Genomic DNA, 54,840 nt, shown 5'->3' with positions numbered 1-54,840 from the left:
CACCGCGGTGACGATGCCCGGGAACGCGTTGCGGGCCGAGGTGTAGACGGCCTCGTCCTCGCCGCCCGCGCCCTGGCCGACCTCGATCGAGAAGGCGGCCAGCGCGCGGCCGTCGATCAGTCGGCGGCCGGCCTCGTCGCGATGGGTCGCGACCCGGCCGGCATCGGCCCAGCGGCGTGCGGTGTCGGGGCTGACCCCGAGAAGTCGTGCTGCCTGACCGATTGTGTAGGACTGCATGTGCGACACGCTAGGCCATATGGGCTGGCATTTACCATTCTCTGGACGATGACCCATGGCAGGTGCGAGAGGTCTCGGAGGAACGTACGGGGTGCGCGCACGGGCCGCGCCGGGCGCGCGCCGCATCCCGCCGGGCGCGCGTACGGGCCGCGCCGGTTCGCCGGTCGCGGCCCGTGCGGTGTGACGGCCCCGGGTCAGGTCACCGGGCTCGTCGCCGGCATCTCACCCTTGGTGGTGGTCACGTCGACCACGGTGAACCAGGCGCCCTGCGGATCGCTGAGCGTCGCGAACCGGCCGAACGGGCTGTCCATCGGCCCGTACCGCAGCACCCCGTTGCGCTCGGTCGCCTTCGCCACGGCGGCGTCGCAGTCGGGCACGGCGAAGTAGACGTTCAGGTACGCGGGTACCTCCGGCGGGAAGTCGTCGTCCATCGCCATCCGGCCGAGGACCGTCTCCCCCCGGACGTCGAACAGGGAGAAGTCCATCGACTCGTCGTCGAACGTGCGCACGGTGTAGGGGAAGACCGACGGGTAGAACGTGTCCACCTTCTTCGGGTCCCGGGTGAAGACCTCGCCCCAGCAGTACCCGCCGGGCGCGCCCATCTCCGTCTCGAACCCCTCGTGGCTGCCGGCCTGCCAGATGCCGAAGACGGCTCCACCGGGGTCGCGGGCGAGGGCCATCGTGCCGAACTCGCCGACCCGCATCGGCTCCATCAGCACCTCGCCGCCGCTCGCGCGGACCTTCTCCGCGGTGGCCGCCGCGTCCGGCGACGCGAGGTACAGGCACCACGCCGAGTGGCCCTCCGCGCCCGGCATCGGCGGGACGACGGCCGCCGCGGCCTTCCCGTCCGCGTACGCCTGCGTGTAGTCGCCGAACTCCGACGTGCTCTCGCCGAACGTCCAGCCGAGTACGTCACCGTAGAAGCTCTTGGCACCCTCGATGTCGGCGAACATGGCGTCCGCCCAGCATGGAGTGCCCTCGGGTTGTACAGCCATGGTGCCGGTCCTTCCCTGGAGTCCCTGTCTTCGGCCCCACCCGTACGGGCCCCCGCCCGCACCGGCAACGCTAGTCAGCCGGGGGCCGGTCCGCGCGGCGGGCGGCGGGGACGAGGAGGTGTGGCGCTGGCAGGGCGGCCCGGCGCCGCGGACCCGCGAGGAACTGCGCGAGCGCATGGAGGGGGTGCTGGGCAACGCGAAGTACGTGCCGTTCGCCGTCGTCCACCGCCCGAGCGGGCGGGCCGTCGGCTGGACCACGTACCTGGACGTCGCGGTGGACGACGAGCGCCTGGAGATCGGCTGGACCTGGTACGGCCGGGCCCACTGGCGCTCGGCGGTGAACACCGAGACGAAGCTCCTGCTGCTGTCGCACGCCTTCGAGGAGCTGGGCATGGGGCGCGTCCAGCTGAAGACCGACCACCGCAACGAGCGTTCGCAGGAGGCCATCGCCCGCCTCGGGGCGCGGCGCGAAGGGGTGCTCCGGAGGCACCGGCGGCGGCCGGACGGGAGCTGGCGGGACAGTGTCTACTTCTCGCTGCTGGCCGACGAGTGGCCCGCGGCGAAGGCGCGTCTCACCGCGCGTCTGGCCGCGGGCTGAGGAGGCCGGGGGAGGAGAGCCGAACGGGCTCTCCCGGCCCGCTCGGGCTCTCCCGTGTCACCCCCGGGTCCGGTGCCGGGCGGGCCGCTCCCGCGCGGCGTACTCCGCGCAGTCGGGGTTCTCGCAGGGGCCCGCGCGCCAGACGGGGACGAAGATCCCGAGGGACTTGTGGCGGTGGATCTCGGAGTGGACGGGCTGCTTGCAGGTCGGGCACATGAAAGCGGCCCGCTGTCGGGTGTCACGCTCTTTGCTTGCCATTTATTCACGATAGGCGGGGCGGGGGATTTTGGAAAGTCTTTCCCTTTCCGTTGCCGGGGGATGGCGTTGCTTTCCGTGACCCTACTTGTCCGTATCGGCGTCGGAGGCGTCCGTGGAGCCCGGGCTTTTCGCCGGACGGCGCATGCTCAGGGTCACCGAAACCGCCAGAATGACGATGATCACCGCGAGGCTCACCGGCGACGGAATCTCCGGGATCGAGGTGCTGATCATCTTGTGGGAGGCCTGGAGGATGAGCTTGACCGCGATGAAGGCGAGGATGATCGCCAGCCCGTGGCTCAGGTAGTGGAACCGGTCCAGCAGCCCCGCCAGCAGGAAGTACAGGGCCCGCAGCCCCAGGATCGCGAAGGCGTTGCTGGTGTAGACGATGAAGAGGTCGTCGCTGACCGCGAGCACCGCGGGCACGCTGTCGACCGCGAAGATCAGGTCGGCCGCCTCGATCGCGGCGACCACGGCGAGCAGCGGAGTGGCGACCCGCCGCCCCTCCTCGCGGACGACGAAGTGCGTCCCGGAATAGTGGTCCTGGACCGGCATGATTTTCCGCAGCAGCCGCACCGCGAAGCTTTTGCCGGGGTCGAAATTCTCCTCCTGGCCGCTGAGGATTTTATAGCTGCTGTAGAAAAGGATCGCGGCGAAGAGGAACAGGACGAAGGTGAAGCGGTTGACCACCGCGACGCCGAGGGTCAGGAACACCGCACGGAAGACCAGTGCACCGATGACACCGAAGAAGAGCACCCGGTGCTGATATTGCCGGGGCACTTTGAAATACGCGAAGATCAGCGCGAAGACGAAGAGGTTGTCGACCGAGAGGCTCTTCTCCAGCAGCCAGGCGGTCGTGTACTCCGTTCCGGCGGTCGTTCCGAGCGTCAGGAAGACGACCGCGCCGAAGATCAGCGCGAGACTCACCCACAGGGCGCTCCACAGCCCGGCCTCCTTGAAGCCGATGACATGCGCCTTGCGGTGTGCCAGGAGGTCGACCGCCAGCGAGACGACCACGGTCACGGCGAACACGATCCACAGCCACACCGGTACGTCCACGCCGGAGACCTCCCACTCGGGTTTTTACGAGTGTGACCCGCCCGCTCCGTCGCCGCCTGCCGGAGGGCGCCGAGTGGCGGCCGCGACCGAGGCCATCAGCTCCGCGTCGAGGAACGAGGGGTCGGCCAGCCTGGTGGCGGCGGCGTAGGAGTTCAGCAGCGCCTTGGTGACCCGCAGCGCGGCCTCCGGGCGGCGGACCACCGGCTTCGCCCAGGCGGTGACCGCGGCGTCCAGCTCCGCCTCGGGCACCACCCGCTGGAGCACCGACAGCTCGTACGCCTCGGCGGCGTCGAAGGCCCGGCCGGTGAGGATCAGCTCGCGGACCCGGGCCGCGCCCACCTCGTGGATCAGCCGGGGCAGCAGCCCGCCCCAGGCGGTCGGCAGCCCGAGCGCCAGCTCCGGCAGCCGGAAGGCGGCGGTGTCCGCGCCGACCCGCAGATCGCAGGCGAGGGCCAGCGCGAACCCCGCGCCGACCGCCTTGCCCTGGACCCGGGCGATGGTCACCGCCCGGCCGCCGGAGATCGCCTCGCAGACCCGGCGGGCCTTCTCCCCGGCGACCCGGATGCCCCGGCCGGCGGGGTCCTCCTCCAGCCACTCGGCGAACTCGGTGCGGTCCCCGCCCAGGCAGAAGTCGTCCCCCGCGCCGCTGAGCACCAGCACCCGCACCTCGGGGTCCGGGGCGGCGACGATGTCCAGCAGTTCGTCGAGCATCGCCTCGGTCACCGCGTTGCCGGTGTCCGGCGCGTGCAGCTCCACGTACAGGACGGGCCCGTCGCGCCGGGTGCGTACCGTCGGCGAGCGGTCCTCGGAGCGGCCGGCCGGGGTGAGGAATTCGGGGAGCGAGAGCTTCACAGGGCCACGCCCAAAGAGGTGATCCGTCTGAAGACCATCCGGGGGGCGTACACCGGCCGCGAGACGGTGTGCAGGGTGGGGAAACGATCCAGCATCCGCGCCAGCAGCGTCCGCGCCTCCAGCTTGGCCAGCGCCGCGCCCAGGCAGTAGTGCACCCCGCCGCCGAACGTGAGGTGGCTGCCGCCGCGCAGGATGTCGAAGGCGCCCGGATCCGGGTTCCGCCGCGGATCGTGGTTGGCCGCGCCGTACAGGACGTGGATCATGCTGTCCTTCTTGATCGGGACCCCGGCCAGGACGGTGTCCTCGGCGGCGATCCGGGTGTTGATGTGGATGGGCGGGTCGTGGCGCAGGACCTCGTCGACGGCCGCGTCGATGTGCTCCGGGTACTTCCGCAGCCACGCCCACCGGCCGGGCTCGGTCAGCAGGGAGGTCATCGAGGTGAGCAGCGTCGCGGTGGTCTCCAGCGAGGCGATGGTGACGAACATGGTGAGCCGGTAGAGGATCTCGTCCGCCCGCTCCCGGTCCGGCTCCATCGCGTCCCAGGTGTGGATCCAGCCGGTCAGCACGTCGTGGCGGGGCTCCGCCCGGCGGCGGGCGACCAGACCGGTGAAGTAGGCCCGCAGCCGCAGGGTCGCCTCCGCGGAGACGGCGAGCTGTGACCTGGTGGGGAGCAGTTCCTGGGCGAACACCTGGTTGTGGGTGATCTCCAGGATGTCCTGGTGGTCCTCGGGCGGTATCCCCAGCCAGCCGCCGACGGTGCTGATCGGCAGCTGCTCGCTGACGGTGGAGACGAAGTCGGCCTGGCCCCAGCGGAGCTTCTCCGCCAGCTCGTCCAGGAGCCGGTCGGCGTCGCGCTCGACGTCGGGGGCGAGGCGTTCGATGGTGGAACGGTCGAAGAGGTTGCCCAGGGAGCGGCGCTGGCAGGTGTGCTCGGGGGCGTTGAGCCGGGCGAGCGTGGTGGTCATCTCCCGGGTCGCTATCGCGTCCCACTGTTTGGAGTCGTCCTGCCGCTGCTGCCAGGCGAGATCCGGGGCGAGCCAGTTGCGGCCCCGGAGCACCTGGCTGCAGGCGTCGAAGCCGGTGACGAAATACCCGTTCCACGGAGCGCGGACGACGTCACCCATCGTCCGGAGCTCCGCGAGTATTCCGTACGGCTCGGCCTGTCCTTCCGGGGAATGGAGTCTGCGGAGCAGACCGATGACCGCGCGCCGTCCGTCGGGCGTCCTGGTTGTACCGCCAGTGATGCTCACGCAGAGTTCCTCGACCTAGGCCCGTGGTTACCGCACTGAACCTACCCCTCCGGATATCGACGCCAAGCATCGTTCTTTGTTGCCCCCGTCACATGCAATCGTCACTAAATGCCCGTTGTCATATGCGAATTGTCGGCGTGTGGGTCATACGCGGAACACGTCGAGGAACGAACTCCACCAGCCCTTCTGCTTCTTGGCCGGCTCCGAGGCGTGACGGGGCGTCACCGAGGGCGCGGAGGGCGTGTTCCGGAACGGGTCGGGCAGCTGGGCGGAGGTCGCGGCCGGGGGCTGCGCCCCGGTGCCCGCGCGCCGCGCGGCCGTCGGGGTGAACCGTACGGGCAGTGCGACCAGGGCCCGGTGGAACGGGCCCGGCCGCCAGGCCACACCCGAGGCGGGTACGGCCAGCGCGAGGTCCGGGACGGTGTTGAGGATCTTCTCGATCGCGGTCAGCGCGATCAGCGTCGCGGGCGACTTGGCCGGGCACACGTGCGGGCCCGCCCCCCAGGCCAGGTGGGCGCCCTTGCTCAGGGTCTGGCGGGCGTCGGTGAGCCCCGGGTCGCTGTTCGCGGCGGCGAAGCTGATCAGTACGGGGGTCTCCGCCTTGAGCACGACCCCGTCCAGCTCGATGTCCCGCACCGGGTAGTGCGTCGCGTAGTTGGCGATCGGCGGGTTGTTCCACAGGACGTCGTCCAGCGCGTCCTCGACGAGCATCCCCGAACCGCGCCGCTCGGGCGTGCCCGGCTGGTCGCCCGCGAGCATCAGCAGCAGCGCGTTGCCGATCAGATTGCGCTCCGGCTCCACGCCCGCGCCCATCAGCATCACCAGCTGGTCCTTCAACTCCTCGTCCCGCAGCCCCGCCGGGTGCTGGATCAGCCAGGAGGTGATGTCCTCGCCGGGCTGGCGGCGCTTGATCGCGACCAGCTCCATCAGGCACTCGGTCAGCTCGGCGTTGGCGCGGAGCACGTCCTCGCCGTCGAAGATGGCGGACATCGAGCGGGTCAGCCGGTCGCCGATGTCGCCGGGGCAGCCGAAGAGCTGGTTGAACAGCAGCAGCGGCAGGAGCTTGGCGTACTCGTTGAGCAGATCGGCGGATCCGCGCTCGATGAACTGGTCGATCAGGTAGTCGGCGATCCGCTCGACGTCCCGGCTCAGCCTGGAGCTGTTCAGCCGGGACAGCGACTCGGTGACCGCCTTGCGCAGCCGCAGGTGCTCCGCCCCGTCGGTGAACAGGCAGTTGGGCCGGTACACCATCATCGGCAGGACGGGGCTGTCCATGGGGATGGCGCCCTCGCGCAGCGCGGCCCAGCGCCGCGAGTCCCGGGCGAACAGCGCCGGGTTCTGGAGCACCCGCAGCGCCGCCTCGTGCTGCACGATCAGCGTGGCCTCCACCCCGGGGGCCAGCTCGATGGGCGCGGCGGGGCCGTGCGTCCGGGACGCGTCGTAGAAGCGGTGCGGATCGGCGGCGAACTCCGGTCCGTACAGCGACGTCTGCTGCTGGTGCATGGGGCACCCGGCGGGCGCGCTGTACGGGGTGGCTCCCGGCTGCGGGTCCATGTCGGCTTCCTCGGTGTGATCGCGGGGCCCGGTCGGCCCCGGCTCGGGATACGTCTGGGGGTGGGTCAGGCCGCGTGCGCGAGAAGGTGGCGGACCAGGGTGATCAGGGCCTGCGCGGAGGAGTTCTGGTCCCGGGCGTCGCAGAAGACGACCGGGGTGTCCGGCAGCAGGTCGAGCGCCTCGCGCAGTTCGTTCTCGGCGTGCTGTGAGTACGGGTCGAAGCTGTTGACGGCGACCGCGTACTCCAGCCCGTACGTCTCGACCAGGTCGATGACGGGGAACGTGTCGGCGAGACGCGCCGGGTCGACGAGGAGCAGCGCGCCCAGTGAGCCGCGCGCCATGTCCTCCCACAGCTCCACGAACCGCTGCTGGCCCGGCGTGCCGAACAGGTACAGCACCAGCTCGTCGCTGAGCGTGAGGCGCCCGAAGTCCAGGGCGACCGTCGTCGTCTTCTTGTCGGGGGCGCCGCGCAGATCGTCGACCTGGGCCGCGGCCTGGGTCATCCGCTCCTCGGTGCGCAGCGGGGTGATCTCGGACAGTGTGCCGATCAGCGTCGTCTTGCCCACGGCGAAGTGCCCGACGACGAGGATCTTCGCCGCGCGCTGCACCGCGTCCGGCACATAGATGCTCTCAGCCGAACCGGACTTGGAGTCCATGCAACACCTCTTCGAGGATCTTCCTGTCAACGAGCTGGGCAGGCGGCGGCGCCTTCCGGCGCAGCAGGTGTCCCTGCTGGTTTAAATCCTGGAGCAGGAGACGGGCCACCCCGACCGGCAGACCGAGGTGGCCGGCGACCTCGGCCACCGACAGATAGCCGCCGGAGCACAGCTCCCAGATCGCCTTGACCTCGGGGCTCGGGCTCGGCGGCGGCTGGCGGTCGGGTGCGAGGGTGACCAGGGTGACCAGGGAGAGGTCCTCCGCGTCGGGCAGCCCGCGCCCGCCGGTGATGACATAGGACCGGACGAACCCGCTGCTGACCTGCTGCTCCTCGCCCGGCGCCGTCATATTTCGCTGCCCGCGTTCTGGCGGGGCGGCGTGGTCATCGCCTTCCCCAGTGCGGTGACCTGCTGCTGCATCCGGAAGGACATCGCCTCCATGTCCACGTCGGCGGCGGCGGTGGCGGCCAGGTAGGCGCCGGTGCCGGCGGCGATCAGGAAGATCCAGCCGTCCTCGTACTCCAGGAGCGTCTGCCGCCAGCGGCCCGGCTCACGGGTTCCGATGAAGGGGGCGACGGCCCGGCTGAGGGACTGCATGGAGCTCATCGCCGCGGCGACGGTCTCCGCGTCGTCCCGGCCGATCTCGCTGGAGTTGGCGAGCAGCAGGCCGTCGGCGGACACCAGGATCGCGTGCCGGGCGCCGGGCACCTGGAGCAGGTCGTTGAGCACCCAGGACAGATCGGGGTTCACTGGAACTCGGGTCCTTCCGTCGTCGTCGTGTCGCGTCCCGACCGGGTGCCGCGCTGGAACGCGCCCAGTCGGGAGGCGGTCTCCTCGTTGCTGCGCACGGGCTCCGGTTCCGCCGATGGCACCGCGGAGACCGGGCTCTTACGACGACGCTTCGGCAGCCCCCCGGGGGTGGTGGTGATCTGGGCCAGCGGCTGGGTGGCGGTGTCGGGCTGCTGCGGGGCGGGCGGGAAGAGCGGGGTGGGCGCCGGAGCCGGGGCCTGCCACTGGTCGGCCTGCCGCGTCTGCGGTGCGTGGGGCAGGGCCGCTTCGGGCGCTTCGACGGGCGCGGCGGCGGGCGGCGCCTCGGTGGTGAGCAGTTCGTCGGGGATGAGGACCACCGCGCGTACGCCTCCATAGGGGGAAACGGAGTCCACCGAGACCCGGAAGCCGTAGCGGGCGGCGAGCATCCCGGAGACGGCGAACCCGAACTGCGGCGGGATGCCCAGGCTGGAGACGCTGATCGCGGCCTGGGGGGAGAGGAGTGCCGCCGCGCGGTCCTTCTCCTCCTGGCCCATGCCGAGGCCGGCGTCGTCGACGATGAGGCAGACACCCGTCGGGACGGCCTGGATGTTGATCTCGACCGGGGTGCCGGGGGCGGAGTAGTTCGTGGCGTTGGCGAGCAGCTCGGCGAGGACCACGGCGACGGGTTCGACGGCGCGGCTGACGACGGAGAAGTTCACCTGGCCGTTGACCCGGACCCGGTCGAAGTGCCGGATACGGCCCTGGGCGCTGCGGGCCACGTCGAAGACGGAGGCCACGGTCTCGCGCCGGCCGAGCCAGCCGCCGCAGAGCACGGCGATGCCCTGGGCGCGTCGGCCGAACTGGCTGTTGGCGTGGTCCATGGCCATCAGGTCGGCGAGGATCCCGGGGTCGTCGCCGTACTTGCGCTGGGCCTTCTCGATCACGACCTGCTGTTCGTCCGCGAGGCCCTGGAGGGTGCGGACGGCGGCCTTGAGGACGGCCTTGGTCTCCTCCTCGGCGTCCTTGCGGACCTCAGCCAGCTCGGTGGACTGACGCTGGAGCAGACCGTTGTGGACGACGTGGAGTTCGTCCCGTTGGTGCAGGAGCGCGTCGCGCTCCTGGCGCAGCTCGGCATGGTGTCTGCGGAGCTTGACGTTGGTCGCGCGAGCCCGCAGAACGGCACCCACGGCGACCAGTGCTACGACAACCAGCGCCCAGATGACGGGGCCCTGTGGAAATGTCATGAGACTCACTTCAAGTGCCATGGCGGAAACGGCTTGACACCCCGTCAGGCGGCACGCAGCCAGGGCTCGTTCGCCACGACCGTGCGCCGCTTCGGGAGGTGCCCCTCCGAAGGTGGGGCCGAGGATTTCATCCCTCCCGGAATGCCCCCATACGCCATCAGCCCACTGGAAGTAAGATGATCTTATCACCGGCCGCACGGTGAAATGTCAAGGCCGCCACGCCAGTTGCCAGTCGACTCACAACGTTCACATTGCGGAGACATGGAGGACGGCAACCGGTCGCCGTTCGCCGGAGGTTGGGCGACGGGCCGGGGCCTCGGCCCGTCTACGGGATCCGGTGCGCCGTCGATGGTCCGGTGGAGTCCCGGATCTCCAGTGACCAGGCGTGGCGGCGGACGGTGTCGGGGGCCGCGCGGCCCGCGAGGATGTCGCAGAGCAGCTCGGCGCAGGCGCGCCCGTACGCGGCGGGGCGCAGGTCGACCGCGGTGACGGGCGGTGCGGCGCCCCGGGTCGCGGTGCCGTCGACGCAGGACGCGACGAGCAGACGGGCGCCCGGGGGCCCGGCGGTCGCCCCGGCCCCGCCGGGCCTGCCGCCCCCTTCGCTTCCGCCGCTCTCCTCGCTCCCTTCGCTTCCACCGCTCGCCCCGACCTTCCGGCCGAGGGCCGCCGCCGCGCGCAGGACGCCGGGGGCGGAGCCGTCGGGGGCGCAGATCACGGCGTCCACGGCGGGGTCGGCGGCGAGCAGCGCGCGGGTGGCCGCCTCCGCCTCGGCCGGGGTCGCGGCGAAGGGCACGGTGCGCAGGGTCACCGCCACCCCGTGGGCCCGCCCCCAGGAACCGGCCGTCGTGCGCAGGGCGGTCGCCCAGGCCGAGGAGCCGGACGGGGCGAGGAGCGCCGGGCGGTGGGCGCCGCGCTCGGTGACATGGTCGAGGAGGACGGTCAGCGAGGCGGCGTTGTCGCAGACCACGGCGCCGCTGGGGCCGGTGGCCGGGCCGAGGTAGCGCTCGCCGGTCACCACCGGGACGCCCGCGTCGAGCAGCCCCGGGACCGCGCTGTCGCCGGCCTCGGGGTCGATCACCAACAGGCCGTCGACGCGTGAGGCGATCCGCCCGCCCGCCGCCCCCGAGGGGGCGAGCAGCACCATGTCGAGCCCGTCCTCCTGGGCCCGCTCGACCGCCCCGAAGGCGAGGTTCATGTAGTAGTCCAGCCGGGTCGCGGTCGCCGGCAGATGCAGCCCGACGGCTCCGGTGCTGGCGCGGCGCAGCCGCCGGGCGGCGCTGTTGGGGCGGTAGCCGAGCTCCGCCGCGACCGCGCGGACGCGGTCCCGGGTGGCTTCCGCGACCCGTCCCGAGCCCTGGAGCGCGTCGGAGACGGTGCTCTTGGAGACCCCGGCGGCGCGGGCGACATCGAGCAGGGTCACGGTCCGGGAGGTCACGGGGGTGAAGTCTAAGGGCTCTCCCGGAGAGGCGGGCGAAGGGTTGCCGGAACGTTCCGGCAGAGTTAGATTCCTGTCAGTGCCGGAACGTTCCGGCACGCACTTCCCGCCCCCGCGTCCGCCCCGTCGGTCCCTCCCTCCCCGAGAACCGGCGGCCCCTCCCTCCCCAGGAACCCGCCATGCGTCTGATCACCGCGTACAACCCGCCCGCTTCCCCGACCCGGACCCGCCCCGCCGAGCGCGCGCCCCTGCGCGTGGCGGCGGTTCAGCAGCGCTGGCACCGGGACCCCGCCGAGCACCGGGCCGCCCTGCTGGAAGGCGTCCGGCTCGCCGCGGCCGAGGGCGCCCGCGTGGTCTGCCTCCAGGAGCTGACGCTGTCGCCGTACTTCGCCGTCGTGCGCCGGGCCGACCACCCCGAGCCCGCCGGAGCGGAGGAGCTGCTGACCGGCCCCACCTTCACGTTCGCGGCCGAGGCCGCCCGCGAGCACGGCGTGTACGTGCACGCCTCGCTGTACGAGAAGGCCCCGGCGCCCGGCGGCGAGGACGACGGCCTCGGCTACAACACCGCGATCCTCGTCGCCCCCGACGGCACCCTCGCCCAGCGCACCCGTAAGACCCATATCCCGGTCACCGAGGGGTACTACGAGGACGACTGGTTCCGCCCCGGCCCGGCGGGCGCCGACGCCTTCCCGCTGGTCACGGTCGACGAGGCCCGCTTCGGCCTGCCGACCTGCTGGGACCAGTGGTTCCCGGAGCTGGCGCGCGCCTACTCGCTCGCCGGGGCCGACGTCCTCGTCTACCCGACCGCCATCGGCTCCGAGCCGGGCTTCCCCGGCTTCGACTCCCAGCCGCTCTGGCAGAAGGTGATCACCGGGAACGCCATCGCCAACGCCACCTTCATGATCGTGCCGAACCGCGTCGGCGCGGAGAACGGCCTCACCTTCTACGGCAGTTCCTTCATCGTGGACCCGTACGGCCGTGTCCTGGCCCAGGCCCCGCGCGACGAGCCCGCCGTGCTGGTCGCCGATCTCGATCTCGACGCCCGCCGCGACTGGCTGGAGCTGTTCCCGTTCCTGAGCACCCGCCGCCCGGACGCCTACGGTCCGCTCACCGTGACCGGCTGACTCACGGGGTGACCGGCGCCCCCGACGGCAGCCGTGCGCACCGGCGGCAGGCACGGGCCGAGCCGGCGACGACCGCGTGGGAGGCGGCGGCCAGCGCGCAGGCCGCCGCCGTCAGGGGCCGGTTCTCAGCGAGGAGCGAGGCGGTGGCGAGGGCCAGGGTGGCCACGGCCATGGACACGCTGGCGGTGGTGCCCGTCCAGGCGACCGTGAGGGGCAGCCGGTGCGGGACGGGGAGCCGGCGGGCCAGGGCGCCGGTGGCGGCCAGGGTCGCGGCGGCGAGGAGGACCGCCGCCCCCGCGACGGTGGCCAGATGGGTCGCGAGCAGCTGCGCGGCGTGCGGCACGGCCGCGTCCCGCGGGGCCCCGGTGTTCCGCACCAGGAACCAGCACGCCAGCAGGAACGGCGCGCTGAGGGCGACCGCGCGGGCGGTGTGCCGGGCCTGGGCGATGGTCAGTTCGTGCTGGAAGCTCGCGGCCAGCTCCCGCGCCGAGCCGAACTCCACAATCGCCCGGTGGACCGCTCGCTCGTACGGCTCGCCCGCGCGTGTGTACGCCGCCACGGTCTCGGTGAGCCCGTCCCGGGCCTCCTCGACCAGGCGGGACTTACGGCGGGCGGGGCCGTGCAGGAGGGCGGCCAGCTCGGCGACGTGCTTCGCCACGAGGTCGTCCGCGCCGCCACCGGGCGCGGGGCCGGCGGTCATGCGCCCGGTCCGTGCGGCAGCGGGTGCGGTGCGACGGGGTTGAGGACCGCGCCGATCACGGCGGTGAAGTCCTGCCACGCCGTGCGCTCGTCCGCCAGGAAGCGTGCCCCCGCCTCCGTCAACGCGTAACAGCGGCGCTTGCGCCCGCCCTCCGCCTCCCAGCTGCTGCGCAGCAGGCCCAGCCGCTCCAGCCGGTTCAGCGCCGGGTAGATGGTGCCGGTCCGCAGTTCGAGCGCACCGCCGCTGCGCTGCTGGACCGCCGTGATGATCGCGTATCCGTGCAGCGGGGCCGGTTCGAGAACCGCCAGGAGGAGACCGTCCAGATGTCCGCGTACCGCATCCTGCCTCATGCGTAGGCAGGCTACACATGAGAGGGCCGGAGAGCCAGCGCCCCGGGCGGAGCGGTGATGTCCGCGGCGAATGCGTAGGCAGGCTACCTATCGAGGGCGGGATCGTGCTATTCCTGGTGCGGCGGCCATGCGTTGGTAGCCAACCTATGGGTCGGGCCTGACACGGCCGTGCGATCCATAGCCATCGCCGGCCATGGCCATTGCCGTGGCCATGCACCCTTGGAGGGGCCCGTGACCAAGCTGCTGCTCTCGCTGCACGTTCTGGCGTCGATCCTGGCGGTCGGGCCGGTCACGGTCGCGGCCTCGATGTTTCCCCGCTACGCCAAGCCACCCGCCCCCGGCAGCGAGGGTCCGCACGACCACGACACCCGCACGGCGGCCTTCCTGCACAAGATCTGCCGGGGGTACGCGGTCGTCGGCATCGCCGTACCCGTCCTCGGCCTCGCCACCGGTGCGCAGATGGGGGTGCTGGGCGATGCCTGGCTGCTCGCGTCGATCGTGCTGACGGCGATCGCCGCCGCCCTGCTGATGGCGATGGTCCTGCCCGGGCAGCGCGAACTGCTCATGGACGCGCCGGTGGCCGAGCAGCGGTCGGCGGCGGCGCGGCTCGCCATGACCACCGGGATATTCAATCTGCTCTGGGCGACGGTCGTGGTGCTGATGATCGTCCGCCCGGGATCGACGACGGGGGCCTGACCACCGGTCAGGCCCCCTGCCGTCCGGGTCGCGCGTCAACCCGCCTGCGTGTAGCGGCTGGTGGGGCGGGGCAGGCCCAAGTGGCCGCGCAGGGTGGTGGAGGTGTACTCCGTACGGAACACCCCGCGCCGCTGGAGCTCCGGGACCAGGCCCCGGGTGATCGCCGTGAGGTCGTGCGGCAGGACGGCCGGGCGAAGCCGGAAGCCGTCCAGTCCGGTGGAGTGCCGGTCGATCAGCAGGTCGGCCAGTTCGGCGGGCGTGCCGGTGAAGATCTCGGCGTCGGAGGCGAGTTCGGCACCGGCCACCTTGTCCAGCCGGGCCTTGCGGCGGGCCGCCGCGCCCGGTTCCTCGTCCAGGAGGACGATCAGGTCCGCGAAGGTCCGCAGCGGGCGGTCGTTCAGGTCCCGGCCGGTGCGCTCCACCGCCTCCGCGACCTGGGCGAGGATCGCCGCCGTGCCCGCCCGGTCGTGCGGGGTGACGGCGACGACGTCGGAGCTGAGCGCGGCGAACTCGTACGGCGTGGTCGCGTGCGCGAGGCTGACCACCGGCGGCTGGCCCTGGGGGGTGCGCGGGGTGATCGACGGGCCCTTCACGCTGAAGTGCGTGCCCTGGAAGTCGATGTGGTGGACCTTGTCGCGGTCGATGAAGCGGCCCGTCGCCGCGTCCCGTATCTCCGCGTCGTCCTCCCAGCTGTCCCAGAGCTGTCGTGCCGCCTCGACCACCTCGGCCCCCTCCGCGAAGAGGGCGCGCAGCGGCCGGGAGATCCGCTCCGAGTCGGTCACGTCGTCCTCGGTGAGCTGCGGTGTGGTGCGGCGGCCGAAGTGGGCGGCGTCGGCCGCGCGGGACGCGATCTGCGGCCGCCAGCCGGCCCGGCCCCGGCTCGCGTGGTCGAGGGTGGCGATGCCGATGGCGAGGTGGAACGGTTCGGTGTGGGTGACGTTGGTGGTCGGCACCAGGCCGATGTGCGTGGTGAGCGGGGCGAGATGAGCGGCGAGCAGCACCGCGTCGATGCTGCCCCTGACCTGGTCCGTGCGGTCGTCGGGGAGGTGGAAGGCGGCGGACTGGAGGCCGAGGGCGTCCTCGAAGGTGACGAAGTCCAGCAGACCGCGTTCGGCCTCGGTGACCAGGTCGGCCCAGTAGGCGGCGTCGAGCAGCTCGCCGGGCCGCGCGCCCTCCTCGCGCCAGGCCGCCGGGTGCCAGCCCGCCCCGTCGAGCGCGACGGCCAGATGGAGGGGGGCGTCGGCGTCGGGGGCGTCCTTCGTGCCGGTCATGCGGAGGTCTCCTTGTCGTCGCGCCCGGTGCGCGGGGGCTGCCCGGGGCCGCCCCATCCGGCCGGGCGGGGTGCGTCGGACAGGCCCAGGTGGTCCCGGAGCGTGGTGCCGGTGTAGTCGTCGCGGTGGACGCCCTTCTCCTGGAGGATCGGCACCACCCGGTCCACGAAGTCGTCCAGGCCACCCGGGGTGAGGTGGGGCACGAGGACGAAACCGTCGGCGCCCCCGGTCTGGACGTAGTCGTCGATGGCGTCGGCGACCGTCCGCGGGCTGCCGACGAACGTCTGGCGTCCGCCGACCTCGATGACCAGCTCCCGGATGGAGAGGTTCCGCTCCGCCGCGAGCTTGCGCCACTGCCGGGCCGTCTCCGCCCGGCCCTTGCGGAAGACGGAGTGCCCCTTGAGGAAGTGGGCGTCGTCCTCGGGCTCGATGTCGGGGAGCGGCCCGTCGGGGTCGTACGCGGACAGGTCGCGGCCCCAGACCGCCTCCAGGTGGGCGATCGCCGTCTGGGGGCTGACCAGTTCGCGGCTGATCTCCTCCGCGTAGGCGGCGGCCTCCTCGTCGGTGTCGGCGACGACCGCGTTGGCGGTGGGGAGGATCAGCAGGTCCTCGGGGCTCCGGCCGTACGCGGCGAGGCGTCGTTTCACGTCCCGGTAGAAGTCCCGGGCCACGTCGACGCGGTTGTGCTTGCTGAAGATGACCTCCGCGTCGGAGGCGGCGAACTCCCGGCCCGCGTCGGACTCGCCCGACTGGATGATCACCGGGTGGCCCTGCGGCCCGGACGGGGTGGTGAACCGGCCGGAGATGTCGAAGTGCTGCCCCCGATGGGCGAAGCGGCCGGCCCCGGGGGCGATGAACTCGCCCGCCGCCGCGTCGGCCTTCAGATCGCCGCCCGACCAGCTGTCCCACAACTCCCTTGCCGTGGCCAGGAATTCGGCGGCCCGTTTGTAGCGGTCGGCCTCGGGGAGGAAGCCGCCCCGGCGGAAGTTCTCGCCGGTGAACGCGTCGTAGCTGGTGACGACGTTCCAGGCGGCCCGCCCTCCGCTGAGCCGGTCCAGGGTGGCGAACCGGCGCGCCGCCTCGTACGGCTCGTTGAAGGTGGCGTTGACCGTGGCGGCGAGGCCCAGGTGCGTGGTGACGGCGGCCAGGGCGCTCAGCACGGTGAGGTTCTCCGGGCGTCCCGCGATGTCCAGGTCGTAGACCTGCCCCTTGTGCTCGCGCAGCCGCAGCCCTTCGGCGAGGAAGAAGAAGTCGAACTTGCCGCGTTCGACGGTCTGCGCGAGCCGGATGAAGGAGTCGATGGATATCTGGCTCCCGGAGCGCGGGTCCGACCAGACGGTCACATTGTGGATGCCGGGCAGCTGCGCTGCGAGATGCACCTGTTTCTTGGCGGTGGCGGGCACGGTGCGGTCTCCTCCTGCGAAGTCCTGCGAAGTCCTGTGAGGTCCGGCGAAGTCCGGCCGGCGGGGGCCTGTGGTGAGGTGTGGTGGGTGGGGGGGGTGGCGGTGCGACGTTCAGAGCCTGCCTGTGCTCGATGGCCCCTGCACAGGTCAACCGGCCCCGTTTCACGAGGTGTTCATGCCGTTGCGACAGTCGTGGCGGCTTCGGTGGTCTCGGGGGACGGGGCGGCGGCGGGTGTGGTGGACGGGGGCGGCGAGACGTACCGCACCCGGTTCTCGAAGGCGACCCCGTGGCTCTTCACGTCGATGGCGATGCGGTCGCCGTCGGCGATCCGGAACCCGTCGTGGAAGCTGGCCTCGTCGGCGCCCAGCAGCACGTAGTTGACCAGTCCGGGCCGCCGCACCGCCGGGAAGGTGAACAGGTGGTCCGCCATGTCCTGCACCCGGTAGTACAGGGCGTCGTCGCCGCAGTCGAACGGGCCCTCCCAGGCCGTCGCGCCGTCCCGCACGATCGTGACCCGGCCGGTCACCGTGCGCGGCGGCGGGCCGAGGAACAGCCACGGGGCGAGGGCGGTGTCGCACAGCTTGCAGTACGGGTTGTAGCCCGGGTCCTGGCGGTGCAGGCCGATGTCGCACAGGTCGTTGCCGAAGGTGTAGCCGGCGTAGTGCGGTGTGCCGTCCGCGTCGTTGACGTAGATGAGGGCGACCTCCGGTTCCTCGATGAGGGCGACCGGCGCTGCGGGCACGTTCAGGTCCTCGCCGGGCAGCTTCACCCAGTCGCCGAACCCCTTGAAGAACCACTTGGGCGGGGTGAACTCGCCGTCCTCCGGGGCGGTTTCGCCGCCCCACTTCTTCTTGTGCGTGCCCATGAAGCCGCTCAGCAGGGCGTTGCCCGCGCCCCCCGGCAGCAGCGGCGGCAGCAGCCGCAGCTCCGGGGCCCCGGCCGTGACGACGACACTCGTCGCCCCCTCGGTGAGGGCTGCCCGCAGGGCCTCCGGAGAGCCGTCGGTGGCGATGAAGGCGGCGGCGACCCGGCCGTCCTCCACTCGGTACAGGGTGTGCGGGGCGCCGTCCTCGGGGCGGCCGAAGCCGACGTGGCGCTCGCCGTTGTAGAGGGCCTCGAAGAGGACGGGGAGGTGGGAGTGGGGCATCGGTCTTCTCCTTCAGTACGTGGAGGGGGCGGGCAGTACGTGGATGGGGCGGGTGACATCAGGCGTTCGGGGCGAGGGCGGGGACCGGTGCGCCCGCGAGGTCGGCCAGCACCTCGCCGATCCGGTCGACCGATCCCCGTATCCACGGCAGGGCGAGCGGATCCGCCGCCCCCGCCGCTTCCAGTGCCGCCGTCCGCTGCTCGGCGGTGTCGCCGTAGAAGTGGCTGGTCGCCGCGCGGATCCGCAGGGGGCGGCGGGCCTCCCCGAACGCGGTCGCGGGCAGCACGCCGACTCCGTACCGCTCCGAGAGCAGTGCGGCCAGTCCGTCGCCGCCGTGCACCCCGTGGGCCTCGGCCAGGTGCTCCCGCAGGGGCTCGAAGTCCGGGTAGAGGTAGCAGGTCGCGGCCACGGGGGCGAGCTCCGCGCCCACGGCGGTGAAGCGGGCGGCGACCGCGCGCGCCACCGCCCCGTGCAGCCGCCGGCTCGCCGCGACCCGCTCGACGACCTCCGGCGGTTCCCCGAAGGCGTACGCGGCCGCCGTCTGCACCGGTGCGGGCGGGCTCGACCAGATCTGGCTGGCGACCGCCACGAGCCGGGTGTGCAGGGCGCGCCCCAGCTCGCTGTCGGGCAGCCGGGCGACGCCCGTACGCCAGCCGCCGAGCGCCAGGTTCTTGGTGAGCCCGGTGGTGACGACGGTCCGTTCGGGTGCGTGCAGGGCCGGGGAGACGGCCGGCTCGGAGCCGTCGTACACGAGGTCGCCGTAGATCTCGTCGGAGACGACGACCAGGTCCAGTTCGCGGGCTGCCTCCGCCAACCGCCGTACGGTGGCGGCCGATGCGACCGTGCCGGTCGGGTTGTCCGGCACGGTCACGACGACGGCCCGGGGGTGCTGCCCGGCGGACCGCGCGTCGGCGACCGCCTCGCGCAGCCGGTCCGGGTCGGGCACCCCGCCCTGCCCCGGCAGGATCGGTACGGGGATGGGGCGGGCCCCGACCAGCCGGGCCTGGGCGGCGTAACTCACCCAGCTCGGCACCGGCACGATCACATCCCCGCCGATGGCCAGCAGCAGGGCGAACAGCAACGACTTGCTGCCCGGACCCGCCACGACCAGCCCCGGGTCGATGCCCAGACCGCGCCGCTGCCAGTAACCGGCGACGGCGGTGCGCAGGGCGGGGCTTCCGGCCACGGAGCCGTACGCGTTCTCGTCGGCCGCCGCCGCGAGCCGGTCGCGGAGCGCGGGGAGCACGGGCAGGCCGATCTCCCCGCTCGCCATCGACAGGACCCGCTCCCCGGCCCGGCGGCGTCGGGCCAGGGCCTCGTCGGCGGCGAGGGTCGCCGACATGGTGACCGGTGCGGAGACCGGTGGGACCGGGGTGCGTTCGGGCATGACACAGCTCCAGTGCTCGGTGGGTGGTCGGTGGGTGAAGGGGTGGGCCGGCGGGGTCAGGCGGGGGTGGTGTCCGTGGCGTACCGCTCGCGCAGCTCGGCCTTGCGGACCTTGCCGGTCAGGGTCTTGGGGAGGGCGGGGAGGAGCTCCACCCGGTCCGGCAGGAAGCGGGCGTCGTGGCCCGCCCGGGTGACCCGGGCCCGGATCTCCTCCAGCGTGGGGCCCCGGCCGCCGCGCGGGACCACGACGGCGACGATCACGTTGCCGTGGCCCTGCCCGCCGGCCCCTTCCAGACCGACCAGGGCGGCTTCCTCCGCCCGGGGGTGGCTGCCGATCACCGCCTCCAGCTCCGTCATCGGCGCGACCCGTCCGTCCCGCACGACCGCGTCCCGGGCCCGGCCGATGATGCGGATGCCGCCCCGGCCGTCGTCCCGGGCGAGGTCGCCGGTGTCGAACCAGCCGTCCTCGTCCAGCTCGGCCGCGAACGCCTCGGGACGCCGGTGGTACCCGAGCGCGAGGGACGCGCCGCGCACCTTGAGCCGGCCCACCGCACCCGTGGCATCGGCACTCCCGTACGCCTCCGACGTCTCGATCCGGGTCTCCATGGCGTCGATCGCGCTGCCGTTGCTCCGCGCCGCCCAGCCCTCGGGGTCCTCGGGGCGGGTGGTCGTCACGGGGCCGTTCTCCGACATGCCCCACAGCGAGTGGGCGCGCGCGCCGAGCGTCTCGTGGACCTCGTCGGCCAGCTCCTCCAGGACCGGGGCCGAGCCGATCACCACATGCCGCAGCGTGCTGGTGTCGCGCCGCTCGGCCCGCTGGGACGCGGCCACATCGGCGAGGGTGGCGGGCGGCCCGTACAGCAGGGTCGCCCCGTACCGCTCCACCAGGTCCAGCAGCGCCTCGTTGCGGCGGACGTCCTGGAAAGCGACCGTGCCGCCCAGCATGACCCCGGCCAGCACGCCCTGCGCGAAGCCCGAGTAGTGGACGAGCGGCGTGGAGACCGCCGCCACCCAGCCGCCGCCGTCACCATCGGCGTCGCCGTCACCATCGGCGTGACCACCGGCGTGACCACCGGCGTGACCACCGGCGTGACCACCGGCGTCACCATCGGCGTCACCATCGGCGTGACCACCGGCGTCGCCGTCACCGGCCCCGGTGTCGCCGCTTTTGGTGTCCTCGCCCGCTCCGAACGCGTCGACGTACCCGCGTACGGCCGAGTGGACCGTGTTCTGGCTGTGCACCACGCCCTTGGACAGACCGGTGGTGCCGGAGGTGAACAGCACCACGAACGGGTCGTCCGGGCCGAGCGCCAGACCGTCCAGCCGGGCGGCGGCGCCTTCCCGCTCCTCCCGTTCCTCCGCCACGAAGTGGTCGTGGAAGGGGCGCGCACCCTCGGGCGGCGGGCCGTCCACCACCAACACATGTTCCAGTGTGGGGAGTTCGGCCCGCAGGCGGGTCGCGATCTCCGCCAGCGGGGTGCCCGACCACGCGGGGAGGGTGATGCACACCCTGGCCTCGGTGAGCCCGAGGCGGTGGCGCAGCTCTTCCTCCGTGCAGATGGGCGAGATCGGGATGATGACCGCGCCGACCCGGATGGAGGCGAAGATCAGCGGCACCATCTCCCACCGGTTGGGGAGCTGCACGGCGACGAAGTCGCCCTGCCGGACGCCCAGTTCGAGGAGGGACAGCGCGAAGCGGTCGGTCAGCCGGTTCAGTTCGGCGTAGTCGAGGGTGTCGGTACGGGACTCCGCCACGCGCCGGCCCGCTATGGCCGGGCGGCGCGGGTGCTCGCGCGCCTGGCGGTGCAGGTCGTCCAGGAAGGTCGTGTCGCGCCACCAGCCCCGGCGGCGGTACTCGGCGGCGCGCTCGGCGGAAACGGTCGTGCCTCCGGAAGCCGTTCGCTCCCCGAGAGCGGTGGCCGCCGTGCTCATCAGCGCTCCTTCCGGCGGGCCGCGAGCAGCTCGGGCAGCGGGTCGCCCGCCCGTGCGGCCGCGATCTCCAGCAGGTCCCGGGTGTTCCGCCGGACCCGGTCGCCGACCCAGTCGAAGACCCACGCCTTGCGCGCCTGGGCCGCCAGGTCGAACGGGACGACCCGGGTGACGGCCAGGGCCGCCGAGGCCGCGCCGCCGATGTTGGCGATCACGCCCGGGACCAGCCCGGCCCCCGAGGCGGCCACCTTCTCCTTGGCCGCCGCGCTGGAGGCGAGGTTGGCGCCCTCGACCACCAGGCCGGCCCGCAGCCGGTGGGCGTTCTCGGCGTTGATCGCGTACTTCTGCGCGGCGAGGATCAGGATGTCGGCGTCCACGTCGAGCCAGGCGTCCGGCTCCCCGGAGAGCTTCACGTCCTGCGGCAGGCGGGTGCGGTCGACGGCCCCGAACTGATCGGTGATGGCGACCAGTTCGGCGACCGGCAGCCGGTCCGCGCTGATCGTGCCCCGAACGTCCGCGATGCCCACGACGAGGTGGCCCCGGTCCTCCAGGAACCGTGCCACCGCCCGGCCCACCGCGCCGAACCCCTGCACCACGACTCTGGCGGGCCCGGTGCGGCCGCTCGCCGCCAGGGCGGTGATCGCGGCGACCCCGACCCCGTGGCCGGTGGCGTCGATCAGGGGCTCGTAGTACGTACGCCAGTCGATCGGCATGTCCCGGGCCCCGAGCCGGTAGCGGGGGTCGTACTTCGCCTCCTCGAAGAAGACGGCCCGGTCGGCGGGGGTGACGCCCATGTCGATGCCGAGGTGGATGCCGCCGTGCAGGAGGGGCTTGACCGTGCGGCCGAAGGTGCGGAAGGTCTCCTCGCGGACCGCGCCCCGGGAGTTCGTGGCGTCGGCGACGATCCCCGCCTTGGCGCCGCCGATACGCAGCCCCGCCAGGGTGAACTTCTCGGTCATGTCCCGGGCCAGGCCGGCGACCTCCTCCTCGGTCACCCCGGTGGTCATCCGGGTGCCGCCCATCGCCAGGCCGTCGACGAGGGTGTCGATCACCACCCATCCCTTGATGGCGCCGCCGCTGCCGTTGAGGTGCACGGTGAGGGCGGGGTCCTGCGGTTCTTCCACTGCTGCGCTCATGGCGAAGTCCTTGTTCGGTGCGAAGGGGTGCGGTGCGAAGGGGTGTGGTACGAGAGGGTCGTTGGCGGGCACGGTGGACGGCCCGGTCACTGGTAGAGCTGCGCGAAGCCCCGCAGGATCTCCAGGCCGTCCCTGCGGAACTCCAGATGGGCCTGGGCTCCGTGGATCCGGCCGTCGTCCGAACGCAGGAACTCCACGGGCGCGTGCTCCGAGCGGCCGATCGAGCGGTAGCCCGCCGGGGCCTCCTGGAGGTAGAGGGTGTGCCGGTGGAAGACGGTGACCGTGGGCTTCACATAGCTGAAGAGGGGCTCCTCCGTGTCCACCCGCGCCTCGTGGCCGCCGACCCGCTGCGGCCCTTCCACGAGCCGGCCGCCCGCCGCGACGGCGAGGATCTGCATCCCGCCGCAGATGCCGAGGACCGGCACGTCCGCCGTGGTGACCAGATCGATCAGGGGCTGGTAGAACGCGCTGTCGTACGCGCGCACCTTGGTGCCGCTCAGCACGATCGCCTGGTAGCGGCCGTTGACCCGGGCGGGTACGGACGAGGCGTCGACGGTGTCCGTGTCCGATCCCAACTCCTCGAAACGGGAACGGAGTTGCTTGAGGGACAGGGTTCCGTTGTTGACGACCAGCACGCGTGATCCGCTCATGCGCCCGCTCCTGCCGTGGTGGCACGCTCATGGGTGATCAGCGTGCCGGTGGAGCCGTCCAGCAGCTCGGTGACGGCTGCGCTGCCGATGACGACGCGTTCGACGCCGCGCTCCAGGGCCTCGCCCGCGGCGCGCAGCTTCTTGCGCATGCCGCCCTTGGCTCCCCGGTCGCGGAAGGCGGCCGCGTCCTCGGCGCTGATCCGGCGCACCGGCTCGCCGTCGATGAGCAGATGGCCGACGTCGGTGACCAGGACCAGGTCCGGTGCGCCGGTGGCCCCGGCGATGGCGGCGGCGGCCCGGTCGGCGTCGGTGTTGACCTCCTGGCCCGCCGCGTTCCGGGCGAGCGGGGTGACGAGGTGGACGTGGCCCGGCCGGAGGTTCCTCAGCGGGGCCGGGTCGACGCCGGTGATCGGGCCGACGAGGTTCTCCAGCTCGACGAGCTGCTTCTCCCGCCACCACCAGCGCTCGCCCGGGCCCGCGCCGACCAGCCCGTCGCTGCCGAGCAGCCGCTCGGCGGTGATGCCACGGCTCGCCAGCCGGGCGAGGACGTCCTCGGCCAGCACGGCGCTGACGGTCTTGATGTCGTCGATGACCTCGGGGGTGGTCCACCGGCTCTGGTTGCCGTACCGGTCGCGCAGGATCGCCGACGGTTCGCTGTGGCGGGCGTCGAGCTTCTTCAGCGGCTTGGACCAGCCGTGGACGAGGATCAGCGGGCGGTCCCGGCCGAGCCGGGCCAGGTCGTCCCACCAGGTGCCGGCGAGGTCGTCCAGGCAGCTGCCGCCGAGCTTCACCACCGTGGGGGTGGCACGGTCCGCGCTCATGCCGGCATCACCGGCTGCTGTGTCAGCCCCGTCTCCTCCGGCAGGCCGAACCGCAGGTTCGTCGCCTGGACGGCCTGGCCCGCCGCTCCCTTGACGAGGTTGTCGAGCGCGGCGAGCACGACGATCCGGCCGCCCTCCTCGTCGAGCAGGACCGTCACGTCCGCGTAGTTGGAGCCGAGGACGACCTGCGGGTCGGGCACCGGGATCAGCGTCTCGTCGTGCCGCCGCACCCGGACGAAGGGGCGCCCCTTGTAGAAGCGGAGGTAGGCCCGGTTCAGCTCGCGCTGCTCCACCTTCTCGTCGGTGAACACATACGAACTGGTCAGCAGCCCGCGTACGTTGGGGACGCCGTAGGCCGACATCGACAGGTTCCCGATGGTGCCGGGCTTGCTCCGCTCCAGGAAGTCGCCGACCTCGGCGGCGTGCCGGTGCCCGGTCGGGGAGTACGGGGCGATCGCCCCGGCCCGGAACGGGTGCAGGTCGGAGGTGCGCAGCTGGATGCCGCCGCCGCTGGACCCGCTCTTGCCGTCCACCACGACCGTCTTCAGGTCGAGCCCGAGGCCGAGGGTGAGCGGGGCCAGGCCCAGGGTGATCGCGGTGGCGTAGCAGCCGGGCAGCGAGATCAGCGGGGCGTCCTTCAGCTGGTCGCCGACCAGCTCCGGTACGCCGTAGACGAAGCGGTCCGCCAGGTCGGTGCGCCGCTGGACCTTCGGGTACCAGCGGTCGTGGAGTTCCGGCGTACGGATGCGGAACGCGCCGCTGAGGTCGACGATGGCCGGGACGCGGTCGGCGAGCAGCGCGGACAGCTCGGCCGAGACCGGGGCCGGAGTGGCGAGGAAGAGGACGTCGACCTGGTCGACGACGTCCTCGGTGACCGGCTGCACGGTCAGCCCGTGGCCGAGCCGGAGGCCCGGGTGGAGCTCGGAGGGGCGGCGGCCGATGGTGGAGGAGCCGCCGAGGAAGGTCAGCTCCAGGTCGGGGTGCTGGGTGATGAGGCGGATGAGTTCGCCGCCGGCGAGCCCGGAGGCCCCGACGACTCCTGCGCGGATCATGCGAGTAGCTCCTGCAAGTAACGGCCGATGGCCGAGGGGATGTCCGCTCCGGTGGCCGAGGCCACGGCCCGGAAGCCGGGGGCGTGGTTGACCTCGTTGACGACGTGACCGTCGGGGGTGGCGAAGAGGTCGACCCCGTAGATCCCGGGTCCGAGCACATCGACGACACCGTCGACGATCTTGAGGACGTCGGGGTCGTGGGCGATCGCGCGGTTCTTGTTGCCGAGGGCCGCGTTGTTGCGCCAGTCGCTGCCGCCGCTCTCGAACTCGGCGGCCCCGATCAGCTCCCGTCCGACGACCAGGCACCGCACGGAGCTGCCGCCGAGGTACGGCTCCACCACACTGGCCTGCTCGAAGGCGTGGGCCAGGTCCTCGATGTAGTCGTACACGGAGTGGGCGGTGTCGGCGTGCCGGATCAGCGTGACCCGTTTGCCCATCCCGCCGAAGACGGGCTTGAGGACGAGGGGGAGGGGGAGGTCGGCGAGCGCCTTGTCGAAGTCCTTTCGGGAGAGGACGAGCCGGTGGTCGGGGACGGGTACGCCCGCCGTGTGGAGCAGGGCGCGCAGGGCTGCCTTGTTCTCGCAGGCGTGGATGGCCCGGGCGGTGTTCAGGGTGGGGACGCCGGCGGCCTCGGCGAGGGTGGCGATCAGCCCGCCCCGGGTATAGCTGCGGCTGCGGACGAGGAGGGTGTCGTACCCCTTGATCGACGGGGCGTCCGGGTGGCCCAGGGAGAGGGACTCGTCGTTGACCCAGTCGATCCGGAGGCCGAAGGCCGGGCCCGCCTCGATGAGCAGGCGTTCCTCCCAGGCGATCCGGTCCGCGACGAGGGCGACGGGGCGGTCGGCGCCCATGTCACTGGCCCCAGTCGCGCAGCTGCACCTCGACCATCTCCAGCGTCAGCCGGCCGTCCTCGACGGCCTCGACGCGGAGGGTCAGGATGCACTCGGGGCAGGAGAGCGTCTCGCCCGGGGTGACCGGGGGAACGGTCAGATCGGTCTCGCACTCGGGGCATACGCCGGTCAGGGTGGCGGTGGGCATCGTGAACTCCGTATACGGGTGGGGTGGGTTACGTGGGTCCGGGGTGAGTTGCGCGGGTGTGGGCCGGACAGTGCGGGTGCGGGCCGGACTACGCGGGTGTGGGCCGGACCGCGCGGGTGTGGGCCGGACAGCGCGGGTGCGGCCGGATTACGCGGATATAGGCCGGATTGCGCGGATACAGGCCGGACTACGCGGGTACGGGCCGGAAGTCGACGGCGGCCTTGCGGATCGTGTCCCGGTCCAGCAGCGGGCGGCCGTCCCGCTCCTGCCGCTCGGCCAGCCACGCGGTGAAGGCATCGACGTCGACGTCCAGTCCCGAGTCGGTCAGGGCCCAGCGGACCAGGGCGGTGGTGAGCCGGGTCCGAACACGCAACTCGCGCCTGTTGCCGACGAGTTCGGCGGGCAGCGTCTCGTACGCGTGCGGGTGGCTCAGCTGGCCCGGCAGCTCGTACGCGAAGGCGTGCGGGGTGGTCGGCCCGGACTGGAAGGCGTCCCCGAGGCCGGCGCCCCGCAGGGCGATCCGGGACAGCTCGGTGAGATGGGTGAGGTCGAAGCGGGTGTCGCCGTGGATGACGCGCAGCGAGGTGAGCAGCTCGGCCAGCGGGGCGTTGCCGCCGCGCTCACCGATGCCGCCGACGGTCGCGGAGATCCACTGGGCGCCTGCCCGCACGGCGGCCAGGGAGTTGGCGACGGCCATGCCCAGCATGTTGTGCGAGTGGATCTCGATCTCGGAGCCGTCGATCGCGGTGAGGTCCGCGATGACCTTCTCCATCTGCCAGGGCGAGAGGTGGGCCACGGTCTCCGCGAGCCGGAACCGGTCCGCCCCCGCCGCGAACCCGGCTTCCACATAGGGGACGAGCCGCTCCCGGGGTGTACGGGCCCCGTCCTCACCGCTGAACGTGACGTGGAAGCCCCGCTCCTTGGCTTGCTGGATCGCCGAGCGGGCCAGCGCCTGGAGGAATTTGGGGCTCGCCGAGTCGAGCTTCAGCTGTGCGTGCTGTTCGGAGGTGGGGATGGAGTACATGATGTGGCGCACGCCCAGGCGCTCGGCCTCGTCCAGCGCGCGGGCGACCTGCCGCCGGTCGCGTACGACGACGAGCGTCATGCTGCGCTCGGGGGTGACCGTCTCGTGGGTGGCGAGGACGAGCTCGGCGTCCTTGGAGTCCGGGCCGGAGACCATGCCCACCTCGACGAGCTCGACGCCCGTCCGCACCAGCAGATCCGCGATGGCGGCGGCGTCCGCGGGGCCGAACTCCACCCCCGCCATGTGCGCGGAATCCCGCAGCGTCGCATCCGATATACGGGGCGGCCTCTCCTGTTTTTCCGGTCCTTCTGCTGCCATTTACTTTGCTCCGCTTTCCGTGAAAGGGATGGGCAATCAGGGCTGCATTCGCTGACTCGTATCCTTCGGCGCCTGGCCGAAAAGAGCAATGTCTGTGGTGTCAGAGCTGTGTTGCGGAGTGTCAAGGGGTGTCAGGAGACGTCACGGCAGGAAAAGGAGTGCCAAATAGCGGACCTCGGCGGCCCATTGATGGGGCGTGCGTCCTACGGTGCGTCCATGGATCTCTTCTCGCTGCCCCGCCTGGGGGTTGTCGTGCCGCCGGAAAACCCCACGGCGGAACCCGAGTTCAACCAACTGCTCGGCCCCGGAATGAATGTGTACGCCGCCCGCTTCCCGGTGACTCCCGGGGCCGGGCTCAGGGCGATGCTGGAGACGTACAACGAGGTGCTTCCGGACGTGCTCGGAAGCTTCGGCGCGCTGCGGCTGGACGCCGCCGTGGTCGCGTGCAGCGCCTCGCACTATCTGCTGGAGCCGGAGGGCGACCGGGCCTTCTGCGAGGAGCTGTCCGAGCGCGCCGGCTCGCCCGTGCACTCCTCCACCCAGGCGATACTCGCGGTCTGCGAGGCGCTCGGGGTGGACCGGCTGACGCTCGTCTCCCCGTACGAGCCGTGGCTCACCGACACCTCCCGGGCCTTCTGGGAGCGGGCCGGCCTCACGGTCGACGGGGTGGTGCTCGTCCCGGCGGAGGAGGCCGCGGCGCCGGGCGGTCAGGCGCGTTTCGACCCGTACGCCGTGAGGACCGGGGCGATCCTGCGGCGCATACGGGAGCGGGAGCTGCCCGCCGACACGGCCCTGCTGTTCACGGGGACGGGCATGGGCACCCTCGCCGCCCTCACCGAGCTGGCCCGGCAGGACCCGCACCAGCCGCTGCTGACCTCGAACCTGGCGTCCGCCTGGTGGGCGCGGCGGGCGGTGGGGGCGAGCGGCGGATCCCACCACCCGCTGCTGCGGCGGCTGGAGGAAGCGGCGGCCTGAAGCGGACGGGCCCCGGGGCGAGCGCACCCGGGTCGGCGTTCGGTCGGTCGGCGTTCGGCCGTCCGGCGTTCGGCCGTCCGGTGTCCGCCGACCGGTGTCCGCTCAGCCGGCGGAGGTCTCCGGCATCCGCCAGGCGTACCCCATGCGGTAGCCGACGCCCCGGACCGTGATGATCCAGCCGCTGGAGCCGAGCTTCGCCCGGAGGCTGCTCACATGCGTGTCGATCGTGCGGCTGGTGTGCCCCCAGTCGCTTCCCCAGACCCGGGCCATCAGTTCTTTCCGCGTCACGACCGTTTCCGGAGTGGCGGCCAGGGTGTACAGCAGCTCGAATTCCTTCGACGTGACGCCGACGAGCCTTTCGTGCAGCCGTACTTCCCGCAGATGCGGGTCGATACGCAGATCGTGCAGGGATATGGCGGTGGGAAGGGTCTGCCGGGGTCGGGTGCGGCGCAGAACCGCTTCGATACGGGCGCCGATCTCCCGGAATCCCCAGGATTTCATCACGCAGTCGTCCGCGCCCGCGTGCAGCGCGAGGACCCGCTCGCATTCCGCGTCGGCGGCGCTGACCGCTATCAGTGCCGTGTCTCCGCCGTTCCGCAGGGCCCGGCACAATTCCAGTCCGTCGATATCGGGCAGGTCCAGGGAGAACAGCACGAGATCCGCGTCGCCGTACGCCCGCAGGGCCCGCTCTCCGGTGGGGACGTCGTGGGCGGTGAACCCCTGCCGTCGCAGATCGCTGACCACGGCCGCCGCGGCGGAGGCGTCCGGCTCCACCACGAGTACCCGTCTCATGTGCCCCGCCTCTCTCCTCGGCCCCACGTCAGTGGGAGACGCCGGTGAGAGCGGCGGCCGGGACCCGGCACGGCGGCGCTCCCGGCGGCGCGGTCGCGGTCGCGGTCCCGGCACCGGCACCGGCACCGGCACCGGGACCGGGGTACAGGCGCTGGTGGACGTAGGCGGCCGACGCCATGGTCATGTGGTGGTGCCAGCCGGGGAAGGAACGGCCCTCGAAGTCGAGGACCCCGAACCGCTGACGCAGCACGGCCACGGCCGAGAGCGCCGAGGTGTGGCTGCGCGCCAGCCGCAGGATCTCCTCCACCCGGTGGTCGGTCAGCGTGGTGAGCCAGTAGCGGGGCGGCTGCCGGCCGTCCGGGTCGGGTCTCTCCAGGACGCGGTACGCGCGCCCGCCCCCGTCGTCACCGGGCCCGGGCCGGGGCGTCGTCACCGCGCCCGCGTAGGTGTGGACCGGTACGGCCCTGACCCGGCCGTCGGGGGCCTGCCGGAGCAGGACATGGGTCTGCCGGGCGTGCCGCACCTCCATGAGCGCGCTGACACCTGTCACGACGGGCGTGTGCTGTCCCGTGAGGAGCACCTGATGGTCCGGCGGGACCTCGCACACCACGTCCGCCCGCTGCCGGGCGAGACCCGCGAGGACCCCGGCCGCCTCGGGGCACCGGGTGAGGTCCAGCACCCAGGGAACGCGCGGCAGCCGGGGCTGCGCCGCCACCTCGGCGGCGTACCCGGTGACATGGTCGGCGGGGGTGCGTCCGGCCTCGGAGCCGGGGACGCGTGCCCGGCGTCGGCGCTCCCGGTCCGAGTCCCACGTACGGTCGAGCAGGAGGCTCCAGCCCACCGGATAGCTCCGGCCGCCCGAGGAGAGAAAGAAGACCAGCGCACGCTGGCAGTTGACGGTGCGTCCGGTCTCCGCGTCGAGGCGTCGGTGCACGCCCACCGAGTGCTCGCCCCGCTTGGGGATGATGAGTTCGGCGACGGTCCAGGCGCGCGGGGTCGTCCGCTCGGCGACCAGAGCGGTGAGCCGGTGGCGTACCGGATTCCAGTCCCACGGGCTGGCGTTGATGAACTGGTGGAGACCGTGCGCCGCTGCCGAGGGTAAGGGCTTCGCCAGCGCCATGCGGCGGGGTGTCTTCTTGCCCGACGCATGGATCAGGGCCCACAGATACGCCTGGGCCCAACGGCGCTGCTCCGGCCGCCGGAACGCCCGGAAGATCTCGTCCATGAACGTCTGCATGCACGCGCCCTCGCCCGGCATCGCCGCGCGTACCTCAGTTGACGACATGTAACGCTACGCCCCCTCGATACTCGTCACCGCTCGCACCCGAGTGGATACATGGCACATCAGTACGGGGTGAAAGTACCGTCCGTGGCGGAGTTTGCCCGGGTCGGCCGCCTATTTTGCAAGTTCGGGGTCTGACCTGCGCAAACGTCCTTCGGCGGGGTGGGCGTGGGTCGTGCGTACGGGTGGAAAGTCCGGATTTACCAGCGGTGGAGCCCTGTTCCGGGGCCGTCCGGCGAAGTGTCAACAAATCGTGAACATGCCCCCGGGACGGTCCCCGGGGGTCGTTTCCCGGGTCCGCCCGCGAGGGGAGGGGGACCGCCGGAGGACGGGGGAGGGGTGTCCTCCGGCGGTCGGTCGTCAGGCTGTCGCGACCGGGGCGTCCTCGGACGCGGACGCGGACGCGGACTCGGACGCGGACTCGGACGCGGACTCGGACGCGGACTCGGCATCGGTCGCCGGCCGCCGCGCGGGGAAGCCCGCCCGGCGGGCGTAGAGCACGACCGCGATCACCGGCAGGAGGAGCAGCAGAACCGTCCAGGGGAAGGACTCGCTGCCGAGGGTGTCGAGCAGGATGCCGCCGACGATGCCGCCGCCCGCCATCGCGACGTTCCAGAGTGTGACGAGCATCGCCTGCGCCGCGTCGGCAGAATCGCCGCCCGCGTCGCCGACGGCGGTCTGCAACAGGGTCGGTACCCCGCCCCAGCCCAGCCCCCACAGCACCGCGGCGACGTAGACGAGGGCGGTGGTGTCGGAGAGGACGGCCAGGATCAGCGCGGCGACGGCGACCAGCAGCGCGCCGCCGACGGTGAGACCGCGCAGCCGGCGGTTGATCTGCGCGCCGACGATCCAGATGCTCGCCAGCGAGGCGGCTCCGAAGACCAGCAGGATCAGACCGGTGGAACCGCCCAGGCCCAGGTCTTCGAGGTACGTGGCGATGTACGCGTACAGGATCGTGTGCGCCAGCACGAAGACCAGCGTGACGAAGAGGACCGGGGAGACGCCCGGGATCTTCAGGGTCGGCAGCAGCTTCGGCCGCGAGCCGCGCTCCTGGCCCGGGAAGTCCGGTACGGCCGCGAAGATCCACACCAGCAGCACGACGGTGAGCACCGTCATCGACAGGAACGCGACACGCCAGCCGAGCCAGTCGCCGAGGAACGTACCGGCGGGCACGCCGAGGGAGAGCGCGACGGGGATACCGGCCATGGCGACGGCCATCGCCTTGCCCTGGAGGTGTACGGGGGCCATGCGGCGGGCGTACCCGGCGAGCAGGGCCCAGGCGAGACCGGCCGCGACACCGGCGACGAACCGGGCCACCATCGTCAGCTCGTAGACGGACGACACAGCCGTCACGGTGTTGGCGAGGGCGAACCCGCCCATGGCCGTGAGTAGCAGCTTCTTGCGCCGCCAGCCCGCGGTGGCCGCGGTGAGCGGGATCGCGGTCAGGGCGGTGCCGATCGCGTAGACGGTGACCGTCTGACCGGTCGCGGACTCGCTCACCCGCAGGTCCTGGCTCATCGCGGGCAGCAGGCCGGCCGGGAGGGTCTCGGTGAGGCTGGTGATGAAGACGGCGGTGGCGAGGGCCAGCAGCGCGAAGAGCGGAAGCTTCTGCTGATCCTCGCCCGCGCTCGTCGGGTCCGGTGCCGCGGGGGCGGCGGACGCCGTGTCGGGTGCGGTGCTCATGGGGTGTGCTCCTGGTTTCCGGAAGGGTGGTGCGGGACGCGGGGACGGTGACGGGACGGGACGGGACGGGACGGGACGGGACGGAGAGGAGAGAGGACGACAGGGCGGCGGCGGGTGCGGGTTCACGGGCGGCCGAGGCCGCCGTCGACGGGGAGCCGGGCCCCCGTGGTGAACGTCGCCTCCGTGGCCAGGAAGAGCGCGGCGCGCGCCACCTCCTCGGCCGCTCCGAGACGACCCAGCGGGGGCAGGGGTACGGCGTCGGAGCCCGGCGACTCGATACAGCCCGGGGCCACCGCGTTGACGCGGATGCCCCGCGAGACGAGTTCGGCGGCGAGCGCCCGCACGGCGTCGGGGCACGGGGTGGGAGCGGTCAGCACGATCGAGCCGCCGTCCCCGATGTGCGGCAACAGGGGGCGCGCGGTGGGGATCGCGTCGGCGAAGAGGAGATCGACGCCACCGGCGGGGAAGCCGGACCCGCCGTCCCCCGCGAGGGCGGCCGCCACGGCCGACGGTGTGACGACGCGGGCGGTGGAGCCGAGTTCGGCGACCGCGTGCGCGCGCTCCGCGTCGGTGCGGGCGGTCAGCAGGACCGTCGCCCCGCCCTCCACGAGGCGTTTGGCGATGGCCAGGCCGATGCCGGTCGCCTCACCGGCGACCAGGGCCTTTTTGCGCGCGTACTTGGTCATGGTCGCCGCTCCCTCCGGGCCGCCCGTTCCTCGCCGGTGGAGCAGTGCCACCGGCGAGGACGACTCTGCGCCCGTGCGCTTCGGGAAACCTTCGGGAAAACTTCGGACGGACGGACGGACGGACGGACGGCCGTCCGGCGGGCGGGGCGGGCCCGGGCGGCTGACGGGACGGGCCCGGGCGGCTGACGGGACGGGCCCGGGCGGCCGACGGGGCGGGGCCGGGTGGTGGGACCGGGCGGTCGTCGAGCCGGGGCCGCCGGGTGGCGGATGGGCCCGAGTGCCGGTCCGGGGGCCCTGTACGGTGGCGACCATGCGGTTTGGGGTGCTCGGGCCACTGGTGGTGTGGGACGGCGAGGGACGGGAAGTCAGGGTCCCCGAAGCCAAGGTCCGGGCCTTGCTGGCGGATCTGCTCGCGCACGACGGGGCGCCGGTCTCCGCCGACCGCCTCATCGACGACCTGTGGGGCGACGCGCCCCCGGGCAAGCCGTCGGGCGCGCTCCAGGCCAAGATCTCCCAACTGCGCCGGGTCATCGGGCGTGACCGGGTGGTCCGCCAGCCCCCCGGCTACCGGCTGCGGCTCGACGAAGGCGGCGACGAGGTGGACGCCGTACGGTTCCGGGCCCTGGTGACGCGGGCCCGCCCCGTCCGGGACCCCCACGCGCGGGCCACGCTGCTCACCGAGGCCCTGGAGCTGTGGCGCGGACCGGCGTACGCGGACTTCGCGGACGGCCTCTTCGTACGGGCGGCCGCCCAACGCCTCGCGGAACAGCGGCTCTCGGTGCTGGAGGAGCAGGCGGAGGCGCGCCTGGAGGCGGGGGACCACACGCTTCTCGCCGGGGAGCTCACCGACCTCGTGGCGCTCCACCCGCTGCGGGAGCGCCTGCGCGCCGTCCAGATGAGGGCCCTGTACGTGGCGGGCCGCCAGAGCGAGGCGCTCGCGTCGTACGAGGACCTGCGTACCCGGCTGGCGGGGGAGCTGGGGGTCGACCCGAGCCCCGAACTGGCCGCGCTGCACGGGGCGGTGCTGCGGCAGGAGCCGGGGCTGAGCGCGGGGGCGTACGCGGCGGCCACCGTCGCCCCGCCCGCTCCCGCCCTCGCTCCCGCATCAGCCCCTGCCCCTGCCCCTGTCCCCGCGCCAGTTCCCACGCCGGTTGTCCCCACCCCCGTACCGTCCAACCTCCCCGTCCCCCTCACCCCCCTCGTCGGCCGGCGGCAGGCGCTCGCCGACCTTTCCCGACTCCTCGCGGACGCACGGCTGGTGACCCTCACCGGGCCCGGTGGCGTTGGCAAGACCCGGCTGGCCGTGGCGGCGGCCACCGCCGAGCGGGACGGGGCCCGGTCCGGTGAACTGGCCGACGGCACCTGGCTCGTGGAGTTCTCCGGCATCCGCGCCGGTACCCCGGCCGACCTGGCCCAGGTCGTCGCCGCCACCCTGGGCATCCGCGACGACGCTCCGAGCTCGCTGCCCGGCACCGGCACCGGGGCCGCCAGGCACTCCCTCCCGCACCGCCTCGCCGCCGCCCTGCGCGACCGGCGCACCCTGCTCGTCCTGGACAACTGCGAGCATGTCGTCGACGCCGCCGCCGAACTCGCCGAGCTGCTCCTGCGCACCGCCCCCGGCCTGCGGGTCCTCGCCACCGGACAGGAGACGCTCGGCCTGGCGGGCGAGGCGATGTTCCTGGTCGAGCCCCTGCCGCCCGCCGACGCCGTCCGGATGTTCATGGAGCGCGCGGCCGCCGCCACCCCGGGCTTCCCGCGCGACCCGGACGCGCCGGACGAGCCCGAACGCCGGGCCGTCGCCGAGATCTGCCGCCGCCTCGACGGCATCCCGCTGGCGCTGGAGCTCGCCGCCACCCGCGTACGGGCTCTGGGAGTACGCGAGTTGGCGGGGCGGCTCAACGACCGCTTCCGGGTGCTCACCTTCGGGCAGCGCGGCGCTCCGGCCCGCCAGCAGACGCTGCGGGCGGTGATCGACTGGAGCTGGGAGCTGCTCAGCGCGCCCGAACGGATCGTGCTGCGCCGCCTGGCCGCCCACAGCGACGGCTGCGACCTGGCCGCCGCCGAAGCGGTCTGCGCGGGGGACGGCGTCGCCCGGGACGAGGTGCTCGACCTCGTCACCCGGCTCGTCGACCGGTCCCTGGTGGTCGTGGTGGACGGGCCCACCGGCCCCCGCTACCGGCTCCTGGAGTCCGTCGCCGTGTACGCGACCGAGCGGCTCCACGAGATGGAGGACCTCACCGCCGTACGGGACCGCCATCTGCGCCACTACCGGGCGCTGGCCGAGGACGCCGAGCCGCAGTTGCGCGGTGCCGGGCAGCGGCCCTGGCTGGCCCGGCTGGACGCCGAGGCCGGCAACCTGCGGACGGCGCTCGACGAAGGGGTGCGCCGGGCGGCCGCGGGGGAGCCGGCGGAGGCGGTCCGGCTGGCCACGGCCCTCGCCCGGTGGTGGCTGCTGCGGGGCCGGCTGACCGAGGCCCGTCGGAGCCTGGGCGCGGTGCTGGCCGTGACGGACGGCCCATCCGAACTCGCCCTCCTGCACGCCGCGTTCGCGCTGCTCACCGGGGACCCCGCCGCAGCGGCGACCACGGCGAACGGCAACGGTCCCGGCCCCGGCCCCGGCCCCGGCACGGACGCGACCGTCACCGCCGCCGCCGCGATCCCCGACCCCGTGCGCCGGGCCAGGGCGCTCTGGCTGTGCGCGTACGGTCTGTTCAGTGCGGGTGACGCGGCCGGGAGCGGTGAGCTGAACACCCGGGCCCTCGCCCTGTTCACCACGGCGGAGGACCAGTGGGGCATCGCCGCCGCCCTCGGCCTGCGCGCGATGCTCGCGCTGGGCTCCGGCGACCTCGCCGGTCTCGGCCGCGACGGCACACGCAGCGCCTTGATCTTCCGCGAACTGGGCGACCGTTGGGGCGAGTTGCAGACCGTGTCCCCGCTCGCCGCGCTCGCCGAGATCAAGGGAGCGTACGAGGACGCCGAGCGCCGCCAGCACGAAGGGCTGCGCCTGGCCCGGGAGTGGGGGCTGGAGGCGGAGGTGTCCGCGCGGCTCTCCGGGCTCGGCCGGCTCGCCCTGCTCGCCCGTGACTGGGACCGCGCCCGTGAGCTGCACGAACAGGCGCGCCGGATCGCCGCCGAACAGGGATACAAGTACGGCGAGATCCACTCCGAGATGGGCCTCGCCCTCGGGGCCCGCCGCTCGGGCGACCTCGACGGGGCCGAGCGGCATCTGCTGCACATCCGCGACGGCCACGCCGACGTCTCCTCCCGGGCGGGCGACCATCTGCTCCTGGCCGAGCTCGGCTTCGTCGCCGAGCTGCGGGGCGACGCGCGCGGGGCGGCCGCCCGCCATCTGGCGGGCCTGGAGATCGCCCGCGCCCTCGCGGAGCCCCGCGCCCTGGCCCTCTCCCTGGAAGGCCTCGCCGGCGCGGCCGCGCTGCTCGGCGACGGCCCCGCCGCCACCCGGGCGGCCGTCCTCCTGGGCGCGGCGGCGGCCGCCCGGCGGCGGGCCGGGGCCCCGCTGCCACCCGCCGAGCGCGCCGACGTCGACCGCGTCACCGCCGGGGCCCGGGCCACGCTGGGAGCGGACGCGTTCACGGAGGCGTACGGGAGGGGGGCCCGGCTGGACCCGGAGGAGGCGGTGCACCAGGCCGGCGAAGTCCTCCCGGGACGCTGACCGATACGTAACCGAAACAGACCCGCGCGGTCCCCGAAGCAGCGCTCTGACCGGCCGGAAGTACGGCTCGCGGACGCTGGGGGCGTACCCGACCTCCGGTGTACGTGACGTTGGGAGACCCGTGCCGTGCTGAGCACCCGGAAGGGCGGCCTGGACCCCCGCGAGGCGATGGGCGCCGACGGGCGGATGGGCGCCGACGGGCCGATGGCCTCCCACGAGCCCTCGGACGCCCACGAGCCCTCGGACGCCCACGAGCCCTCGGGCATCCACGAGCCCTCGGACGCCCACGAGCCCCCGGGCATCCACGAGCCCCCGGCCTCCCACGAGCCCTCGGCCTCCCACGAGCCCCCGGGCATCCACGAGCCGTCGGGCAATCGAACGACCCCGGGCACCCGGACGCCCCCGGGCACCCGGGCGGCCGAGGCAAGCCGCTCCCGCCGCCCGGGCCGGCTGCTCGCCGCCGTCGCCGTGCTGTGCGCCGTGCCGATGGCGCTGCACGCGTGGGTCCCGAACGCGGGGGTCAACGCGGGCAGTCTCTTCCAGACGCTGCTGCCCTGGACCGGCCTCGGCGTGCCACTCCTCCTCGTCCTCGCCGCCGTACGCCGGTCCCGGACCGCCGCCGTGGCGGTGCTCGCGCCCGCCGTCGTCTGGGGCACGCTCTTCGGCGGCGCGCTCACCGACAAGCGCTCGGGCGGCGGGGGCCTGACGGTGGTCAGCCACAACGTGAACGAGGGGAACACCGACCCGGCCGGCACCGCGCGCGCACTCGTCGGGGCGGGCGCGGACGTCCTGGCGCTCGAAGAGCTGTCCGACGCGTCGGCGACCGTCTACTCCCGTGAACTGGCCGCCGCTTATCCGCACCACGCGGTGATCGGCGGGGTCGGCATCTGGAGCAGATACCCGCTGGCGGACGTGCAGGCGGTGCCGATCATGCCGTGGACCCGTGCGCTGCGCGCCACGGCCCGGACGCCGGACGGGCCCGTCGCCGTGTACGCGGTCCACCTGGCATCGGTACGGGTCTCGGCGGCCGGTTTCACGACGGGCCGGCGCAACGACGCGGCCCGCGAGCTGGCCGCCGCGCTCCGGGCGGAGCCCGCGCCCCGGGTCGTGGTGCTGGGCGACTTCAACGGGACGTACCTGGACCGCGCGCTCGCCCCGGTGACCTCGCAGCTGCGTTCCGCGCAACGGGAGGCGGGCGACGGCCTCGGGTTCACCTGGCCCGCCGCGTTCCCGGTGGTCCGCATCGACGACGTGCTGGTGCGGGGGATGACCCCGCGCGCCGCCTGGACCCTGCCCGCCACCGGCAGCGACCACCTTCCGGTGGCGGCCACACTGGGCCGGTGACCCGGTCCGCCGCCCTCCCCCGACTACGATGCGAGCGACCGATGACCTCGAACGCCCAGGTAGGCAGCGTGTCCGAAGCCCGGGGCCCGGCCCCCGTCAGCGTGCTCGTGGTCGAGGACGACGCCACCATCCGCCGCGCCGTCCAGCTGGCCCTGGAACGCTACGGCTACCGGGTCGACGTGGCCGCCGACGGACTCAGCGGCCTGGAGGCCTTCCGGGCGGGCACGTACGACCTGCTGATCCTCGATGTGATGCTGCCCGAGCTGGACGGCATCGGCCTGTGCCACCGGATCCGCGAGGAGAGCCCCGTCCCGGTCCTGATGATGTCCGCGCGCGGCGACGCCCTCGACGTGGTCGCCGGCCTGGAGGCGGGGGCCGACGACTACGTGATCAAGCCGGTCGACACCGGCGTCATGGTCGCCCGGATCCGCGCCCTGCTGCGCCGCGCCACCTTCCGCCCGGACACGGAGGTCCCCGCGGCCGGGAAGTCCGGCCGGGCCGACCACATCCTGGTCTTCGGGGACCTCAGCGTGGACACCCTCGGCATGGAGGTGCGCCGGGCCGGCGAGACCGTGTCGCTGACGCCGACCGAGCTCCGCCTGCTGCTGGAGTTCGCCGCCGCGCCCGGCTCGGTGCTCGACCGCCGCCGGCTGCTGCGCGATGTGTGGGACTACGGCTGGGAGGGCGACACCCGGGTGGTGGACCTGTGCGTGCTCCGGCTGCGGAAGAAGATCGGCAGCGGCCGGATCGAGACCGTCCGCGGCTTCGGCTACAAGCTCGTCCGCGGCTGAGCGGCCGGCGGACGCCGTGGACTTCCTCAACCCCCGCGCCCTGCGCTGGAAGATCGCCGCCCTGGCCGCCGCCGCGTGCTGCGCGGTCGCGGCCGTGGTCGGCTTTCTCGTGCACGACGCGACCCGGGAGCGCGGGCTGCGCGTCGGCCACGACCGGACCCTCACCCGGCTGATCGCCGCCGAGCGGGAGTTCGACCGTACGGGGAAGGCCCCGGCCGACATCGACGTACGGACCAGGGCGGAGCTGCCCGAACAGCTGGCCCGCGATCTTGCCGAGCGCCGTCCCGCCACCGACGGCGGATACGCCACCTGGTACGACGTCGATCCGCCCAACTGGTACTGGATGTGGGGCGCCGTGGCCGTCGGCGACGATCAGATCCTCGTCGTCCGGGACGACATGAGCGCCGAGGTCCGAAGCCTCCAACTGCTGGACCGCAGCATCGTGAAATCTGTCCTCGCCGCCCTCGTCTTCGTCGTCCCCCTCGCCGCCCTCGCCACCGAACCGATCAACCGGCGGCTGCGCCACGGAGCCCGTACCGCCCGCCGTATCGCCGACGGGGACCTGGACGCCCGCATCGGCCCCGCCGGGCGGGCCCGGGACGAGATCACCGAGATGTCGGCGGCCGTCGACGACATGGCAGGCGCCCTCCAGCGCAAGCTGGAGAACGAGCGGCGCTTCACCGCCGACGTCGCGCACGAACTGCGCACCCCGCTCATGGGCCTGGTCACCGCCGCCGGGCTGCTGCCCGACGACGACGAGGCGACCGGTCTCGTACGGGACCGGCTGCGAGCCCTGAACGCCCTGGTCGAGGACCTGTTGGAGATCTCCCGCCTCGACGCGGGCGCCGAGCGGGCCCGCCTCGACCCGGTGCCGCTGGGCGAGCTGGTCGCCGACGTGGTGCGGCGTACGGGCACGGACACCCGGGTCGCCGTCGGGGCCGCCGAGGTGGTGGAGACCGACCCGCGCCGGGTCGAGCGGATCGTGGTCAACCTCGTCACCAACGCCCACCGGCACGGCGCGGCCCCCGTCGAGGTGACCGTGACCGGGGCGCGGATCGCCGTACGCGACCACGGGCCCGGTTTCCCGCCCGACCTGCTGGAGCGGGGCCCGCAGCGCTTCCGCACCGGCGCGAGCGAACGCGGCCGGGGGCACGGTCTCGGCCTGACGGTCGCCCAGGGCCAGTCCGAGGTGCTCGAAGCCCGGCTGACCTTTGTGAACGCCGCGGGCGGCGGCGCGCTCGCGACGCTCGATCTGGCCCCGCGTCCGGCCTGATACAGAACCGATACGCACTCTCGCGGGGGCGGAAACGGCGCCGTACGGGTGCGGAAGAACGACTCCTCGAAGGTGACAGAGGTACGGGAAACCGCACCTGTCACCTGGAGGAGCCCATGCCCGACACCCCCGCTGTTCCCGGCACCCCCGCTGTTCCTGCCGCCACTCCCGACCCCACCCCGGCCACCGGGAGCGGCTTCCGTGCCCGCTCCTGCTTCCGCTTCCGCTTCCGTTCCCGCTTCCGACTCCGCCGCTCGGTCCTCGTACCGCTGACCGCCGCCGTGGTGCTCGTGGCCGGTACGGGCGGGTGGTACGCCGTCGGTGGCGGCAGCTCCACGGTCGGGCCGGCCCCCGCCGAGGGCCCGGGGGAGAAGGTGGCGCCGCTCGCCAGGTCGCTGCACCTGCCCTGGCCGCGCGAGGGCCAGGCGAGCGTGGCGGTCGAGGGGATCGGCAGCCTCGGCACCCGGGGGGAGCAGAAGCCGGTCCCGATCGCCAGCGTCACCAAGGTCATGACGGCCTACGTGATCCTGAAGGGCCACCCGATGCGGGCGGACGCCCCCGGCGCGACCGTGGTCGCCGACCGGCGGGCGGCCGACGAGTCGTACTCCTCCGTCGAGACGACCGCCCCCGTGCTCGCCGGGCGGGAGTACACCCAACGACGGCTGCTGGAGCTGATGATGGTGCCGTCGGGCAACAACGTGGCCCGGCTGCTCGCCCGTTGGGACGCGGGCGGTGAGAAGGCGTTCGTCGCGAAGATGAACCGGGCCGCCGCCGGACTCGGCATGCGCGCCACCACGTACACCGGGGTGAGCGGCATGGAGACGAGTACGAGGAGCACGGCGGAGGACCAACTGCGGCTGGCCCGCGCCGCCATGAAGGACCCGGCCTTCCGGCGGATCGTGGCGACCGCCTCCGTCACGGCCCCGGGTGCCGGGGTGACCTTCCGCAACACCAACAAGCTGCTCGGGCGCGACGGGGTCATCGGCCTGAAGACCGGCTCCTCCACCCCGGCCGGCGGCAACCTCGTCTGGGCCACCACGCAGGAGGTCGCCGGAGTCTCCCGCCTGGTCCTCGGGGTCGTCCTGCACCAGCGTGCCGGCACCACCCCCACCGAGGGCAGCGCCGCCGCCCACGATGCCAGCCGCGCCCTGATCTCTGCGATCCGCGCGGACCTCCCGGCGGCGGCGAACAGGGCCTAAAGCGCGCGGGTCAGCGCAGGGTCTTCAGCATCTCCGCGGTGAACGGGGTGATGTCCGAGGTCCGCCCGCGCAGGGTCTTCGCCGCCCACTCGGGGTCGGAGATCAGCGCCCGCCCGACGGCGACCATGTCGAACTCGTCGCGCTCCATCCGGTCCAGCAACTGCTCGATGCCGGTGACCTCGGAGTCGTTGCCCTGAAAAGCGCTGAAGAAGTCGCCGTCCAGGCCGACCGAGCCGACGGTGAGGGTCGGCCTGCCGCTGATCTTCTTCACCCATCCGGCCAGGTTCAGGTCGGAGCCCTCGAACTCCGGCAGCCAGTAGCGGCGGGTGGACGCGTGGAAGACGTCGACACCGGCCTCGGCCAGCGGCGTGAGCAGGTCGTCCAGTTCCTGAGGGGTCCGGGCGAGCTTCGCGTCGTAGGCGTCCGCCTTCCACTGCGACATCCGGAAGAAGAGAGGGAAGGCGTCGGAGACGGCGGCGCGGCAGGCCGCCACGATCTCGGCCGCGAAACGGGTCCGGGAGACCAGGTCGCCACCGTAGGCGTCGGTACGCCGGTTGCTTCCGGACCACAGGAACTGGTCGATCAAGTAGCCGTGGGCGCCGTGCAGTTCGATGCCGTCGAAGCCGAGGCGCTCGGCGGCCGCCGCCGCGTCGGCGAAGGCGGCGATGACGTCGTCGAGATCCTGCTGCGTCATGGCGCGCCCCTTGGGCTCGCCGCTCAGGGACAGGCCCGAGGGGCCGACCGGCTCGGCGTCCGGTACGGGCCCGGCGCCTTCGGTGCGGGTGACGCCCACATGCCACAGCTGCGGGATGATCGCGCCGCCCGCGCGGTGTACGGAGTCCGCCACCTCTGCCCAGCCCGCGAGCGCCGCTTCGCCGTGGAAGCGCGGGACCCGGTCGCTGGTGCCCGCGGATTCGTGGTCGACGTAGGTGCCCTCGGTGATGATCAGCCCGACGTCACCGGCGGCCCGCCGGGTGTAGTAGTCCGCCACGTCCTGTCCCGGCACGCCGTCCGGGGAGAACTGCCGGGTCATGGGCGCCATCGCGATCCGGTTCCGGCTGGTGAGCCCGCGGACGGTGAACGGGCGGGAGAGGGTGTCCGCCGCGCGGGCTGCCGTGCCGGTCACGCCGGTGGTCACGCCGGTCGTCACGCCGGTGGACACGCCGGTGGTCACGCCGGTCGTCATGCCGGTCGCCACGTTGGTCGTCACGCCGGTCGGAGCGTGTGCCGTCACGTCTGTCACGTCGGTTTCCTGTCAATAGCCGGGGGTGTCCACCCGGCGCCAACACGCTCCCGCCGCGTGGGCATCCCGGCACCGGCCCCGATCCGGGTAAAGTCTGGGCAAAGAGCGGAGCCAGCCTCCGGTGGTCGGGTGGCCGTCGGCGCGGCGCAGCGGCGCGGGACTGTGACCCGAACCACTGCCGGACGCCGATGACTTCACCGTTCACCGCCGGTCATACCCCCGACGCCTTCCGGACGGGGAGGGCACGACAGACGGGACACCCCATGACCGACGCCGTGAAGGGCCCTGCCAGTTACTTCCCCTCGATCGAGAAGAAGTACGGCCGCCCGGTCTCCGAGTGGAAGGACCTCATCCGCGCCTCGCCGCTGACCAGGCACATGGAGCTGGTCGGCTGGCTCAAGTCCGAACACGGACTGGGCCACGGGCACGCAGGCGCCCTGGTCGCGCACACCCTCGCCGAGGGCAACCACCCCGTGGGCAACCACCCCGAGGGCAACGCCCGCTGACCCGGTCTCCCGACGGCCCCGTTTGTCGCCGGCTCCCTGCAGCTATGTCCGCGATCGGTAACCGAGGCATCCCACCGGGGCGTTCGCCTGTCTAGATGGGTGCACGGCATCGGTGGAGACAGCAAAAAGGGGCGGGCGGACATGGGCAAGCACAAGGGAAGGGCATGGCACAGCCGGCTCCTGGCGGCGGCGCTCGGCGTGACGGCCCTGGCCGCCGCCACCTCGGTGTGGACCGCACAGGCCGACACCACCGGGGGGCGGCCGGCGGGAAGTGTCGCCTCGCCGGACGAGCGGGACCGGCCCGTGGCCAAGGTGGCGGCGGACATCGCGCACGCCTCGGACAGCGGGGACCGGGGCGTCAACATCACCATCGACGACGGACCGGACCCGGTCTGGACGCCGCAGGTGCTGCGCCTGCTGAAGGACGAAGGCGTGAAGGCCACGTTCTGCATGGTGGGCACCCAGGCCCGGGCGTACCCGGACCTGGTCAAGCAGGTCGTGGCGGACGGCCACCGGCTGTGCAACCACACCGTCTCGCACGACACCACGATGGACACCAAGTCCGAGGCCTACCAGTCGCAGCAGATCCTGGATGCCGAACGCATGATCATCAAGGCGTCCGGAGGCGTCCGGTCGCAGTACTACCGGGCCCCGGGCGGCGCCTTCACCCCCTACAGCCGGCAGCTCGCCGCGTCCCACGGGATGCGACCGCTGGGCTGGAACGTCGACACCAAGGACTTCGAGCACCCCGGTGCGGACACCATGGTCGCCACCGTCAAGCGCGAGATCTCCAACGGGCCGACCGTCCTCTTCCACGACGCGGGCGGGGAGCGCTCCCAGACGTTGTCCGCTCTGCGCGAGGTCCTGCCCTGGCTGGAGGGGCAGGGCTATTCCTTCGGATTCCCCGTGCGTTGATCCAGGCACGCTCGCCCCGCCCTACCCCGCCCCGCCCTCGTCTTCATCAACTCGTCGACGAGTTCCCGGGCCGCCCATCGCCCGGTGCCGAGGGCGGTGGGGCCGATGCTCCGGGATCCGCGCCCACCAGTAGAGTTCGATGCTTGTTCGAATCGACGCGAGGTGGGGGGACGGATGGTGGGCGCACAACTGAGAGACACCGCAGAGGAGTTGGCGGCGGTGTTGTGGCGGGAGCACACCGTGTACCGGGAGCGGTCCGGGGGGATGGTCATCCGGGGTGAGCACGTACGGCGGTGGATCAGCCTTGCTCCGGCGGGCGGCCGGGACGAGATTCTCGTACGCGCGGGTCGCATCCTGGACGGCGGCACCACCGCTCCGGCGCGTTCGGAGGCCGTGGTGCCCCTCTCCGCCGGTACGGGCGTGCTCGCCGCGACCTGCCGGCGCCTGCTGGCCGACGCGGCGGCCGACGCGGCGCGGCCCGCTCCGGACCGGGCGGCCACGGGGCGGTCCCGGCGGCCCCGGCGGACCCGCGGGTCCGCGCGGCGGAACGGCAGGGGAAGGCACACCGGTTTCAGCTCATGGGTGATCCTCGTGTGCGTCGCCGGCGTGATCGCGCTGTTCGCGTACACCTCCGCGATGCACGGCTGACGGGCGTACGGGCGTACGGGCGTACGGTCCGCGCGGGCATCCGGTCCGCGCGGGGCGTCGGCCAGGAGCGACATGCGACATGGTGGTGGTGACGGTCGCTCCGGGGCCGGGGGCCGCAACGGGCCGCGGGGGTCGCACGCACCGGTGATTGTCAGTCCCCGGTAGCAGGATCCCGTGCCATGACCGCACCGATCAGTGAGTCGTGGACGCGTATCGAGAACTGGCTGGCCGAGCACGCGCCGACGACCTACGCGGCGCTGATGCCGCCCGCCGACCCGGCGGATATCGCCGCGACCGAACGGGACATCGGCCGCCCGCTCCCGAAGCCCCTGGTGCTGTCGTTGCTCCGGCACGACGGCCTCCGCGACCAGGGGGGATCGCTGCTGCCCGGGTTCTACAGGCCGATCGGCGCCCGCCGGATCGCGGAGGAGTGGCGGCTCTTCACCGGCTTCTACGACAGGCTCACGGCGGAGGAGAAGGGGGACGAGGTGGACTCCGACTTCATGGGCATAGGGTTCAGCGGCGTTCTCTACGGACATCCGCGGTTGATCCCCATCGCACGGGATGTCGGAGGGGGCTACCTCGTGCTGGACCAGCGCCCGGAGATCGACCGGGGTCGTGTCCATCAAGCCGAGCCCGTGGACGGCGTCAGGCGCGGGTCCCATGAGGCGTGGGCGTCCCTGCCGGTGCTGATGGAGACCGTGGCCGCGTCTCTGGAGACCGGCCGGCCCGTCGACCACTACAAGCCCGAGGTGGATGAGGAGCAGAGGCTGCAGTGGGACGTCATGCCGTTGCGCGACGACCGGACCGTGGGGGAGCGTGCCGTGCGTCAGCCATGACCGGGGCGCCGGCCGCGGGCCGCCGACGTCAGTGAGCAGCGTGTGTCAGCGCGTGGCGTTCCGCTCCGCCGACCACACGGCGGACCGGTGAACCACGGGACCGTCGACGCGGACCGCCCCCGCCGCCCAGGCGGCCCAGAGCAGTTCCTGGCACCCGAAGATGGATTCCCCCCAGCTGTCCACCCAGAGGTGGACGCGGGACGGTCCGACCTGTGTGGCGTCCCACCACTCCCAGCCCCGGGAGCTCTCGTCGGGAGCGAAACGGTGCAGCCAGTCGTGCAGTTCCCACGGCCGGCCGCCCCCGGTGTGCGTCACGTACCCGTCGCGGCCGGCCCGTGCGAACTGCGGGGTGGCCTGTGCGAGCCGCGGGGCGGCCCGCTCCCCGCTCCCGGAACTCACGGCGGCGAACCAGTCCGGAACACCGTCGACCGGGAGGTTCTCCTGCTCGAAATCCATGGTGCGGCCCAGTCGCACCGCGACTGAGAGCACCGACCGCAGGCGCCGTCCGTACTCCGCCGCGCCCCCGGAGACGTCAACGGCGAAGAGGGAGAGAACGGGCGGCGCGACAGCGGCACTCGGGCGGTCCCGCAGGCGCCGGAGTTCGGCGGCGAGGCTGTCGACGGTGTGCATCATGTGAGGGGGTGCACCCTTCCCGGGCTACTCGTACTGGCGGCAGTGGCCCGGAAAGACCGTCCGGACCCGCGCGGTGACGAGGGCGAGGGCGGCGCGGGAGGTGGCGGCGTCGGGATCGCAGCCGAGTTGCAGGGCCAGGCCCTCGACCAGGGAGTGGAGTTCGAGGGCGGCGAGGTCCTGATCGGTGCCGTCCGGGACCTCACCGCACTCCTTCCCGTTGTGGACCGCCGTGGCGAGCATCGAACGGATGAGCCGCCCCGTCTCGGCGTGGGCCTGCGCGAGGCGCGGGTTGTCGACGGTGCGGCCCAGGAAGGCCAGCACCACGCGGTGTGCCGAGCGGCGGCGCGGGTCCACCGGGAGCCATTCGACGAGCCCCTCGACGACCACGTCACGGATCGGCAGCCGCTGGCGCGTGGCGCGTTCCCCGAGCGCCGAGACCCGGTCGAGGATCTGCCGCACGACGCGTTCGTGGGTGAACAGCAGCATCTCGTCCTTGGTCGGGAAGTAGTGCTGTACGTGTCCGACGGAGACACCCGCAGTGGTGGCCGTCCGCGCCACGGTGACCCGGTCCAGGCCCTGTTCGGTGATCAGTTCCTGTACGGCGTCGGCGACCTGGATGCGCCTGGCTTGGTGATCGACGACCTTCGGCATGCCGTCAGGGTATCCGTCGTCGCGCCTTGCGGCACCCTTTAACCATATGCTCGTATGGTAAAAACGGGAGACGCCGACCAGGGGGTGGCTGTGGACACGACAGCGGCAGCGAGGACGCGGGGACACCGATGGCTCACAGGGCCGGGGCCGGGGAGGCTGGTCCGGGCCGCACTCGTGGCGGGGGGGGGGGGGGGGGGGGGGGGGGGCCCCCCCCCCCCCCCCCCCCCCCCCCCCCCGCCAGGTGGGTACGGGCGCTCAGGAGCCGTACGCCCCGGGCCACGGACCGGGCGGCGCCACGTCCGGCTCCACCTCGGTCTTCGTGTCGCAGAGCCGGAAGCCGCGCCGGAGATAGTTGTCCATCGCGTGCGGGCCGTCCTTCGAGCAGGTGTGCAGCCATACCCGCTTCGTCGCCGGCCGCTCCGGCCAGCGCTCCGCCAGGTCCCAGGCGCGCGCCACCCCGTAACTGAGGAGGTGACCGCCGATCCGCCGCCCCCGGAACGCCGGGATCAGCCCGAAGTACATGATCTCCACCACGCCGTCGTCGTGCGGGTTCAGCTCGACGTACCCGGCCGGCGTCCCGTTCTCGTACGCCACCCAGGTCTCCGCCCCCGGCCGCTCCAGAGCCTCCTGCCACTGGGCGTACGTCATGCCCAGCCGGTCGGTCCAGTGGATGTCGCCGCCCACTGCGGAGTAGAGGAACCGGCTGAACTCCGGCAGCACCACCTCGGACCGGACGATGCGCAGATCGCCCTCCGGTACCGCGGCGGGCCGGAGATCGTCGGGCGAGGTCTGCTCCAGCGACCAGACGGTCACCTCGGTGGTCGGGGCTGCGGGCTGCGGGGTATCGCTCATGACGGCCAGAGAACCATGCCGCCGCCCGCCCCCGCACGGCGGCCCCCGCCCGGGAAGGCCACGCCCCCGACGGCCGCCCCTCTCAGGCGGTCGGAGCCGCCCCGCGGGCCTCCGCCACCACGGGCGCCCTGGAGTGCGGCAGCAGATCCGCGCGGTCCTCCGGGTGGATCACCTCCACCTCCACCCCGTCCCCGAAGCGGTACGGGCGGTGGGCGAGCACCTCCGCCAGCTGACGCCGCAGCCGGGAGACCTCGGCCCGGACCGTCACCGTCCGGGTGCCGTCCCCGAAGATGTCCCGCGCCAGTTCCGAGGCCGACCGCCCCTGCCGGTGCACCGCCAGCGCGTACAACAGCTCCGCGTGACGCGGCGAGAGCCGCTGGGTGCGGCTCCCCAGCGGCCCGGCCACATGCACGGCGAGCGCCCGGGGCCGGCTCAGGTCCAGCACCACCCGTCGCGGCACCCCCTCCGTGCCGCCGTCGTCCACCTGTACCAGCCAGCCGCCCGGCAGCGGCTCGACCCGGCACATGCCGAGCGAGGGCAGCCACACCGGACCCGGCCCCAGCGACTTCGGCAGCGGCAGCCGGTCCACCGGAGCCATCCCGGTCACCGCCGCCAGCCGCCCGTGCACGTCCACCGCCAGCGCCCGCCCGCCGATCCGGCACAGGATCGGCGCGGCCACCGCGCGCAGCCGCTCGATCTCCGCCAGGTGACGGGTGCGGATCTCACCCTCGGCGAGCCGGGCCACCGAGTCGACCAGGGCCAGCGTCGCCGGGTGGAACGTGGACGCCGGACCGCTGATGTCCACGATCCCGATCAGCCGGCCGTCGCGCGGATCCCGGACCGGGGCCGCCGCACAGGTCCAGCCGTGCAGCGCCCGGATGAAGTGCTCGGCCGAGTGGACCTGGACGGGGACCCGGGCGGCCAGCGCCGTCCCGATCGCGTTCGTCCCGGTCGCCGCCTCGGCCCAGGCCGCCCCTTCCTCCAGGCAGATGTCGTGGGCCCGGCGCAGCACCCCCCTGTGGCCCTGCCGCCACAGCACCCGGCCCTCGGTGTCGGTCACCACCATGATCTGCTGCGCGGCATCCGCTATCGAGGCCAGCCCCGCCCGCAGCAACGGCATCAGCTCGCCGAGCGCCGTGCTGTGGCGCCGGTGCTCGATCTCGTCCGCCTGCAGCAGCTCGCTCTCCGGCGACTGGTCGGGGTCGATGCCGCTGCGCACCACCCGGTCCCAGGAGGCGTCGATCTCCGCCCGGGGCGCGACCTCGGACCGGGTCCCCGCCAGCCGCGCCTCCCGCGCGCGGTGGAGCGACCGGGTCTCCTGGCGGCCCGCCCCCTGGCCCGTCACCCGCGCCACCCCCGCAGAACCTGTCTCCGCCATGGTCCCCGTTCCCCCCGAACGTTCCCCGCCCGGCCCATCCTGCCGGTCACCTGGCCGGACCGCCGATCAGTCCACACAATGGTTGCAACCCTTTGCAACTCTGGCCAGGTCCCGCGGCTCCGTACAAGAGTGGCAGAACACTGTGCGCCGGGCCTGTCCCGGTCGCCCGGTGTTGCAGAAGCATGGAGGGTGGTGCCGTGTCGGCGCAGCACCACCCTCCGTCGCTTCCTCCCTCTTTCGCTATGCGCCCTTTCGCTGTGCGCCGTCCGGCCGGGCCCTTGTCACCACCGACGCCAGGTCCAGACTGTGCGGCAGCGTCCCGAACGCCGAGCCCCAGTTCCCGCCGAGCCGCGAGGCGCAGAACGCGTCGGACACCTCGGGCGGGGCCCAGCGCACCAGCAGCGATCCCTGGAGCACCAGCGCCATCCGCTCCACCACACGCCGTGCCCGCGCCTCGATGCCCTCCAGATCGGCCAGCTCCGTCAGCAGGCCCCTGATCGCCGCGTCCAGCCGGTGATCCGCCCCGCGCGCGTGGCCGACCTCGCGCAGAAACGCGTCCAGCGCCTGCGGCTCCCGCTGCAACGCCCGCAGCACGTCCAGCGCCTGCACATTGCCCGAGCCCTCCCAGATCGAGTTGAGCGGCGCCTCACGCAGCAGCCGGGGCATCCCCGACTCCTCCACGTACCCGTTGCCGCCCAGGCACTCCAGCGCCTCGCCCACCACGGCGGAGCAGCGTTTGGTGACCCAGTACTTCGCGGCGGGCACCGCGAGCCGCAGGAAGGCCCGCTCCTCGGCCGTGTCGTTGTCGTACGCGGAGGCCAGCCGCAGCGTCAGCACCGTCGCCGCCTCCGACTCCAGCGCCAGATCCGCCAGCACGTTGCGCATCAGGGGCTTGTCGATCAGGAGCCCGCCGAACGCACGGCGGTACGCGCTGTGATGGACCGCCTGGGCCACCGCCTGCCGCATCAGCGCCGCCGAACCCACCACACAGTCCAGCCGGGTGGCCGCCACCATCTCGATGATGGCGCGCACCCCGCGCCCCTCCTCGCCGACCCGGCGGGCCCAGGTCCCGTCGAACTCGACCTCGGCGGACGCGTTGGACCGGTTGCCCAGCTTGTCCTTCAGCCGCTGGATCGCGAACACGTTGCGCGTGCCGTCCGGGAGGACACGCGGCAGGAGGAAGCAGGTCAGTCCGCCCGGCGCCTGCGCCAGCACCAGGAAGCCGTCCGACATCGGCGCCGAACAGAACCACTTGTGACCGGTGAGCAGGTACTCGCCCTCCCCGGACAACGGCTCGGCCCGCGTCGTGTTGGACCGCACGTCGGTGCCGCCCTGCTTCTCGGTCATGCCCATCCCGAGGAGCACCCCGGCCTTCTCCCGCGGGGGCCTGAGCCCCTCCACGTACGTGTGCGAGGTCAGCAGCGGCTCCCACTCGGCGGCCAGCGCCGGGTCGGTCCGCAGCGCGGGCACCGCGGCATGCGTCATCGACAGCGGACAGCCGTGCCCCGCCTCGGCCTGCGTCCAGACCAGGAACCCCGCCGCGCGCCGGACATGACCGGCCGGACGCCCCCAGGCGTCCGTCAGCCCGGCCGACACCGCATGGCTCAGCAGCCGGTGCCAGGACGGATGGAACTCCACTTCGTCGATGCGATGCCCATAACGGTCATGGGTGCGCAGTACGGGAGGATGCGCGTTCGCCTGCGCACCCCACTCCTGGGCCTGGGCGGAGCCCGCGGCCCGGCCGAGCTCGCCGAGCTCCTCCAGCGCCACGGGCAGGACCTCGGGCGGGACATGCCGTTCGACGGCCTCGGACAGGGTCCGGTCGGCGGCGAAGACGTCATGGCCGACCAGCGGTGGAACCTGATTGGTCACGGTGTGGGTGGTGGCTGCCATGCCGATACGGTAAGGAGGTGCAGGCAGCAAAAGAAACACCCGAGCGGCCACCGGGCCGGCTCCACCGGGCGCGAGTGCTCTACCGCAACGTCTCCAAACGACGGATGGCGTGGCACTTGCTCAAGGACACCGTCAACTCGTGCATCGAGTACCGCATCCTGGGACTCGCGGCCGAGGCGGCGTTCTTCACCCTGCTCTCGCTGCCCCCGCTGCTGCTCGGCATGATCGGACTGCTCGGTTACGTCGACGAGTGGACGACGACCACCACCGTCGCCTCCATCGAGCGCAACATCCTCTCCGCCGCCCAGACGGTGCTGTCGGAGCGCGGGGTCAACGACTTCGCCAAACCGCTGCTCGCCGACGTCACGACCGGGGCCCGCCCCGACATCATCTCCCTCGGCTTCGCCATCGCCCTGTGGTCCGGCTCCCGCGCGGTGAACGTCTTCATCGACACCATCACCGTCATGTACGGACTCGACGGTCACCGCGGCATCGTCAAGACCCGGCTGCTCGCCTTCCTGCTGTACGTCGTCGCCCTGCTGATCGGTGCGGTGGTGCTGCCGCTGCTGGTCGTCGGCCCGGACCGGGTGGTCGAGCTGGTGCCGTGGGGCACCGAGGTCATAGCCGTCCTGTACTGGCCGCTCGTGATACTGCTGGGCGTCGCGTTCCTCACGACGCTCTACCACGTGTCCGTGCCGGTGCGTTCGCCCTGGATCGAGGACGTCCCCGGGGCTCTGATGGCGCTCGGCATGTGGGTCCTCGGCAGTTTCCTGCTCCGGATCTACCTGACCAACACGGTCGAAGGCCCCACCATCTACGGCTCCTTGGCGGCGCCGATCGCCGTCCTGCTGTGGATCGGCATCTCCGCCTTCGCGGTCCTGGTCGGCGCCGCGGTCAACGCGGCCATCGACCGGGTGTGGCCCTCGCTCGCCACGGCCGCCGCCCGCGAGGCCACCGAACGCGTCCGGGCCGCGCAGGCCGCCGAGTTCGTCGCCCGGACCCGCTCGGCCGCCTATGCCGGAACGGACGACGACGATGACGAGGACGACGGCCCCGCGTACATGCCCTCCGAGTTCCCCGAGCGCTGGTCCCGCTTCCTGCCGCCCGACGACGTGAAGTCCCGGCTGCACGCGACCTGGGAGAAGGACCCCAGGGACACGAAGGAGTCCAAGGAGCCCAGGGAGTCCAAGGAGCCCAGGGACGCCGAGGAACCGCCCGCGCGCTAGCGTGGAAGCATGCCCCGGGAACACCAGCGGTACCAGGAACGGCCGTCCCGACTGGCCGGGGCCGTCGTCTGGACCCTGGACGTCCCGCCCGGACCGCCGGGCCCCGCCCGGTCCGTCCTTCCCGACGGCTGCATGGACCTGATCTGGTCCGCCGGCCGCCTGGTCGTCGCCGGACCCGACACCCACGCCTTCCGGGTCGACCCCCGCGACCGCGCCTCCTGCGCCGCGATCCGCTTCCCGCCCGGAACCGCCCCCGTGCTCCTCGGCGTACCGGCCGACGAACTGCGCGACCACCGGGTCGAGCTCGCCGACCTCTGGTCCCGTGCCGCCGTCAGCGGGCTCGTCGACCGGATCGACCGGGCCGCCGACCCCGCGGCCGCCCTGGAGGACTACGCCCTGGGCCTGGCCGCCGAGACCGGCCCCCCGGACCCGCTCACGGCGGCCGTCGCCGACCGGCTGCGGCGCGGCGGCTCCGTCGCGGCGACGGCCGCCGAGGTCGGCCTCGGAGCCCGCCAACTGCACCGCCGCTCCCTGGCCGCCTTCGGCTACGGCCCCAAGACCCTGGCCCGGATCCTCCGCCTCCAGCGCGCCCTGTCCCTCGTCCGCGCGGGCCTGCCGTACGCCGAGGCGGCCTCCACGGCGGGCTGCGTCGACCAGGCGCACCTGGCCCGCGAGATGCGCGCCCTCGCCGGGACGACGCTCGGCGCCTACTCCGGGCGCTACGAGGCGTCGGCCGCCGCGAACAGCGACACCCCGCAACCGTCCGGGTCCAGGACGACCGCGTAACGCTGCCCCCACACCGCGTCCCAGGGCTTCAGGTGCCCGGCGTACCCGGCGTCGACCAGCTCCGCGTACAACGAGTCCACCTCCCGCGGGCTGTCGCAGACGAAGGCCAGGGCGACCCGCTCACCGCCCGCCGGGCGCTTCCAGTCCGGATCGAACGAGGCGATGACCTCCTCCGTGTCCCACAGCAGCCGCTGCCCGCCCGGCAGGGTCACTTCGACATGCGGCGCGGACTCCGCCCCTTCGGGGATGTCGAGGCCGAGCCTGCGGTAGAAGGCGAGCGAGGCCGCCAGGTCCGCCGTGATGATGCTGATCGCGTCAAGTCGTGGAGTCATGCCCCGACCGTACGCACGCGGCGCCCCGACGGTCTTGTACGAATCGGTCGCCCGCGCCGGGTCCTCACCCCAGGCAGTCGGCCGGCGAGGTCCCCGGGTCGGTCACGGCCAGGCCCAGGGCGGCCCGCTCCGTGATCCACCGCGTCGGCCGGTGGCGCGGGTCGCCCGTCGTCGCGTGCAGCGACCGCTGGAGCCCCAGCATCCTCGCCGCCCCGACCCGCTCGCCCCAGGCCAGCGGTCCGTACGGATAACCGAGCCCCGTGGTCACCGCCAGGTCGATGTCACCGGGCGCGGCGAGCGAGCGCTCCGCGATCGAACAGCCGACCGCGACGACGGAGGACAGCAGCCGCTGCGCGACCGTGCCCGCGGTGTCCCGCACCACCGACACCGCGTACGGATCATCACCCTCGGCTCCCCGCGCCAGCACCGCCCGCGCGTCCCGGGCGGCCACCGCGTCGCCGGCCGCCGTCACCGCGAGGACCCGCCGCCGCCCCGCCGGGGGCAGCACCTCCACGCCGAACGTACGCTCCCGGGGCCACGCGCCCTCCGCCACCGCCGCCGACACCGGCGTCCCCCAGACGGGCACCAGCACCACGGCCCGCGCGGACGGCCCCGCGCCCCGCTCGACCCGGACCCCCGCCGCCTCCAGGGACCCGGCCAGGGACTCCTCGTACGCTGCGGTCTCCGGCCGCCCGCCCGGAACCAGGAACACCGGGCGCTCCGCGTCCCCGGTGACCGCGCTCTCCGGCGCGGGGCCGGAGAGCCCGTCGCCGTACGCGTACCAGCCCCGGCCCGTCTTACGGCCGTGCACCCCCGCCACCACCCGGTTCGGGGTCAGGAAGGACGGGCGCAGCCGGTCCTCGTACCGGAACCCCTCCCAGATCGAGTCGATCACCGCGGCCGTCACATCGAGACCGGTCAGGTCCATCAGCTCGAAGGGGCCCATCCGCAGCCCCAGCACGTCCCGGGCGATCCGGTCGATCTCCGCCGGTTCCGCCACCGACTCCTCCAGCAGCGCGAGCGCCTCGGTCACCAGCCCCCGCCCCGCGTGGTTGACCAGGAAGCCGGGGGTGTCGGCGACCGTCACCGCCCGGTGCCCGCAGCCCTCCACCAGCTCGGTCAGCAGGGCCGGGATCTCCGGGCGGGTGGCCGCGCCCGGCACCACCTCGACGATCCTCATCAGCGGCACCGGGTTGAAGAAGTGCAGCCCGGCCAGGCGCGAGGGGTCCCGGAGCGTCGCGGCGATCCGGGTCACCGACAGGGAGGAGGTGTTGGTCGCGAAGACGGCGGAGGAGGGCAGCGCCCGCTCCAGCTTCCCGAACACCTCGGCCTTGGTCGCCAGGTCCTCCCGTACGGCCTCGATCACCAGCTCCACCTCCGGGCCCGCCGCCCACGGCTCGGCGAGCGGCACCAGCCGGGCCACGGCCCCGTCCCGCTCGGCGGCCGGCATCCGGCCCTTGGCGACGGCCCGGTCCAGCATCGAGGCGACGAAGTCCAGGGCGTCCGTCACCGCCTCGGGCCGTACGTCCCCGAGCTCGACGGTGTGTCCGGCGCTCGCCGCCCACTGGGCGATGCCGCGGCCCATGGCCCCGGCTCCGACGATCCTGATACGCATGGCGGTGGAAGCCCTTTCAGCGGAGGTAGACACGGTCGGGGTCGACATCGTCCCGCAGGAGCCGCAGCTCGGCGGGGGTGGGCGGGGCCGTCGTCGCCACCGTGCCGGCCGTCTTCAGCTCCCAGCCGGTCGCGGCCCGCACCTGTTCGACGGTGACCCCGGGATGGACGGCGACCAGCCGCAGTTCGTCGCCGACGCCCTCCCTGGCGAGGACGCCCAGTTCGGTGACGACCCGGGTGACGCCGACGCCCAGCGGGCGGATCCCGTCCGCCAGCGCCCGGTCCGGGCCCGGCGTGGTGCAGAAGTCGAGGACGTCGGCGAAGGAACGGGGTGTGTGGCGGCGCATCACCACGAACACCTCCCGGGCGTTCGCCATCACCTCGACCGCCCCACCGGAACCCGGCAGCCGCACCGACGGGCGGTCCCAGTCCCCGATGACCGAGGTGTTGAGGCTGCCCCACCGGTCGATCTGCGCGGCCCCCAGGAAACCCACGTCGATGTGCCCGCCCTGGAGCACCGAGCCGAACAGGGTGGGCATCGACACCACCGCCTCGGCCCCGGTGATCAGGACGGCGTCCGCGATGGTCTCCGGCAGCCGGGAAGGGTGCGCCCCGCAGACCCCGGACTCGTACACCACCTCGATGCCCGGCGCGACGGTCAGCCGCGCCAGCTCGGCCGCCAGCGTCGGCAGCCC

The 54,840-nt window shown here is 73.2% G+C and carries 54 protein-coding genes (2 of these 54 cut by a window edge); 15 read left to right on the top strand and 39 right to left on the bottom strand.

Features of this window, described 5'->3' with window-relative positions; genetic code table 11:
* On the bottom strand, positions 1 to 237 hold the 5' portion of the coding sequence (locus tag ACIQRW_RS07665) for a molybdopterin-binding protein (RefSeq protein ID WP_003967638.1). Its footprint begins 159 nt before the window's first position; the window shows 237 of its 396 coding nt (coding positions 1–237); it begins with the start codon at positions 235 to 237; the stop codon falls past the left edge of the window.
* 194 nt (positions 238 to 431) lie between these two features.
* Entirely contained in the window at positions 432 to 1,232 is an 801-nt protein-coding gene (locus ACIQRW_RS07660; protein ID WP_403755875.1) for a VOC family protein, read from the bottom strand.
* Here ACIQRW_RS07660 and ACIQRW_RS07655 point away from each other — a divergent pair.
* Positions 1,231 to 1,830: a GNAT family N-acetyltransferase gene (locus ACIQRW_RS07655; RefSeq protein ID WP_403755872.1), complete on the top strand. Its 600-nt coding sequence runs from the start codon at positions 1,231 to 1,233 to the stop codon at positions 1,828 to 1,830. The genes ACIQRW_RS07660 and ACIQRW_RS07655 overlap by 2 nt on opposite strands.
* Before the next feature lie 57 nt (positions 1,831 to 1,887).
* On the opposite strand, the gene ACIQRW_RS07650 is transcribed toward ACIQRW_RS07655, so the two are convergent.
* The 10 genes from ACIQRW_RS07650 to ACIQRW_RS07605 form a co-directional block, all read right to left on the bottom strand.
* Positions 1,888 to 2,088: a hypothetical protein gene (locus tag ACIQRW_RS07650; protein WP_403755869.1), complete on the bottom strand. Its 201-nt coding sequence runs from the start codon at positions 2,086 to 2,088 to the stop codon at positions 1,888 to 1,890.
* An 81-nt stretch (positions 2,089 to 2,169) separates the two neighbouring features.
* Positions 2,170 to 3,144, bottom strand: a complete 975-nt coding sequence (locus ACIQRW_RS07645; protein ID WP_403755866.1) for a TerC family protein — start codon at positions 3,142 to 3,144, stop codon at positions 2,170 to 2,172.
* 24 nt (positions 3,145 to 3,168) lie between these two features.
* The gene (locus ACIQRW_RS07640; protein WP_403755863.1) at positions 3,169 to 3,996 is read right to left on the bottom strand and encodes an enoyl-CoA hydratase/isomerase family protein; all 828 of its coding nucleotides are present in this window, start codon (positions 3,994 to 3,996) and stop codon (positions 3,169 to 3,171) included.
* Entirely contained in the window at positions 3,993 to 5,120 is a 1,128-nt protein-coding gene (locus tag ACIQRW_RS07635; RefSeq protein ID WP_403756413.1) for a cytochrome P450, read from the bottom strand. Before ACIQRW_RS07635 ends, ACIQRW_RS07640 begins: the two co-directional genes overlap by 4 nt.
* Positions 5,121 to 5,390: 270 nt before the next feature.
* A complete protein-coding gene (locus tag ACIQRW_RS07630) occupies positions 5,391 to 6,800 on the bottom strand; it encodes a cytochrome P450 (RefSeq protein WP_403755860.1) in 1,410 nt (469 codons plus the stop codon).
* 65 nt (positions 6,801 to 6,865) lie between these two features.
* Complete coding sequence (locus tag ACIQRW_RS07625) at positions 6,866 to 7,456, bottom strand: ATP/GTP-binding protein (RefSeq protein ID WP_018960846.1); 591 nt, start codon at positions 7,454 to 7,456, stop codon at positions 6,866 to 6,868.
* A complete protein-coding gene (locus ACIQRW_RS07620; protein WP_398612626.1) occupies positions 7,431 to 7,805 on the bottom strand; it encodes a DUF742 domain-containing protein in 375 nt (124 codons plus the stop codon). The genes ACIQRW_RS07625 and ACIQRW_RS07620 overlap by 26 nt, the downstream gene beginning before the upstream one ends.
* Entirely contained in the window at positions 7,802 to 8,206 is a 405-nt protein-coding gene (locus tag ACIQRW_RS07615) for a roadblock/LC7 domain-containing protein (protein WP_381748230.1), read from the bottom strand. The genes ACIQRW_RS07620 and ACIQRW_RS07615 overlap by 4 nt, the downstream gene beginning before the upstream one ends.
* Positions 8,203 to 9,450: an ATP-binding protein gene (locus ACIQRW_RS07610; protein WP_403755857.1), complete on the bottom strand. Its 1,248-nt coding sequence runs from the start codon at positions 9,448 to 9,450 to the stop codon at positions 8,203 to 8,205. The genes ACIQRW_RS07615 and ACIQRW_RS07610 overlap by 4 nt, the downstream gene beginning before the upstream one ends.
* Before the next feature lie 325 nt (positions 9,451 to 9,775).
* Positions 9,776 to 10,885 carry a LacI family DNA-binding transcriptional regulator gene (locus tag ACIQRW_RS07605; protein ID WP_403755854.1) on the bottom strand — a complete coding sequence of 370 codons (1,110 nt, stop codon included), beginning with the start codon at positions 10,883 to 10,885 and terminating at the stop codon, positions 9,776 to 9,778.
* A gap of 179 nt (positions 10,886 to 11,064) precedes the next feature.
* Between ACIQRW_RS07605 and ACIQRW_RS07600 the strand changes: the two genes are divergently transcribed.
* The gene (locus tag ACIQRW_RS07600; protein ID WP_403755851.1) at positions 11,065 to 12,009 is read left to right on the top strand and encodes a carbon-nitrogen hydrolase; all 945 of its coding nucleotides are present in this window, start codon (positions 11,065 to 11,067) and stop codon (positions 12,007 to 12,009) included.
* A 1-nt stretch (position 12,010) separates the two neighbouring features.
* Here the strand turns inward: ACIQRW_RS07600 and ACIQRW_RS07595 are convergent, their stop codons facing one another.
* Positions 12,011 to 12,709 (bottom strand): permease prefix domain 1-containing protein, encoded by a 699-nt coding sequence (locus ACIQRW_RS07595; RefSeq protein WP_403755848.1) that lies wholly within the window; start codon positions 12,707 to 12,709, stop codon positions 12,011 to 12,013.
* Positions 12,706 to 13,059 carry a PadR family transcriptional regulator gene (locus ACIQRW_RS07590; RefSeq protein WP_403755845.1) on the bottom strand — a complete coding sequence of 118 codons (354 nt, stop codon included), beginning with the start codon at positions 13,057 to 13,059 and terminating at the stop codon, positions 12,706 to 12,708. The genes ACIQRW_RS07595 and ACIQRW_RS07590 overlap by 4 nt, the downstream gene beginning before the upstream one ends.
* Positions 13,060 to 13,290: 231 nt before the next feature.
* Between ACIQRW_RS07590 and ACIQRW_RS07585 the strand changes: the two genes are divergently transcribed.
* Positions 13,291 to 13,755, top strand: a complete 465-nt coding sequence (locus ACIQRW_RS07585; protein ID WP_403755842.1) for a hypothetical protein — start codon at positions 13,291 to 13,293, stop codon at positions 13,753 to 13,755.
* Positions 13,756 to 13,790: 35 nt separating this feature from the next.
* Here the strand turns inward: ACIQRW_RS07585 and ACIQRW_RS07580 are convergent, their stop codons facing one another.
* From ACIQRW_RS07580 to ACIQRW_RS07525, 12 genes are all read right to left on the bottom strand, one after another.
* A complete protein-coding gene (locus ACIQRW_RS07580) occupies positions 13,791 to 15,026 on the bottom strand; it encodes an LLM class flavin-dependent oxidoreductase (RefSeq protein ID WP_403755839.1) in 1,236 nt (411 codons plus the stop codon).
* The gene (locus ACIQRW_RS07575) at positions 15,023 to 16,429 is read right to left on the bottom strand and encodes an NtaA/DmoA family FMN-dependent monooxygenase (protein WP_403755836.1); all 1,407 of its coding nucleotides are present in this window, start codon (positions 16,427 to 16,429) and stop codon (positions 15,023 to 15,025) included. The genes ACIQRW_RS07580 and ACIQRW_RS07575 overlap by 4 nt, the downstream gene beginning before the upstream one ends.
* A 173-nt stretch (positions 16,430 to 16,602) precedes the next feature.
* On the bottom strand, positions 16,603 to 17,577 hold the full coding sequence (locus ACIQRW_RS07570) for a fumarylacetoacetate (FAA) hydrolase (RefSeq protein ID WP_403755833.1): 975 nt from the start codon (positions 17,575 to 17,577) through the stop codon (positions 16,603 to 16,605).
* 58 nt (positions 17,578 to 17,635) lie between these two features.
* Positions 17,636 to 18,964: a pyridoxal phosphate-dependent aminotransferase gene (locus tag ACIQRW_RS07565; protein ID WP_403755830.1), complete on the bottom strand. Its 1,329-nt coding sequence runs from the start codon at positions 18,962 to 18,964 to the stop codon at positions 17,636 to 17,638.
* A 56-nt stretch (positions 18,965 to 19,020) separates the two neighbouring features.
* Positions 19,021 to 20,895: an AMP-binding protein gene (locus ACIQRW_RS07560; RefSeq protein ID WP_403755827.1), complete on the bottom strand. Its 1,875-nt coding sequence runs from the start codon at positions 20,893 to 20,895 to the stop codon at positions 19,021 to 19,023.
* Complete coding sequence (locus tag ACIQRW_RS07555) at positions 20,895 to 22,028, bottom strand: Glu/Leu/Phe/Val dehydrogenase dimerization domain-containing protein (RefSeq protein ID WP_403755824.1); 1,134 nt, start codon at positions 22,026 to 22,028, stop codon at positions 20,895 to 20,897. Before ACIQRW_RS07555 ends, ACIQRW_RS07560 begins: the two co-directional genes overlap by 1 nt.
* A gap of 86 nt (positions 22,029 to 22,114) precedes the next feature.
* Positions 22,115 to 22,678 (bottom strand): type 1 glutamine amidotransferase, encoded by a 564-nt coding sequence (locus ACIQRW_RS07550; protein WP_403755821.1) that lies wholly within the window; start codon positions 22,676 to 22,678, stop codon positions 22,115 to 22,117.
* Entirely contained in the window at positions 22,675 to 23,499 is an 825-nt protein-coding gene (locus tag ACIQRW_RS07545; RefSeq protein ID WP_403755818.1) for an acetylglutamate kinase, read from the bottom strand. Before ACIQRW_RS07545 ends, ACIQRW_RS07550 begins: the two co-directional genes overlap by 4 nt.
* The gene (gene argC, locus ACIQRW_RS07540) at positions 23,496 to 24,551 is read right to left on the bottom strand and encodes an N-acetyl-gamma-glutamyl-phosphate reductase (RefSeq protein WP_403755815.1); all 1,056 of its coding nucleotides are present in this window, start codon (positions 24,549 to 24,551) and stop codon (positions 23,496 to 23,498) included. Before argC ends, ACIQRW_RS07545 begins: the two co-directional genes overlap by 4 nt.
* Positions 24,548 to 25,402 (bottom strand): RimK family alpha-L-glutamate ligase, encoded by an 855-nt coding sequence (locus tag ACIQRW_RS07535; protein ID WP_403755812.1) that lies wholly within the window; start codon positions 25,400 to 25,402, stop codon positions 24,548 to 24,550. The genes argC and ACIQRW_RS07535 overlap by 4 nt, the downstream gene beginning before the upstream one ends.
* Before the next feature lies 1 nt (position 25,403).
* Positions 25,404 to 25,589 (bottom strand): lysine biosynthesis protein LysW, encoded by a 186-nt coding sequence (locus ACIQRW_RS07530; protein ID WP_403755809.1) that lies wholly within the window; start codon positions 25,587 to 25,589, stop codon positions 25,404 to 25,406.
* Positions 25,590 to 25,776: 187 nt separating this feature from the next.
* Entirely contained in the window at positions 25,777 to 26,931 is a 1,155-nt protein-coding gene (locus ACIQRW_RS07525) for an isopropylmalate synthase (RefSeq protein ID WP_403755806.1), read from the bottom strand.
* 216 nt (positions 26,932 to 27,147) lie between these two features.
* Between ACIQRW_RS07525 and ACIQRW_RS07520 the strand changes: the two genes are divergently transcribed.
* Entirely contained in the window at positions 27,148 to 27,906 is a 759-nt protein-coding gene (locus tag ACIQRW_RS07520; RefSeq protein ID WP_403755803.1) for an arylmalonate decarboxylase, read from the top strand.
* A 102-nt stretch (positions 27,907 to 28,008) separates the two neighbouring features.
* Here the strand turns inward: ACIQRW_RS07520 and ACIQRW_RS07515 are convergent, their stop codons facing one another.
* The 4 genes from ACIQRW_RS07515 to ACIQRW_RS07500 all read right to left on the bottom strand — a co-directional run bounded on the left by ACIQRW_RS07515 (position 28,009) and on the right by ACIQRW_RS07500 (position 32,349).
* On the bottom strand, positions 28,009 to 28,698 hold the full coding sequence (locus tag ACIQRW_RS07515; protein ID WP_403755801.1) for a response regulator transcription factor: 690 nt from the start codon (positions 28,696 to 28,698) through the stop codon (positions 28,009 to 28,011).
* A 28-nt stretch (positions 28,699 to 28,726) separates the two neighbouring features.
* Positions 28,727 to 29,956, bottom strand: coding sequence for a transposase (locus ACIQRW_RS07510; protein WP_403756410.1), 1,230 nt, complete (start codon positions 29,954 to 29,956; stop codon positions 28,727 to 28,729).
* 384 nt (positions 29,957 to 30,340) lie between these two features.
* Positions 30,341 to 31,663: an MFS transporter gene (locus ACIQRW_RS07505; RefSeq protein ID WP_403755798.1), complete on the bottom strand. Its 1,323-nt coding sequence runs from the start codon at positions 31,661 to 31,663 to the stop codon at positions 30,341 to 30,343.
* A 122-nt stretch (positions 31,664 to 31,785) separates the two neighbouring features.
* Entirely contained in the window at positions 31,786 to 32,349 is a 564-nt protein-coding gene (locus ACIQRW_RS07500; RefSeq protein ID WP_403755795.1) for an SDR family oxidoreductase, read from the bottom strand.
* A 310-nt stretch (positions 32,350 to 32,659) separates the two neighbouring features.
* On the opposite strand from ACIQRW_RS07500, the gene ACIQRW_RS07495 reads away from it, so the two are divergent.
* From ACIQRW_RS07495 to ACIQRW_RS07475, 5 genes are all read left to right on the top strand, one after another.
* Positions 32,660 to 36,022, top strand: coding sequence for a BTAD domain-containing putative transcriptional regulator (locus tag ACIQRW_RS07495; protein WP_403755792.1), 3,363 nt, complete (start codon positions 32,660 to 32,662; stop codon positions 36,020 to 36,022).
* A gap of 450 nt (positions 36,023 to 36,472) precedes the next feature.
* The gene (locus ACIQRW_RS07490; protein ID WP_403756407.1) at positions 36,473 to 37,366 is read left to right on the top strand and encodes an endonuclease/exonuclease/phosphatase family protein; all 894 of its coding nucleotides are present in this window, start codon (positions 36,473 to 36,475) and stop codon (positions 37,364 to 37,366) included.
* 41 nt (positions 37,367 to 37,407) lie between these two features.
* The gene (cseB, locus tag ACIQRW_RS07485) at positions 37,408 to 38,157 is read left to right on the top strand and encodes a two-component system response regulator CseB (RefSeq protein WP_403755789.1); all 750 of its coding nucleotides are present in this window, start codon (positions 37,408 to 37,410) and stop codon (positions 38,155 to 38,157) included.
* 16 nt (positions 38,158 to 38,173) lie between these two features.
* Positions 38,174 to 39,430, top strand: a complete 1,257-nt coding sequence (locus ACIQRW_RS07480; protein WP_403755786.1) for a sensor histidine kinase — start codon at positions 38,174 to 38,176, stop codon at positions 39,428 to 39,430.
* A 281-nt stretch (positions 39,431 to 39,711) separates the two neighbouring features.
* Entirely contained in the window at positions 39,712 to 40,629 is a 918-nt protein-coding gene (locus tag ACIQRW_RS07475) for a D-alanyl-D-alanine carboxypeptidase family protein (protein WP_403756405.1), read from the top strand.
* A gap of 10 nt (positions 40,630 to 40,639) precedes the next feature.
* On the opposite strand, the gene ACIQRW_RS07470 is transcribed toward ACIQRW_RS07475, so the two are convergent.
* Positions 40,640 to 41,815: an NADH:flavin oxidoreductase gene (locus tag ACIQRW_RS07470; RefSeq protein WP_403756402.1), complete on the bottom strand. Its 1,176-nt coding sequence runs from the start codon at positions 41,813 to 41,815 to the stop codon at positions 40,640 to 40,642.
* A 320-nt stretch (positions 41,816 to 42,135) separates the two neighbouring features.
* Here ACIQRW_RS07470 and ACIQRW_RS07465 point away from each other — a divergent pair, with 320 nt between their 5' ends.
* The 4 genes from ACIQRW_RS07465 to ACIQRW_RS07450 all read left to right on the top strand — a co-directional run bounded on the left by ACIQRW_RS07465 (position 42,136) and on the right by ACIQRW_RS07450 (position 44,780).
* Positions 42,136 to 42,378: a DUF4287 domain-containing protein gene (locus ACIQRW_RS07465; protein WP_403755784.1), complete on the top strand. Its 243-nt coding sequence runs from the start codon at positions 42,136 to 42,138 to the stop codon at positions 42,376 to 42,378.
* A gap of 141 nt (positions 42,379 to 42,519) precedes the next feature.
* Positions 42,520 to 43,293 (top strand): polysaccharide deacetylase family protein, encoded by a 774-nt coding sequence (locus ACIQRW_RS07460; protein WP_403755781.1) that lies wholly within the window; start codon positions 42,520 to 42,522, stop codon positions 43,291 to 43,293.
* 174 nt (positions 43,294 to 43,467) lie between these two features.
* Positions 43,468 to 43,941, top strand: coding sequence for a hypothetical protein (locus ACIQRW_RS07455; RefSeq protein ID WP_403755778.1), 474 nt, complete (start codon positions 43,468 to 43,470; stop codon positions 43,939 to 43,941).
* A 179-nt stretch (positions 43,942 to 44,120) separates the two neighbouring features.
* The gene (locus ACIQRW_RS07450) at positions 44,121 to 44,780 is read left to right on the top strand and encodes an SMI1/KNR4 family protein (RefSeq protein WP_403755775.1); all 660 of its coding nucleotides are present in this window, start codon (positions 44,121 to 44,123) and stop codon (positions 44,778 to 44,780) included.
* A 45-nt stretch (positions 44,781 to 44,825) separates the two neighbouring features.
* Here the strand turns inward: ACIQRW_RS07450 and ACIQRW_RS07445 are convergent, their stop codons facing one another.
* The 5 genes from ACIQRW_RS07445 to ACIQRW_RS07425 form a co-directional block, all read right to left on the bottom strand.
* Entirely contained in the window at positions 44,826 to 45,413 is a 588-nt protein-coding gene (locus tag ACIQRW_RS07445; protein WP_403755772.1) for a hypothetical protein, read from the bottom strand.
* Positions 45,414 to 45,437: 24 nt separating this feature from the next.
* Positions 45,438 to 46,064: a TetR/AcrR family transcriptional regulator gene (locus ACIQRW_RS07440; RefSeq protein ID WP_403755770.1), complete on the bottom strand. Its 627-nt coding sequence runs from the start codon at positions 46,062 to 46,064 to the stop codon at positions 45,438 to 45,440.
* Positions 46,065 to 46,319: 255 nt separating this feature from the next.
* The gene (locus ACIQRW_RS07435) at positions 46,320 to 46,916 is read right to left on the bottom strand and encodes a GNAT family N-acetyltransferase (protein ID WP_403755767.1); all 597 of its coding nucleotides are present in this window, start codon (positions 46,914 to 46,916) and stop codon (positions 46,320 to 46,322) included.
* An 82-nt stretch (positions 46,917 to 46,998) separates the two neighbouring features.
* Positions 46,999 to 48,294 (bottom strand): GAF domain-containing protein, encoded by a 1,296-nt coding sequence (locus tag ACIQRW_RS07430; RefSeq protein WP_403755764.1) that lies wholly within the window; start codon positions 48,292 to 48,294, stop codon positions 46,999 to 47,001.
* Between the two features lie 240 nt (positions 48,295 to 48,534).
* Positions 48,535 to 50,187, bottom strand: coding sequence for an acyl-CoA dehydrogenase family protein (locus ACIQRW_RS07425; RefSeq protein WP_403755761.1), 1,653 nt, complete (start codon positions 50,185 to 50,187; stop codon positions 48,535 to 48,537).
* 17 nt (positions 50,188 to 50,204) lie between these two features.
* Between ACIQRW_RS07425 and ACIQRW_RS07420 the strand changes: the two genes are divergently transcribed.
* Positions 50,205 to 51,413 carry a YihY/virulence factor BrkB family protein gene (locus tag ACIQRW_RS07420; protein WP_403755758.1) on the top strand — a complete coding sequence of 403 codons (1,209 nt, stop codon included), beginning with the start codon at positions 50,205 to 50,207 and terminating at the stop codon, positions 51,411 to 51,413.
* Between the two features lie 9 nt (positions 51,414 to 51,422).
* Entirely contained in the window at positions 51,423 to 52,199 is a 777-nt protein-coding gene (locus ACIQRW_RS07415; RefSeq protein WP_403755756.1) for a DUF6597 domain-containing transcriptional factor, read from the top strand.
* Here the strand turns inward: ACIQRW_RS07415 and ACIQRW_RS07410 are convergent.
* From ACIQRW_RS07410 to ACIQRW_RS07400, 3 genes are all read right to left on the bottom strand, one after another.
* Positions 52,133 to 52,531: a VOC family protein gene (locus ACIQRW_RS07410; protein ID WP_403755754.1), complete on the bottom strand. Its 399-nt coding sequence runs from the start codon at positions 52,529 to 52,531 to the stop codon at positions 52,133 to 52,135. The two genes, ACIQRW_RS07415 and ACIQRW_RS07410, sit on opposite strands and share 67 nt — an antisense overlap.
* 64 nt (positions 52,532 to 52,595) lie before the next feature.
* Complete coding sequence (locus ACIQRW_RS07405; RefSeq protein WP_403755751.1) at positions 52,596 to 54,146, bottom strand: 3-hydroxyacyl-CoA dehydrogenase NAD-binding domain-containing protein; 1,551 nt, start codon at positions 54,144 to 54,146, stop codon at positions 52,596 to 52,598.
* Between the two features lie 16 nt (positions 54,147 to 54,162).
* Positions 54,163 to 54,840, bottom strand: the 3' portion of a protein-coding gene (locus tag ACIQRW_RS07400) for a CoA-transferase subunit beta (protein ID WP_403755748.1). It continues 108 nt past the right edge of the window; 678 of the gene's 786 nt are visible here — the last part of the coding sequence; the start codon falls outside the window, past its right edge — the gene reads right to left on this strand; it ends in the stop codon at positions 54,163 to 54,165.

This window comes from Streptomyces sp. NPDC091287 (genome assembly GCF_044768525.1).
Taxonomy (GTDB): Bacteria; Actinomycetota; Actinomycetes; order Streptomycetales; family Streptomycetaceae; genus Streptomyces.
This window is presented reverse-complemented; position numbering and strand designations above follow the sequence as displayed.

What these genes read in the sequence shown, in the direction of transcription:
- ACIQRW_RS07655 (WP_403755872.1), top strand. Translation starts at nt 1,231, where the DNA reads ATGGTGCCGGTCCTTCCCTGGAGTCCCTGTCTTCGGCCCCACCCGTAC.
- ACIQRW_RS07625 (WP_018960846.1), bottom strand. Translation starts at nt 7,456, where the DNA reads ATGGACTCCAAGTCCGGTTCGGCTGAGAGCATCTATGTGCCGGACGCG.
- ACIQRW_RS07430 (WP_403755764.1), bottom strand. Translation starts at nt 48,294, where the DNA reads ATGGCGGAGACAGGTTCTGCGGGGGTGGCGCGGGTGACGGGCCAGGGG.
- ACIQRW_RS07500 (WP_403755795.1), bottom strand. Translation starts at nt 32,349, where the DNA reads ATGACCAAGTACGCGCGCAAAAAGGCCCTGGTCGCCGGTGAGGCGACC.
- ACIQRW_RS07600 (WP_403755851.1), top strand. Translation starts at nt 11,065, where the DNA reads ATGCGTCTGATCACCGCGTACAACCCGCCCGCTTCCCCGACCCGGACC.
- ACIQRW_RS07405 (WP_403755751.1), bottom strand. Translation starts at nt 54,146, where the DNA reads ATGCGTATCAGGATCGTCGGAGCCGGGGCCATGGGCCGCGGCATCGCC.
- ACIQRW_RS07610 (WP_403755857.1), bottom strand. Translation starts at nt 9,450, where the DNA reads ATGACATTTCCACAGGGCCCCGTCATCTGGGCGCTGGTTGTCGTAGCA.
- argC (WP_403755815.1), bottom strand. Translation starts at nt 24,551, where the DNA reads ATGATCCGCGCAGGAGTCGTCGGGGCCTCCGGGCTCGCCGGCGGCGAA.
- ACIQRW_RS07650 (WP_403755869.1), bottom strand. Translation starts at nt 2,088, where the DNA reads ATGGCAAGCAAAGAGCGTGACACCCGACAGCGGGCCGCTTTCATGTGC.
- ACIQRW_RS07510 (WP_403756410.1), bottom strand. Translation starts at nt 29,956, where the DNA reads ATGCCGGGCGAGGGCGCGTGCATGCAGACGTTCATGGACGAGATCTTC.
- ACIQRW_RS07470 (WP_403756402.1), bottom strand. Translation starts at nt 41,815, where the DNA reads ATGACGACCGGCGTGACCACCGGCGTGTCCACCGGCGTGACGACCGGC.
- ACIQRW_RS07530 (WP_403755809.1), bottom strand. Translation starts at nt 25,589, where the DNA reads ATGCCCACCGCCACCCTGACCGGCGTATGCCCCGAGTGCGAGACCGAT.
- ACIQRW_RS07590 (WP_403755845.1), bottom strand. Translation starts at nt 13,059, where the DNA reads ATGAGGCAGGATGCGGTACGCGGACATCTGGACGGTCTCCTCCTGGCG.
- ACIQRW_RS07425 (WP_403755761.1), bottom strand. Translation starts at nt 50,187, where the DNA reads ATGGCAGCCACCACCCACACCGTGACCAATCAGGTTCCACCGCTGGTC.
- ACIQRW_RS07565 (WP_403755830.1), bottom strand. Translation starts at nt 18,964, where the DNA reads ATGCCCGAACGCACCCCGGTCCCACCGGTCTCCGCACCGGTCACCATG.
- ACIQRW_RS07515 (WP_403755801.1), bottom strand. Translation starts at nt 28,698, where the DNA reads ATGAGACGGGTACTCGTGGTGGAGCCGGACGCCTCCGCCGCGGCGGCC.
- ACIQRW_RS07505 (WP_403755798.1), bottom strand. Translation starts at nt 31,663, where the DNA reads ATGAGCACCGCACCCGACACGGCGTCCGCCGCCCCCGCGGCACCGGAC.
- ACIQRW_RS07435 (WP_403755767.1), bottom strand. Translation starts at nt 46,916, where the DNA reads ATGAGCGATACCCCGCAGCCCGCAGCCCCGACCACCGAGGTGACCGTC.
- ACIQRW_RS07570 (WP_403755833.1), bottom strand. Translation starts at nt 17,577, where the DNA reads ATGCCCCACTCCCACCTCCCCGTCCTCTTCGAGGCCCTCTACAACGGC.
- ACIQRW_RS07550 (WP_403755821.1), bottom strand. Translation starts at nt 22,678, where the DNA reads ATGAGCGGATCACGCGTGCTGGTCGTCAACAACGGAACCCTGTCCCTC.
- ACIQRW_RS07445 (WP_403755772.1), bottom strand. Translation starts at nt 45,413, where the DNA reads ATGATGCACACCGTCGACAGCCTCGCCGCCGAACTCCGGCGCCTGCGG.
- ACIQRW_RS07580 (WP_403755839.1), bottom strand. Translation starts at nt 15,026, where the DNA reads ATGACCGGCACGAAGGACGCCCCCGACGCCGACGCCCCCCTCCATCTG.
- ACIQRW_RS07635 (WP_403756413.1), bottom strand. Translation starts at nt 5,120, where the DNA reads ATGGGTGACGTCGTCCGCGCTCCGTGGAACGGGTATTTCGTCACCGGC.
- cseB (WP_403755789.1), top strand. Translation starts at nt 37,408, where the DNA reads ATGACCTCGAACGCCCAGGTAGGCAGCGTGTCCGAAGCCCGGGGCCCG.
- ACIQRW_RS07535 (WP_403755812.1), bottom strand. Translation starts at nt 25,402, where the DNA reads ATGGGCGCCGACCGCCCCGTCGCCCTCGTCGCGGACCGGATCGCCTGG.
- ACIQRW_RS07595 (WP_403755848.1), bottom strand. Translation starts at nt 12,709, where the DNA reads ATGACCGCCGGCCCCGCGCCCGGTGGCGGCGCGGACGACCTCGTGGCG.
- ACIQRW_RS07495 (WP_403755792.1), top strand. Translation starts at nt 32,660, where the DNA reads ATGCGGTTTGGGGTGCTCGGGCCACTGGTGGTGTGGGACGGCGAGGGA.
- ACIQRW_RS07630 (WP_403755860.1), bottom strand. Translation starts at nt 6,800, where the DNA reads ATGGACCCGCAGCCGGGAGCCACCCCGTACAGCGCGCCCGCCGGGTGC.
- ACIQRW_RS07465 (WP_403755784.1), top strand. Translation starts at nt 42,136, where the DNA reads ATGACCGACGCCGTGAAGGGCCCTGCCAGTTACTTCCCCTCGATCGAG.
- ACIQRW_RS07525 (WP_403755806.1), bottom strand. Translation starts at nt 26,931, where the DNA reads ATGGCAGCAGAAGGACCGGAAAAACAGGAGAGGCCGCCCCGTATATCG.
- ACIQRW_RS07560 (WP_403755827.1), bottom strand. Translation starts at nt 20,895, where the DNA reads ATGAGCACGGCGGCCACCGCTCTCGGGGAGCGAACGGCTTCCGGAGGC.
- ACIQRW_RS07460 (WP_403755781.1), top strand. Translation starts at nt 42,520, where the DNA reads ATGGGCAAGCACAAGGGAAGGGCATGGCACAGCCGGCTCCTGGCGGCG.
- ACIQRW_RS07620 (WP_398612626.1), bottom strand. Translation starts at nt 7,805, where the DNA reads ATGACGGCGCCGGGCGAGGAGCAGCAGGTCAGCAGCGGGTTCGTCCGG.
- ACIQRW_RS07410 (WP_403755754.1), bottom strand. Translation starts at nt 52,531, where the DNA reads ATGACTCCACGACTTGACGCGATCAGCATCATCACGGCGGACCTGGCG.
- ACIQRW_RS07660 (WP_403755875.1), bottom strand. Translation starts at nt 1,232, where the DNA reads ATGGCTGTACAACCCGAGGGCACTCCATGCTGGGCGGACGCCATGTTC.
- ACIQRW_RS07545 (WP_403755818.1), bottom strand. Translation starts at nt 23,499, where the DNA reads ATGAGCGCGGACCGTGCCACCCCCACGGTGGTGAAGCTCGGCGGCAGC.
- ACIQRW_RS07440 (WP_403755770.1), bottom strand. Translation starts at nt 46,064, where the DNA reads ATGCCGAAGGTCGTCGATCACCAAGCCAGGCGCATCCAGGTCGCCGAC.
- ACIQRW_RS07415 (WP_403755756.1), top strand. Translation starts at nt 51,423, where the DNA reads ATGCCCCGGGAACACCAGCGGTACCAGGAACGGCCGTCCCGACTGGCC.
- ACIQRW_RS07555 (WP_403755824.1), bottom strand. Translation starts at nt 22,028, where the DNA reads ATGAGCGCAGCAGTGGAAGAACCGCAGGACCCCGCCCTCACCGTGCAC.
- ACIQRW_RS07455 (WP_403755778.1), top strand. Translation starts at nt 43,468, where the DNA reads ATGGTGGGCGCACAACTGAGAGACACCGCAGAGGAGTTGGCGGCGGTG.
- ACIQRW_RS07520 (WP_403755803.1), top strand. Translation starts at nt 27,148, where the DNA reads ATGGATCTCTTCTCGCTGCCCCGCCTGGGGGTTGTCGTGCCGCCGGAA.
- ACIQRW_RS07450 (WP_403755775.1), top strand. Translation starts at nt 44,121, where the DNA reads ATGACCGCACCGATCAGTGAGTCGTGGACGCGTATCGAGAACTGGCTG.